The 56,452-nt window shown below is 54.7% G+C and carries 60 protein-coding genes and 6 pseudogenes (1 of these 66 cut by a window edge); 36 read left to right on the top strand and 30 right to left on the bottom strand.

Annotated features, from left to right (window positions below; genetic code table 11):
* Nucleotides 1-1,115 precede the first annotated feature (1,115 nt).
* The 4 genes from LIW51_RS34755 to LIW51_RS34745 form a co-directional block, all read right to left on the bottom strand.
* Complete coding sequence (locus LIW51_RS34755) at nt 1,116-2,633, bottom strand: DUF8593 domain-containing protein (RefSeq protein ID WP_227380109.1); 1,518 nt, start codon at nt 2,631-2,633, stop codon at nt 1,116-1,118.
* A 1,358-nt stretch (nt 2,634-3,991) separates the two neighbouring features.
* Nucleotides 3,992-4,141: a hypothetical protein gene (locus LIW51_RS40250; protein WP_438267487.1), complete on the bottom strand. Its 150-nt coding sequence runs from the start codon at nt 4,139-4,141 to the stop codon at nt 3,992-3,994.
* 40 nt (nt 4,142-4,181) lie between these two features.
* A complete protein-coding gene (locus tag LIW51_RS34750; RefSeq protein ID WP_227380108.1) occupies nt 4,182-4,583 on the bottom strand; it encodes a PAS domain-containing protein in 402 nt (133 codons plus the stop codon).
* Nucleotides 4,584-4,992: 409 nt separating this feature from the next.
* Nucleotides 4,993-5,910 carry a DUF7504 family protein gene (locus LIW51_RS34745; protein ID WP_227380107.1) on the bottom strand — a complete coding sequence of 306 codons (918 nt, stop codon included), beginning with the start codon at nt 5,908-5,910 and terminating at the stop codon, nt 4,993-4,995.
* A gap of 407 nt (nt 5,911-6,317) precedes the next feature.
* Between LIW51_RS34745 and LIW51_RS40245 the strand changes: the two genes are divergently transcribed.
* Nucleotides 6,318-6,449, top strand: coding sequence for a DUF7503 family protein (locus LIW51_RS40245; protein ID WP_438267486.1), 132 nt, complete (start codon nt 6,318-6,320; stop codon nt 6,447-6,449).
* Here the strand turns inward: LIW51_RS40245 and LIW51_RS34740 are convergent, their stop codons facing one another.
* Complete coding sequence (locus LIW51_RS34740; RefSeq protein ID WP_227380106.1) at nt 6,450-8,237, bottom strand: hypothetical protein; 1,788 nt, start codon at nt 8,235-8,237, stop codon at nt 6,450-6,452.
* A 772-nt stretch (nt 8,238-9,009) separates the two neighbouring features.
* On the opposite strand from LIW51_RS34740, the pseudogene LIW51_RS40240 reads away from it, so the two are divergent.
* Nucleotides 9,010-9,228 (top strand): annotated as a pseudogene (locus LIW51_RS40240) (DUF7344 domain-containing protein); the annotation flags it as partial.
* A gap of 164 nt (nt 9,229-9,392) precedes the next feature.
* On the opposite strand, the gene LIW51_RS34735 reads toward LIW51_RS40240, so the two are convergent.
* The 7 genes from LIW51_RS34735 to LIW51_RS34705 form a co-directional block, all read right to left on the bottom strand.
* Nucleotides 9,393-9,617 (bottom strand): hypothetical protein, encoded by a 225-nt coding sequence (locus LIW51_RS34735; RefSeq protein WP_227380105.1) that lies wholly within the window; start codon nt 9,615-9,617, stop codon nt 9,393-9,395.
* A 442-nt stretch (nt 9,618-10,059) separates the two neighbouring features.
* Entirely contained in the window at nt 10,060-10,419 is a 360-nt protein-coding gene (locus LIW51_RS34730) for a DoxX family protein (RefSeq protein ID WP_227378265.1), read from the bottom strand.
* 81 nt (nt 10,420-10,500) lie between these two features.
* Nucleotides 10,501-10,908: an SRPBCC family protein gene (locus tag LIW51_RS34725; protein ID WP_227380104.1), complete on the bottom strand. Its 408-nt coding sequence runs from the start codon at nt 10,906-10,908 to the stop codon at nt 10,501-10,503.
* On the bottom strand, nt 10,905-11,474 hold the full coding sequence (locus LIW51_RS34720; protein ID WP_227380103.1) for a dihydrofolate reductase family protein: 570 nt from the start codon (nt 11,472-11,474) through the stop codon (nt 10,905-10,907). The genes LIW51_RS34725 and LIW51_RS34720 overlap by 4 nt, the downstream gene beginning before the upstream one ends.
* Nucleotides 11,471-12,061, bottom strand: a complete 591-nt coding sequence (locus tag LIW51_RS34715; protein WP_227380102.1) for a dihydrofolate reductase family protein — start codon at nt 12,059-12,061, stop codon at nt 11,471-11,473. Before LIW51_RS34715 ends, LIW51_RS34720 begins: the two co-directional genes overlap by 4 nt.
* A gap of 2 nt (nt 12,062-12,063) precedes the next feature.
* Nucleotides 12,064-12,567: an SRPBCC family protein gene (locus LIW51_RS34710; RefSeq protein WP_227380101.1), complete on the bottom strand. Its 504-nt coding sequence runs from the start codon at nt 12,565-12,567 to the stop codon at nt 12,064-12,066.
* Nucleotides 12,564-12,902 carry an ArsR/SmtB family transcription factor gene (locus tag LIW51_RS34705; protein WP_227380100.1) on the bottom strand — a complete coding sequence of 113 codons (339 nt, stop codon included), beginning with the start codon at nt 12,900-12,902 and terminating at the stop codon, nt 12,564-12,566. The genes LIW51_RS34710 and LIW51_RS34705 overlap by 4 nt, the downstream gene beginning before the upstream one ends.
* Before the next feature lie 286 nt (nt 12,903-13,188).
* On the opposite strand from LIW51_RS34705, the gene LIW51_RS34700 reads away from it, so the two are divergent.
* From LIW51_RS34700 to LIW51_RS34690, 3 genes are all read left to right on the top strand, one after another.
* On the top strand, nt 13,189-13,479 hold the full coding sequence (locus LIW51_RS34700) for a hypothetical protein (protein ID WP_227380099.1): 291 nt from the start codon (nt 13,189-13,191) through the stop codon (nt 13,477-13,479).
* A 208-nt stretch (nt 13,480-13,687) separates the two neighbouring features.
* Entirely contained in the window at nt 13,688-14,236 is a 549-nt protein-coding gene (locus tag LIW51_RS34695) for a hypothetical protein (RefSeq protein ID WP_227380098.1), read from the top strand.
* A 269-nt stretch (nt 14,237-14,505) separates the two neighbouring features.
* Nucleotides 14,506-15,129 carry a class I SAM-dependent methyltransferase gene (locus LIW51_RS34690; protein WP_227380097.1) on the top strand — a complete coding sequence of 208 codons (624 nt, stop codon included), beginning with the start codon at nt 14,506-14,508 and terminating at the stop codon, nt 15,127-15,129.
* 22 nt (nt 15,130-15,151) lie between these two features.
* Here LIW51_RS34690 and LIW51_RS34685 read toward each other — a convergent pair whose 3' ends face one another.
* Genes LIW51_RS34685 through LIW51_RS34675 form a run of 3 tightly spaced genes read right to left on the bottom strand, consistent with a single transcriptional unit; the run spans nt 15,152 to nt 16,475 of the window.
* Nucleotides 15,152-15,298: a hypothetical protein gene (locus tag LIW51_RS34685; protein ID WP_227380096.1), complete on the bottom strand. Its 147-nt coding sequence runs from the start codon at nt 15,296-15,298 to the stop codon at nt 15,152-15,154.
* A 45-nt stretch (nt 15,299-15,343) separates the two neighbouring features.
* Entirely contained in the window at nt 15,344-15,733 is a 390-nt protein-coding gene (locus tag LIW51_RS34680; protein WP_227380095.1) for a hypothetical protein, read from the bottom strand.
* Nucleotides 15,734-15,761: 28 nt separating this feature from the next.
* Nucleotides 15,762-16,475, bottom strand: a complete 714-nt coding sequence (locus tag LIW51_RS34675; protein ID WP_227380094.1) for a class I SAM-dependent methyltransferase — start codon at nt 16,473-16,475, stop codon at nt 15,762-15,764.
* Nucleotides 16,476-16,756: 281 nt separating this feature from the next.
* Between LIW51_RS34675 and LIW51_RS34670 the strand changes: the two genes are divergently transcribed.
* The 5 genes from LIW51_RS34670 (at nt 16,757) to LIW51_RS34650 (ending at nt 20,152) form a co-directional block, all read left to right on the top strand.
* Nucleotides 16,757-17,062 carry a MazG nucleotide pyrophosphohydrolase domain-containing protein gene (locus LIW51_RS34670; RefSeq protein ID WP_227380093.1) on the top strand — a complete coding sequence of 102 codons (306 nt, stop codon included), beginning with the start codon at nt 16,757-16,759 and terminating at the stop codon, nt 17,060-17,062.
* Between the two features lie 211 nt (nt 17,063-17,273).
* Entirely contained in the window at nt 17,274-17,849 is a 576-nt protein-coding gene (locus LIW51_RS34665; RefSeq protein WP_227380092.1) for a GNAT family N-acetyltransferase, read from the top strand.
* Nucleotides 17,850-17,960: 111 nt separating this feature from the next.
* Nucleotides 17,961-18,524 carry a GNAT family N-acetyltransferase gene (locus tag LIW51_RS34660; protein ID WP_227380091.1) on the top strand — a complete coding sequence of 188 codons (564 nt, stop codon included), beginning with the start codon at nt 17,961-17,963 and terminating at the stop codon, nt 18,522-18,524.
* 133 nt (nt 18,525-18,657) lie between these two features.
* Complete coding sequence (locus LIW51_RS34655; RefSeq protein ID WP_227380090.1) at nt 18,658-19,101, top strand: GNAT family N-acetyltransferase; 444 nt, start codon at nt 18,658-18,660, stop codon at nt 19,099-19,101.
* A gap of 226 nt (nt 19,102-19,327) precedes the next feature.
* Nucleotides 19,328-20,152, top strand: coding sequence for a serine hydrolase domain-containing protein (locus tag LIW51_RS34650; protein WP_227380542.1), 825 nt, complete (start codon nt 19,328-19,330; stop codon nt 20,150-20,152).
* Here LIW51_RS34650 and LIW51_RS34645 read toward each other — a convergent pair.
* Nucleotides 20,118-20,279 (bottom strand): annotated as a pseudogene (locus LIW51_RS34645) (SOS response-associated peptidase family protein); the annotation flags it as partial. The gene LIW51_RS34650 and the pseudogene LIW51_RS34645 overlap by 35 nt on opposite strands.
* Before the next feature lie 103 nt (nt 20,280-20,382).
* Here LIW51_RS34645 and LIW51_RS34640 point away from each other — a divergent pair.
* Nucleotides 20,383-20,877, top strand: coding sequence for a GNAT family N-acetyltransferase (locus LIW51_RS34640; protein ID WP_227380089.1), 495 nt, complete (start codon nt 20,383-20,385; stop codon nt 20,875-20,877).
* A gap of 128 nt (nt 20,878-21,005) precedes the next feature.
* The gene (locus tag LIW51_RS34635; protein ID WP_227380088.1) at nt 21,006-21,512 is read left to right on the top strand and encodes an NUDIX hydrolase; all 507 of its coding nucleotides are present in this window, start codon (nt 21,006-21,008) and stop codon (nt 21,510-21,512) included.
* A gap of 39 nt (nt 21,513-21,551) precedes the next feature.
* Here the strand turns inward: LIW51_RS34635 and LIW51_RS34630 are convergent, their stop codons facing one another.
* Complete coding sequence (locus tag LIW51_RS34630) at nt 21,552-22,910, bottom strand: bifunctional metallophosphatase/5'-nucleotidase (protein ID WP_368411913.1); 1,359 nt, start codon at nt 22,908-22,910, stop codon at nt 21,552-21,554.
* 295 nt (nt 22,911-23,205) lie between these two features.
* Here LIW51_RS34630 and LIW51_RS34625 point away from each other — a divergent pair, with 295 nt between their 5' ends.
* Both LIW51_RS34625 and LIW51_RS34620 read left to right on the top strand, forming a co-directional pair.
* Nucleotides 23,206-24,477 carry an MFS transporter gene (locus LIW51_RS34625; protein ID WP_227380086.1) on the top strand — a complete coding sequence of 424 codons (1,272 nt, stop codon included), beginning with the start codon at nt 23,206-23,208 and terminating at the stop codon, nt 24,475-24,477.
* Nucleotides 24,478-24,639: 162 nt separating this feature from the next.
* On the top strand, nt 24,640-25,050 hold the full coding sequence (locus tag LIW51_RS34620; protein ID WP_227380085.1) for a winged helix-turn-helix domain-containing protein: 411 nt from the start codon (nt 24,640-24,642) through the stop codon (nt 25,048-25,050).
* Between the two features lie 498 nt (nt 25,051-25,548).
* Here LIW51_RS34620 and LIW51_RS34615 read toward each other — a convergent pair whose 3' ends face one another.
* Complete coding sequence (locus LIW51_RS34615; RefSeq protein WP_227380084.1) at nt 25,549-26,457, bottom strand: phytanoyl-CoA dioxygenase family protein; 909 nt, start codon at nt 26,455-26,457, stop codon at nt 25,549-25,551.
* Between the two features lie 569 nt (nt 26,458-27,026).
* On the opposite strand from LIW51_RS34615, the gene LIW51_RS34610 reads away from it, so the two are divergent.
* The 6 genes from LIW51_RS34610 (at nt 27,027) to LIW51_RS34585 (ending at nt 34,334) form a co-directional block, all read left to right on the top strand.
* The gene (locus tag LIW51_RS34610; protein WP_227380083.1) at nt 27,027-27,431 is read left to right on the top strand and encodes a hypothetical protein; all 405 of its coding nucleotides are present in this window, start codon (nt 27,027-27,029) and stop codon (nt 27,429-27,431) included.
* A gap of 542 nt (nt 27,432-27,973) precedes the next feature.
* Nucleotides 27,974-28,990 (top strand): agmatinase, encoded by a 1,017-nt coding sequence (gene speB, locus LIW51_RS34605; protein ID WP_227380082.1) that lies wholly within the window; start codon nt 27,974-27,976, stop codon nt 28,988-28,990.
* Between the two features lie 200 nt (nt 28,991-29,190).
* Complete coding sequence (locus LIW51_RS34600) at nt 29,191-30,624, top strand: sodium:solute symporter family protein (protein WP_227380081.1); 1,434 nt, start codon at nt 29,191-29,193, stop codon at nt 30,622-30,624.
* Nucleotides 30,625-30,890: 266 nt separating this feature from the next.
* On the top strand, nt 30,891-31,277 hold the full coding sequence (locus LIW51_RS34595; RefSeq protein ID WP_227380080.1) for a hypothetical protein: 387 nt from the start codon (nt 30,891-30,893) through the stop codon (nt 31,275-31,277).
* A gap of 736 nt (nt 31,278-32,013) precedes the next feature.
* A complete protein-coding gene (locus LIW51_RS34590; protein WP_227380527.1) occupies nt 32,014-33,951 on the top strand; it encodes an aconitate hydratase in 1,938 nt (645 codons plus the stop codon).
* A gap of 221 nt (nt 33,952-34,172) precedes the next feature.
* Nucleotides 34,173-34,334, top strand: a complete 162-nt coding sequence (locus LIW51_RS34585; RefSeq protein ID WP_227380526.1) for a hypothetical protein — start codon at nt 34,173-34,175, stop codon at nt 34,332-34,334.
* A 389-nt stretch (nt 34,335-34,723) separates the two neighbouring features.
* Here the strand turns inward: LIW51_RS34585 and LIW51_RS34580 are convergent, their stop codons facing one another.
* The 3 genes from LIW51_RS34580 to LIW51_RS34570 form a co-directional block, all read right to left on the bottom strand.
* Complete coding sequence (locus LIW51_RS34580) at nt 34,724-35,332, bottom strand: DUF2238 domain-containing protein (RefSeq protein WP_227380541.1); 609 nt, start codon at nt 35,330-35,332, stop codon at nt 34,724-34,726.
* 20 nt (nt 35,333-35,352) lie between these two features.
* Nucleotides 35,353-35,994 carry a hypothetical protein gene (locus tag LIW51_RS34575; protein ID WP_227380525.1) on the bottom strand — a complete coding sequence of 214 codons (642 nt, stop codon included), beginning with the start codon at nt 35,992-35,994 and terminating at the stop codon, nt 35,353-35,355.
* Between the two features lie 996 nt (nt 35,995-36,990).
* Complete coding sequence (locus tag LIW51_RS34570; protein ID WP_227380524.1) at nt 36,991-37,200, bottom strand: hypothetical protein; 210 nt, start codon at nt 37,198-37,200, stop codon at nt 36,991-36,993.
* 843 nt (nt 37,201-38,043) lie between these two features.
* Between LIW51_RS34570 and LIW51_RS34560 the strand changes: the two genes are divergently transcribed.
* The gene (locus LIW51_RS34560) at nt 38,044-38,493 is read left to right on the top strand and encodes a hypothetical protein (protein ID WP_227380548.1); all 450 of its coding nucleotides are present in this window, start codon (nt 38,044-38,046) and stop codon (nt 38,491-38,493) included.
* Between the two features lie 412 nt (nt 38,494-38,905).
* Nucleotides 38,906-39,778 (top strand): amidohydrolase family protein, encoded by an 873-nt coding sequence (locus LIW51_RS34555; protein ID WP_227380523.1) that lies wholly within the window; start codon nt 38,906-38,908, stop codon nt 39,776-39,778.
* Between the two features lie 6 nt (nt 39,779-39,784).
* Here LIW51_RS34555 and LIW51_RS39715 read toward each other — a convergent pair.
* A pseudogene (locus LIW51_RS39715) lies at nt 39,785-40,144 on the bottom strand (carbohydrate kinase family protein); the annotation flags it as partial.
* Here LIW51_RS39715 and LIW51_RS38900 point away from each other — a divergent pair.
* The 6 genes and pseudogenes from LIW51_RS38900 (at nt 40,088) to LIW51_RS34525 (ending at nt 44,746) form a co-directional block, all read left to right on the top strand.
* Entirely contained in the window at nt 40,088-40,219 is a 132-nt protein-coding gene (locus LIW51_RS38900) for a hypothetical protein (protein WP_255767725.1), read from the top strand. The pseudogene LIW51_RS39715 and the gene LIW51_RS38900 overlap by 57 nt on opposite strands.
* Before the next feature lie 311 nt (nt 40,220-40,530).
* Nucleotides 40,531-40,697: pseudogene (locus LIW51_RS34545) on the top strand (transposase); the annotation flags it as partial.
* A 78-nt stretch (nt 40,698-40,775) separates the two neighbouring features.
* The gene (locus LIW51_RS34540; protein ID WP_227380522.1) at nt 40,776-41,918 is read left to right on the top strand and encodes a sugar ABC transporter substrate-binding protein; all 1,143 of its coding nucleotides are present in this window, start codon (nt 40,776-40,778) and stop codon (nt 41,916-41,918) included.
* A gap of 86 nt (nt 41,919-42,004) precedes the next feature.
* Nucleotides 42,005-42,964: an ABC transporter permease gene (locus tag LIW51_RS34535; RefSeq protein WP_227380521.1), complete on the top strand. Its 960-nt coding sequence runs from the start codon at nt 42,005-42,007 to the stop codon at nt 42,962-42,964.
* Nucleotides 42,961-43,788, top strand: a complete 828-nt coding sequence (locus LIW51_RS34530) for an ATP-binding cassette domain-containing protein (RefSeq protein ID WP_227380520.1) — start codon at nt 42,961-42,963, stop codon at nt 43,786-43,788. The genes LIW51_RS34535 and LIW51_RS34530 overlap by 4 nt, the downstream gene beginning before the upstream one ends.
* Nucleotides 43,789-43,849: 61 nt before the next feature.
* Nucleotides 43,850-44,746: an SMP-30/gluconolactonase/LRE family protein gene (locus LIW51_RS34525; protein ID WP_227380519.1), complete on the top strand. Its 897-nt coding sequence runs from the start codon at nt 43,850-43,852 to the stop codon at nt 44,744-44,746.
* A gap of 45 nt (nt 44,747-44,791) precedes the next feature.
* Here LIW51_RS34525 and LIW51_RS34520 read toward each other — a convergent pair whose 3' ends face one another.
* A complete protein-coding gene (locus LIW51_RS34520) occupies nt 44,792-45,700 on the bottom strand; it encodes a mannonate dehydratase (protein ID WP_438267502.1) in 909 nt (302 codons plus the stop codon).
* Nucleotides 45,701-45,925: 225 nt separating this feature from the next.
* Between LIW51_RS34520 and LIW51_RS34515 the strand changes: the two genes are divergently transcribed.
* Together LIW51_RS34515 and LIW51_RS34510 are read left to right on the top strand one after the other, a co-directional pair.
* Nucleotides 45,926-46,273: an L-rhamnose mutarotase gene (locus LIW51_RS34515; RefSeq protein WP_227380518.1), complete on the top strand. Its 348-nt coding sequence runs from the start codon at nt 45,926-45,928 to the stop codon at nt 46,271-46,273.
* Nucleotides 46,274-46,345: 72 nt separating this feature from the next.
* The gene (locus LIW51_RS34510) at nt 46,346-46,807 is read left to right on the top strand and encodes a universal stress protein (protein ID WP_227380517.1); all 462 of its coding nucleotides are present in this window, start codon (nt 46,346-46,348) and stop codon (nt 46,805-46,807) included.
* A 98-nt stretch (nt 46,808-46,905) separates the two neighbouring features.
* Here the strand turns inward: LIW51_RS34510 and LIW51_RS34505 are convergent.
* Both LIW51_RS34505 and LIW51_RS34500 read right to left on the bottom strand, forming a co-directional pair.
* A pseudogene (locus LIW51_RS34505) lies at nt 46,906-47,968 on the bottom strand (aldo/keto reductase).
* The gene (locus tag LIW51_RS34500) at nt 47,946-48,950 is read right to left on the bottom strand and encodes an LLM class flavin-dependent oxidoreductase (protein WP_227380516.1); all 1,005 of its coding nucleotides are present in this window, start codon (nt 48,948-48,950) and stop codon (nt 47,946-47,948) included. The pseudogene LIW51_RS34505 and the gene LIW51_RS34500 overlap by 23 nt, the downstream one beginning before the upstream one ends.
* Before the next feature lie 115 nt (nt 48,951-49,065).
* On the opposite strand from LIW51_RS34500, the gene LIW51_RS34495 reads away from it, so the two are divergent.
* Complete coding sequence (locus LIW51_RS34495) at nt 49,066-49,728, top strand: RraA family protein (protein WP_227380515.1); 663 nt, start codon at nt 49,066-49,068, stop codon at nt 49,726-49,728.
* Between the two features lie 39 nt (nt 49,729-49,767).
* Here the strand turns inward: LIW51_RS34495 and LIW51_RS34490 are convergent, their stop codons facing one another.
* The 5 genes and pseudogenes from LIW51_RS34490 to LIW51_RS39710 form a co-directional block, all read right to left on the bottom strand.
* Nucleotides 49,768-50,556 (bottom strand): SDR family NAD(P)-dependent oxidoreductase, encoded by a 789-nt coding sequence (locus LIW51_RS34490; RefSeq protein ID WP_227380514.1) that lies wholly within the window; start codon nt 50,554-50,556, stop codon nt 49,768-49,770.
* Between the two features lie 110 nt (nt 50,557-50,666).
* Entirely contained in the window at nt 50,667-50,873 is a 207-nt protein-coding gene (locus LIW51_RS34485; RefSeq protein WP_227380513.1) for a hypothetical protein, read from the bottom strand.
* Nucleotides 50,874-50,925: 52 nt separating this feature from the next.
* Nucleotides 50,926-52,116, bottom strand: a complete 1,191-nt coding sequence (locus LIW51_RS34480) for an AGE family epimerase/isomerase (protein ID WP_227380512.1) — start codon at nt 52,114-52,116, stop codon at nt 50,926-50,928.
* A gap of 490 nt (nt 52,117-52,606) precedes the next feature.
* Nucleotides 52,607-52,792 (bottom strand): hypothetical protein, encoded by a 186-nt coding sequence (locus tag LIW51_RS34475; protein ID WP_438267500.1) that lies wholly within the window; start codon nt 52,790-52,792, stop codon nt 52,607-52,609.
* A 71-nt stretch (nt 52,793-52,863) separates the two neighbouring features.
* Nucleotides 52,864-53,247, bottom strand: a pseudogene (locus LIW51_RS39710) (VOC family protein).
* 419 nt (nt 53,248-53,666) lie between these two features.
* Here LIW51_RS39710 and LIW51_RS34465 point away from each other — a divergent pair.
* The 5 genes from LIW51_RS34465 to LIW51_RS34445 form a co-directional block, all read left to right on the top strand.
* Complete coding sequence (locus tag LIW51_RS34465) at nt 53,667-54,290, top strand: helix-turn-helix domain-containing protein (protein ID WP_227380510.1); 624 nt, start codon at nt 53,667-53,669, stop codon at nt 54,288-54,290.
* Between the two features lie 310 nt (nt 54,291-54,600).
* On the top strand, nt 54,601-54,861 hold the full coding sequence (locus LIW51_RS34460) for a hypothetical protein (protein WP_227380509.1): 261 nt from the start codon (nt 54,601-54,603) through the stop codon (nt 54,859-54,861).
* 92 nt (nt 54,862-54,953) lie between these two features.
* Nucleotides 54,954-55,610 carry a bacterio-opsin activator domain-containing protein gene (locus LIW51_RS34455; RefSeq protein ID WP_227380508.1) on the top strand — a complete coding sequence of 219 codons (657 nt, stop codon included), beginning with the start codon at nt 54,954-54,956 and terminating at the stop codon, nt 55,608-55,610.
* Nucleotides 55,611-55,764: 154 nt separating this feature from the next.
* Entirely contained in the window at nt 55,765-56,016 is a 252-nt protein-coding gene (locus LIW51_RS34450) for a fibronectin type III-like domain-contianing protein (protein WP_227380507.1), read from the top strand.
* Nucleotides 56,017-56,248: 232 nt separating this feature from the next.
* On the top strand, nt 56,249-56,452 hold the 5' end (the start) of the coding sequence (locus tag LIW51_RS34445; RefSeq protein WP_227380506.1) for a glycoside hydrolase family 47 protein. It continues 1,272 nt past the right edge of the window; only the first 204 of its 1,476 coding nucleotides appear in the window; it begins with the start codon at nt 56,249-56,251; the stop codon falls past the right edge of the window.

Below are 56,452 nucleotides of genomic sequence, written 5' to 3'. Positions count from 1 at the left end.
TCGTACTACGGTGCTCTACGTGATACTCATCGTATCGCAAACATCCGTGATGGACCGTCAGCACGGTTGCCACCGCTATGCTGACGGTCCTGCGTCTTGAACAGTTTTAGACTTGCAAAGTAGAGTAAGATCGGTCTCGCTCCACTCAAATTATTCGAGTCCGTGTTACTAGTACAGCACCGTTGACGATTCATCTTGTATTGGCAACTCCGTCTACTTTGGTGATCTCAGTAATTCAACTCGACTCTTGTTCGCTACGTCTGTATTTCATTGAGTGACTCGATGATCCTCAGTCGATCACCGGGAATGCTCTACCGATATAACTATTGTCTCGTGTAGCGCCGCATTCCTAACCGAACAATGGCTGATGGTATGTGGACAGCTTATCCCACTAACATATACTTCATGATTCATAGATTTTCTCTAGTAAGGAGTTGCACTTTAGAATGGAATGTCGATAAATATTTAGACACATGGTTCAAGAGTACAAGGTACTTTCTCACTCTTCATCAAACGAAGTTCCATTTGTTTGTTAACGAGACTACTATACTATGAGTATTAGATCTCAAGCCCAATCGTCACACCGAGGGGGCCGATGGTGAACGCATGCAACGGAATGACATAGCGCCAGACCTGATTTGGCACGACGCGCACGAGGTACGGTGCTCCGATTGCTGCCAGAAATCCCCGTGAAGATGGAGGAGAAGAAGACGAGATCAACGGCCACCCCCTGCGTCGACAGTGCAACCAAGAAATAGCGTCAGTAGATGGCTATCATCGCCGGAAACGGTCACGAATAAACTCCCGAAGTACAGACCCTGAATATTGTATAGGGGGTTGAAACAGATAACAGAGTGCGTTACACAGATAGCAGTGTAATGGATTGTTTTGAAGATAATAGCGCTGATTCTTATGAGACTTTGTACTCAGCGTTTTTGCGAGTGACAATAGAACAGAATAACGTCAGCTCGATGCTCTCGCCTAGAAGCGGGCTTACAAGATCAACGAAAAATTTGTCCAGAGACAGTGAACGACATCACGGAGAGCGAATGCCAATATGAACAGCAGGTGGTTAATGGCGGTTCCGACTTCGCTTTCAAAGACTTGCCATCTTATTAGAGTTCCTCCCTTTCCTTGAGTTCGATCTGCTCGTCGGTGATGCGGTCGATCTGATCGGCTTGGACCGAGAGATCGCCTTGGTCACCGTCGCCCCAGTTGAATCTGGTCCGAATCCGATCGGTGATGCTCGGGTGGGCGTCAACGTAGACCTTCGCTTCCGTTGCTTCGACCTCGGTAATTTCTCCGATAGGTTCTTCGCTCGCGTTGACGACCGTTTTGCCGATCTCGTCGTCAGTAAGACTGACTGGAGTTGTCGTTTCGTCTTGCTCATTACTCTCTGACCCCTGCGTCCCTTCTAGCTCTTCTACCTCTTTCCCCTCTGCCGCTTCCGTTGGGTCGTTTCGTTCACCAATCCCGGTCTCTTCTAGCTCTTGTGTGTCTTCCCCCTCTTCCCTTTCAGTTGGTTCGTCTCCTTCCGCATCAGTCATTTTGTCTGACTCTTCCGTCACCTCCTCCTCTGGCTCTTCTGCTTCAGTCGATTCGTCTCGTTCATCGACGAACTCCTCGTCACCGACGAGCTCAGTCTCGATGTCCCTGCGTCGAATGGTTTCCATCTCTAAGAGATCACCATCCGTGACATCGGTGTAGAGACGCTTTCGGTCGACGACTTCATCTTGGACAACCCGTTCACGTTCGAAGTGCGTACTGATTCGATCATCTTTGTCGATCTCACTTTCGATGTCGAACTCTGTCATGACCTCGTTCGGTGACCGGTCGACGTCGAGGAGTCCGCTTTCAGCGATTTTCCGGTGGAGACCACTGACGTCAAGATCATGATCCTCTGTTGTGTCGGACTCTTTGATCTCCATGTCCTCGATATGGCTCTCTACTGTGAACTGCTCGACAAGCTCACGAGTGACCAACCAAGTCTCCTCAACATCGATCCTGGGACGATACGGAATCTCGTCAGCGGCAAACTCCTCTGTAGTTGGCTGCCCAGATTCGTCTCCCATTCCATCGTGCATCTCAAGGAATCGATCTAAGTCGAACCACCCTTGCTCATCTATATCTGGGTCTGCGACCAAATTACAGCTGGCACACTTACGTCCGATGAGCTCGACGTCGCGTACACGCTGATCGATTATTTCACGCTCTACAAGTTCGCTCTCGATCGTCGTCTCCTCAACGAGAACGCTTTCGACGACAGTCGTCTCCGTGACCGTGCTCGTTACCGGATTTCCTGCCAGCAACTGATCCTCAAATTCATCCCTGTCCACATCCACGTGGGCTATCGCCTTGTTGCGCTTCACGACCTCAAATGGTTCGGCTCCCTCTTCGTCGTGATAGATCACGACGTATCCCCAGTCCTCTAGCATCTCGAAGAACGATTCCCACTCAACTTGTTTGTGTGCGTCACCCACATTTTCTTCCGGGATGATGTGGAAACGCTCGGTCTCTTCTCTGCTCGCAGTGTCCTCTACTGGGACTGCTTCGTGTTTCTCTGCCCACCTCTGAATCGTCTCTTTGTCGGTTGATATGCGACTATCGGTATCGCGGTCAGTGTCAAGACTCATGTCTGTACAGTCCTCCACCTTCTGTCTATGCTGAACGTCTCAATAAGTACCGTCGATGGTTCATGTTTTCACGAAACTTCTACTGAGGCGCTCATGTGGTATCCAGTGTTACCGTGGGATTATTAATTAGGTTACTTTTCTTCTAGAGAGAGCTCCGATGCAATTCAACGACTGGCTCTAACCCACCGCTATCGGCTGTTTCTCGCCAAATCACCCCCATAACGTTATAGATATTATCCTTAAGGTACACGATCTCGTTCTTCCAGGGCGGCATATCCATCTCGTAGGTGCGTTCTTTTAACCCCATTCGCGTCGATGGTGATCTGCATGTGACTATACTGTACAACTCTATGTCCAAGCTTAATATTTTCTGATAGTCAGATGGTCAGCCACATATTAGCGTGCTAACTTTCTTGGGACACTATTGCAGTACTTCTCTAACTAGTGAGATGCTTGGACTGAATCTAACAGATTTTTCTTCGTAGAGAGCGTAATTAGGCTTGTTGGTAACGAACTATCCGCTGAGATGTTATAGTGATGTGGTAATAAATGTCTAAAGGCATAGTTAGCATCGCAGAAGGGTGTGCGAAGTCCGTTTCAAAGGCATCAACTTCGGGGCCGCGAGTACGTTGGCTGCATTCAAAGACAGCGGCAATGTGATCGAGTTCAGCGTCACCGATGTTGGGGCCACGAGGGCCAGAGCTAGTTGAATGGTACTTACTGCCGCTTAGACCATAAGCGGAAGTAGAATCACCCCGGTACCCCCGTATCGATTTGTGCGCAGTCCGTGGTGTGAATGTATCGTTCAATCAGCCCGCGATTATTACATCTTCGACATAGATTTCGAGTTCGAAATACGACTTCTCACGCCTGAGACATGCGTTGCGGAGATACTCCGGGTTATTTTCCGGTTCACCGCCGTAATCCTCCCATTGCCGGTCAATGTGTTTCTTCGCAAGGTCAACAAAAGATTGGACCGCATCAGATTTTGGGGACAAGCTCTGTGCCTTCCACCACCGCTGGCCTTCTCGATGATTTGTTGGTGTTCAGTTTGAAGGTCCGTGTATACGAGTGGAGAGATATGTGAGACCAGCTCATCGGAGAGCGACACAGACGCAAGGTCAACGACCGTACTGTCCATATTGCTGCACCCGGGAAGTGCTCGTGATAACTGCGTGCAGCCTGAGAGTGTTGTGACGCTTAGACTTGCTCCAAGAGCCACTAGATCGTGCGTATGCAAAGATGTAGTGCCGTGATGAGACATCGTATCGCCGACTTTCTGGCGCTCGAACCTAACTCCTCAATTCAATAGAGATAATGGTTAGTGCTTTTAGCTCTCTAGTCAGGTGGATATCCAGCTATGTATCGTCACTCTCGTCAGACATGGCAAGATCATCAGGCATGGCAAGCTGGAGATAGGGCGTCAGCTGGTCAACCGTCTCTAAAAGAGTAATCGTTTCAGCATCAATATCGTAGCGAATGATACCAGCACCAACTAATTTTGGCAACTGTTGGTGGTGAAGACCAATAAGAATACGCTCATACTGGTCATACCTTGTGCAAAGCAGAGAGTTCCATGCCGTCCCAATCGAGGCTCCGTTCGTCTGTTTCAAGATAATGGTTGAGTGCTGTTATGTGACGCTGGCGTAGTCGTTCGGGGATGATCTGGGTTGCTGACTGCCCAACCAATTCGTCCGGCTGATACCCAAGAAGGCGCTCGACCGCGGCGTTCGCAAAGACGATGGTGCTCTCTTCGTCGAGCGTGAGAATCGCATCCGAGGTGTTCTCGACGAGCGTCTGAAAGTAGGATGCTTCATCCAAGCCATCCACTGACGCGGCGAATGCACTTTTAGGGGGAGAACTCTCGTCGGTCATTGCTGACACCGTGATGGAATTCACTGCCTTCTCATAGGGCTGGTATGCTTCATACTTGGGTGCATGGATAAACATGTTTGGTCATCTTCTATAGATCATATGTGGTTAATCCCATAGTAAATCTGGCAGTAAATATCACCACTGCCCCATTGAAGACTATGCTAGGTGGATTTCCTGGTATTTCTTGACGATGACGGGAATATCGGTGGTGTACTCCTTATCTGCAAACGCCATTGTCACAGTCACGTGAGTCGGTAATTTCTCCACCATCTCCTTGCGTGTGACCGCAGACCCAGTCAGAGCCGTCGAGACGAATAATCAACGGACGAACGCCTGTGGAGGGTATCTAGACAGTGCCGTACTGTAGTATTTTACAGTGAGATTGTGATTTCGTTCGTTATACCAGTTCTATGTCGAAACACTAATGCTGAAAAGTGTTAGTCGCATTTTCAATAAATACGGTAGATTCAAGCAGGCAACGAACTCACCGTTCACTGAGTTCCTCTGCGAGAGTGAGAAATGGCTCAATATGTTGCGCCGCCTTGGAAATCAAAATCCGGGATGTCGGGCTATCGTACTCGATGAAACCCACGTCATCCAGTCTCGGGAGATGTTTTTGAGACAGGCTCATGTAGTATCTCCGGTATTCGTTTCTGTTTATCGTTTGTTTACCTGATTCACGTTTGGCGATGGTAGTGGTCAATTCGTCCAACGAGACGGGTTCAGTAGCGCGAAGCAGGTATCGAAGTACCTCTCGGCGTTGTCTCGAACGGAGGACGTCAAACAGGAGGTCGGCCGATAAAGATTCGGAAATCCACTCAACAGATGGCCGAACGAGCCAATCATCCTCGTCGCGTTCGACTATCGCGTCGGCGAGTGATTGAATGGACGCGACCGTGGTAGCATCGGAAACACGAGTGGTGATGTGGAAGTATCCGACTGCTTCGGTATCAGTAAGATGGTTTGAGAGGAAGCTAAAAAACGAGATCATCTCAGTGGGTGAGACGTGTGTAAGCGGCGTGGTAAGTGAGTCGAAAATGAGTACCGTTTTGTCAGTTGCGTTATCTAGCGCCGAAGCGACTGCTGATTGCACCCCCGTTAGGTCATCGAGGCGTTTTACGGGACGGACGATGTTTTGTTGACTCAATTGAGTCGCCGACGAGCGCATCGACCGGCCGACAGTGATGACACGAGCGAACTTCGGAATCGTTCCAACTTGACTCCGCCACTGTCGAAGGAACGTATCGGCTGACTGGTTGTACGTAACTGCAACAATTGAGTCCGGTGTAAGATGTGAGAGGAGGTCGAACGCAGGTTTGGCTGCATCTGGGGAGGTCAGGGCATTATCAATAAGAATGCTGCTCCCGGGATCGAAGTGAGGAAGTGAGTTCCCTCCCGTCACGATCTGTACTCTCCTCGTTCTCTATAGCATTGACTGGTGTGGGTCATACGTGTCTTTATAATAATTCATCAATTTGGTCTGTATTGATACTAGCTGCTCGTTCACAAACGAAGAGGTTTCGTTTGCGAGATAGGGGAACGCTACTCTTCGGATCCCATCACGGTCGAAAGTTCGGCCCCTCATTTCGAACAACAGCTACTACACAAGTTATCAGTATTAAACCTATTCCCCGTCTTGATTCAAAATATTTAGAATGTACGACTACTTTTCAATACTCGTCAAACGATAGTGACTGGGAGTATGCAGTCCTTTCTCGTAGATTAACGTCGCCTACGCAAGCAGTAGGCGACGTTTAGTTTGGTCCAACCACTTCATACCAAAGTACAGGGAGGTCGATACCAGTTTCGATGATGAAGAATTCGTTCCAGTCGTACCTAGTAGAGAATCGCCGAATGATCGGCGTCCTGTTCATGGCTACGATGCTGCTTTCACAGGCCGGATCCGCTGCGTTAGGTGTATTAGCAGTGTACGGTCCTTAATCATAGAGGATCGTCGTCCCAGATCAGTTGCCCTTCTTTTCTTACTGGCAACTGGTACCACAGAAGATAATTACGAACTGCCTCTGCCGAAAGCCGAAATGTTCGAAGCGATCCCGGCACAAGAAAATAGTGGTCGTTCGTCTCGATGAGTGGATCGACCATCGTTCCAATTTTTCCCTCCCGAGAAGGGTATGTCAGTAGTGTCACGTCATAGCGTTCACCCGTAGGTTCAATATCACAAATCATTGGAACGCCTAGGTCGACTTGTACTACATCAGCACTCCCGTCGCCGATGACAATATAGTGACTCCCGACGATGCTTTCGCGTCGAGCGAGTGCGAGTGCTACTCGAAGCGGAAATCCTAGATTGAGTAATCGCGCCATCGAGTATCCTAGACGTGCAGCACCATCATCCACGACCTCGCTGAATGTGACAACTCCACCGACTGCTCCTCCTTCGATGAGTTCGACTCCTTGGTCGTACGATTGGCAAGCGTTGAGCAGAAAGGTAGGAAACCCCACGCTCGTTAGCGTCGTCGCATCAAGCCAGCCGTCGTGGCACCGGAATCCATTCCCGTCGATATGACCAACGTAGTGAAAAAAGTCCAAGTCGGATTCGAGAACGGTGCGTAGTTCAGTTGTTGAGAGGTCATAGTGAGTGGTCACATCCAGGGCGAGTTCGTCACGAGATCGATATGCCTGTTCTACCTGCTCGTCAGCGGCCATTTCTGCGTCGTTGCAGACGACGGAGATATCGATAGCACCGGTTTTTGGTTCGCGTTCAAGCTTGTTTCGAAATGCTTGTGGTAGTGCCTTCGTCGCATTAAGTGGAACGTGGTCGGTGAACCACGCTTGTTCGAGTGAGTCTGTTGGTTCAGGACGGACGAACGTCGGACTTTCATCCGATTCACCCCTTGTCCTTCCGAGAAACGATTCCAAGACGAACGAAGCAATGTCGTCGGCCGAGGCGGGCGACGATTGCGGCATTCGGATGAGACCAAGGTCGTGTACAATAAAGGGGATCGCAGTGACTTGCTCAGGGGTGGGCGACACGTGGGCAGTAAGCGGCCACTGTGGCAAGAGTGGTTCGATACGGTCGAATGGAACGGAGAGGTACGCCGGCAATTGCTCTGTAATCGGCATCTCGTACAGCTCCTCGAAATCCAATTCAAGGTCGGCCTGCTCGCGTTCGTAGAGGTCTACCTGGTAGTATCCCTCTGTGCGAGTAAGACAGTCGAGGAAGAACGTCTGTTTGAGGACGCGCTCTATCCCCTGTTCGACCGTTGTGTTCGAAAACCCGTATTCGAACCCGTCTGCCACGAGTCGTGGACTGTCGCCGGGAACCATCTCTGCCCCGAGATAGTACGCCAGCGGCGCAGCGACGTACGCCATTTGAAGTGATAGTGGTAGTTCAAATCGAATTCCGGTCTGCGCTCGAGTTATCTCATCGGGGATCTGGAGTTCGTCACCAAGTTCGATGGTTGGCGGATGGCCCCTGAGTGTTGGATAGGACCGTTCACACGTCGTGGTCTTCAATGCCGACGAGAGCACAGACAACGCCGTCAGTACATCTTTCGGGTCGGCCGTCGTCGTCACCGTCGCCGCCGGATGGTGATGATACGAGCGAGCGCCGACGAGTACGGTAGAAGTGTCGAATTCGAACACGACACGCTCCATGGTCGCCCGCACTGAGAGTGCCCCATCAACTCGAAGGTACACTTTGACGGGGGCATTTACTTCTATATAGTATGTTCCTGAGGCTAGCTCCGTGTCGATGTCAGGATCCACTTCCAAAAGTAGTTCACCCCTCGTGTTCCGGATAAAAGTGTCGGCTCGATGATCGAGGTTCAGTTGTTTGGTCGAAATTCGAACGGCGCGATCGACGGGAAAGTAAAACTGATCCTCGTCTGCAGGTTCAGGATCGACTAATGTCGACGTATCGAGAACGTATCGACGGCGTTCGATAGTGTCGACGATCGTGAGTCCAGAATTGGGGTGTGATTCAAACGTGAGCACGATGTTCACGACTCCCTTTGGGAGTCTTTTCGGTGAGATTATCTGGACTCATGATGTACAGTGGGTAAAAAGCTATCGCAGTCCTGAGTCGCGTCATCATCTGTTGGTAACGACGCGACTTTGCTCGGTGGCAGTACCCCTCATACATTGGATCTAGGATCGTCTTTTGGTTTCAGCCGGGCAATTGCGTTTGTATGATCCTCGTAAGCCTGAGGATGGCACGTGCTGTGTGTCTACTACCGTGAGTTGCATATCAGAGTATTTTCGCTGAGTGTCAGCCGTCGATTCCGGCGGGTTTGTCGGTAGCGATGCCACAAACCCGATAGAGCCTGCGATTGTATACCACACGATCGCGGAGCACAAAAGTCCACGCCGATGCAGCCCCTCGCTGTGGCGACTCCGGTGAGGGTGAGGGCGACTGACACACATCGATTGCCATCAGACCAATGACTGCACCACCGAATAACAACCACGTCTCGACCCCGTGCCTTGAGCTCGATACCGTCTACGAACTGCTCGCTGATACCAATGCCGTGCCGTCTTACTCTATTTTGTCGAGCACGAGACGGACGTCGATGAACTCACTGAATTGGTTGAGCACATTCACAAGGACATCAACGACGTTACAGCTCCTAACCACGCACGAACCGCGCTTGTCCACACGCATCTGCCGCAGCTCGCTAACCACGGTGTTATCGAATACGACCAGCGGAGTGAGACCGTGTACTATCGTGATGACGGCCAGATTAAAATGCTCCTTTAGTTTGCCATGGACTATAAGTAAACTGAGAGCACCGAGAGCTTTCCTCGCGTCGCTGCTCCATCAGCCGCATTGACTGGGCTCAGATCATCACGCGCAGTAAAAGTTCTCAACTGGCGGTTAATCTATACGGAACACATCAACCAACGTCAAAAAACGCCATTCAACTATTGAGTGAGCGACTCAATCGTATATCCTACATCGGTGAGGATCGTCTCAACTGACTCTTGATGCCGATCAACGAGTTCATCTTGTAAGCGAAGCACGTCATTATCGATTTTCCGGAAGTGATAGGAGTGTACTGCTGGTTCATCATGTGCATCGACACCCCGGAGTTCGACGATGACCTCACGAGAATGACCATAGACCTCGGTATCCGTGATTGTCACCATCTGTTTTTCACCGCCCTCTCAAGATAAGGGGGACAGACCAAGAAGTATGGTAGCTGAGACATACTGGAACCGATTGTTTTCTAGCTCTCACTTGTGAGCGACGCCTGTTGCCTCATCAAAATCTTCACCCTCAAAATTCCTCATACATCGAAATTACAATCCAACACGTTCTATCAACCACTGTCGATTAGACTATAAGCGGAAGTGGACCACCCCCGGGAGGTACGTGAGAAAATATGCGTGACAGCTCCTCGTTAGGATCGCGGTGATTGTCTACCGGTGCATGGGGGGTTGACCGCGAGGCGGTTCACCGATACATCCTCTTGTAAGCTGAAATATCCGCCAGCGTCAGCTCACCATCGCCGTTGAAGTCCAGCGCGGCGACCTGGGCATCAGTTAATGTGATTTCGCCCCGCCGATTGATGAACTGACCTACTGGACTTCAGACCCCGAGCGGTGCCAGCCGCCAGCGGCCGTAGGCGACGAACGCGGCGAGCAGCCCCAACACCACTGGAAACAGCGCTGGCCCAATACCCATGCCCACCACCGTGAGCACCGTCGCCCCACTCATGATGATCACCAGCCCGACGGCGGCCAGTGGTGTCAGTCCTTCCCGAATGTGTAGGATCCCGGGGAGGAGCAGGCCGATCGCGCCGAGTACCTCGGCTATACCGATGAACCGCACGAACAGGCCTGGCAGCGTGACTGGCATCGACGCCAGCATCACCTCGACCGGGGTGATCAATTTCATGCTCCCTACGAATACAAAGACGAGCGCGAGCAACCCCTGACTAAGCCACAATGCATGGGACAGGGTGGGTCTCCTCTGCGCTGATTCGTCGTCCGGTGTCTCAACGGGGGCAGTGATACGTGCGCTCATTTCTTAGAGCACCTCGGCTAAGGTGTCGAGCATGCCTGCCCAGCCCTCACTGGCACCGTCGGGTACCGAACCCGGGAAATTTTGGGTGATAATGACCTCGGTACCGTTGTCGACTTCCCGAAATTCATAGCCCAGACGAAGCTCTCCTCCCATGGTCTCCTCAACCGCGACAAGGCGCTCGTTCTCGACTACCTCAACGTAGGTCCCCTCGTTATCGATGCGGTTCTCCCCATCCGTCCAGCTCACCGCGAACGCGCCACCGGGCTCGGGCTCAAGGGCGTGAACCTCCGCCTCCATGCCCTCCGGAACGAACCACTGTGGCAGTTCGTCAGAATCCGTGAATGCCTGCCATACGCGCTCGCGGGGCGCGTCGAAGGTCCGCCGGACAATCAGCTGATTCTCGTCGCTCATTCGTCGTTCTCCTCCCCTGCCGGCTCGTAGGTGAGCACGACAACGCCCGAGCTGAACGTCTCCGTGTCGACGAGGCTCATCGTCGTTGGCTCGTTTGTGCCCTCGAAGAGGAGCTTACCGCTGCCCTGGACGACGGGGTGGACCATCAGCCGATACTCGTCGACCAGATCCTGCTGCATCAACGTCTCTAGCAGCTCTCCACTCCCGACCATCAGGATGTCCCGACCGTCCTCTCGTTTCAGCGCGGCGACTTCGTCGGTGACGTTCCCTGTAATCAGGCGTGCGTTCCACTCCATCTCGTCCGTATCTAACGTCGTCGATGCGACGTGCTTGGGGACGCTGTTTATCCAGTCAGCATACCCCACGTCGTCCGTCATGGACGGCCAGACGGCGGCTAGGCCCTGGTACGTCACGCGTCCCAGCAGCAGTGCGTCGAACTCGGTGATGTGGTCTTTCGAGTAGCGCACCAGTTCATCGGGGTCCTCCCAGAATTGCATCTGCCACTCCGCTTGCTTATCGAAAACCCCATCGAGTGTGACCTTGTTTTCGACGATGAGTTTCCTCATGGTTCGTCTCCATTCAAGCTGACACGGAACTGGATGTGGATTGCTGAGGCGGATTCGGTCACGTCGATGATTTCCAGTTGGATGTGCTCGTCACCCAGATTCTCAAACATCCGAGTACCGCTTCCGAAGAGAACTGGCACGAGGTGAATCCCGATCTCATCAACCAGCCCAGCCGCGATGTATTGCTGGCCGATATTCGCGCCACCCATCACGCTGACAGTCTGATCGCCTGCGGCTGCCTTCGCCTGTTCGAGAGCGCTCTCAATGCCATCGGTGACGAACGTGTACACGCTATCCTCAGGTACGTCTGAAGGCGATTCGTGTGTGACGACGAACACCGGGCGGCGGGCAGGACCGGTCGGCCCATCCGATCCCCACCATGGAACAGAATCGTCGTACGTCTTGCGGCCCGCGATGACCGCTCCCAGGTCGCCGCTAGCTTCTTCGAGGATTTGACGGCCACGATCATCCTCCATCCACGCGTGCAGCTGCTGTCCGCCCTCACCTAACGGCTCCTCCTGACTCTGATTCGCTGCGGTGATGAACCCGTCTAACGACATGCTGGTATCGAATACTACGTTGCTCATGGTTACGCCTCCTGGACGATATCCGCGAGGTTTTCGAGGGAGTCATTCCACCCTTCGTTGGCATCCTCCGGCGAAATGGCCTCGGGAATCCCTGCTTGACGAGCGGTGACTTCGGTCCCGTCGGGAACATCTTCGAAAGTGACCGTGGTCGTCATCTCGCCGGCCATTCCGGGATCGTCACTCTCGAATTCCTCAGTGTAGACGATTCGCTCGCCAGGGGACAGTTCCTCGTATGTCCCGTGGAACGTATGGGCGTACGATTCCAACTCTTCGATGTCGGCGTTGAACGACATGCGGAAGGTTCCACCCTCCGTGGCGTCAAATTCGTGGATCTCGGCGGAGAATCCCTCCGGCGGGAGCCATGTGGCGAGTTCGTCGGGGTTGACAAAGGCTTCGTAGACTCTGTTTGGTGGGGCCTCGATCACGCGGGTTACGGTAATGCTTCGGTCTTCGTTTGTGGTGGTTTCGTCCATCGATTTGCTCTGGTTGTCAGCGTTATCTATCATTGGTCTTCTTGCTCCAGATGGTCGGCCAACGCGTCGAAGCGGTCCTCCCAGAGCACGCGATACCGAGTCAGCCATCCAAAGGCTTCACTCAGCGGCGCGGCATCAAGGTGGCATCGTCGAACTCGGCCGTCCTTCTCGACATCGAGCAAGCCTGCATCCTCCAACACATGTAGGTGTTTGGAGACTGCCGTCAGCGAGACGTCGTGTGGCTCGGCCAGTTCACCAACACTTTCGGGGCCATCGGCGAGTTGTTCGAGGATCTCCCGGCGGATCGGATGGGCTAATGCCTTGAAGATTACATCGAGATCCAGGTCATTCGCCTGTTGTTCAACCATCCAATCGAATATACGGTTCAGAAGATATTAAACCTATAGGTTAAACGAATTCACTCGTCGATTTGGCGGGGAAAGCGGCTCTTGACAGAAGGAAATGCAGATACACTCTCCCAAGCAGTATAGAGCGTATCTTCTTCCACCTAAATCCGTAAGCGGAAGTGGGCTCCCCCCGGTACCCCCGAATTGATCTGTGCGCAGTGCTTTCTCCTCACTTTCACCCGAATTGTTTTACCATTCAATCCCGGAATAGCAAAGAGTTATAGTGTTGTCATTTGATTATTCAACTATGAAACGATTCCTTCAACAAATTGCCTCACGATTCGTTGCCGACTCTCGCAAGAAAGCAATGTGGTCGCTCACTACGATTCACAATCTCGTTCTCCTCTTCACCGCTGGTCTTGTGATGGCAGCAACTGGGTGGACCATTGCGACGAGTCTCGATATTAGTCCAACTGCCGCTCCAACATCCCTGATCGTCCTTATACCCGCAGTCATCATCGGTTTCGGCAGTGTCTATGGTTCAGTCGCACTGTGGTCCTACAAGAAAAGCCGCTCTGGCAACGGAAAACTTGCATAGTTCACGCCTTCTATCCGCCCGAAGCCGATTTCTACTCCATAACCTCATAAGCAGAATTGGCCACTCCACGGAACCACCATGGTGATCTATGCGAAGTTCGTGATGATATTAATCGCCGACTTCTGTCGCTATTGTTTGACACCGCGATCCGTCAAATCACAATTTAAGTGAACAACACAGTTAATAGTAAATGAGATAACTATTTGTTATGGGTCGGTATTCACGACGGAACCTCCTCGCAGTGGGCGGCGCGTCGATAAGTCTCGGTCTCGTCGGGGCTCAGTCGGACGGATACACCACGGCGCGAATCGCCTCCGTTTTCTCCCCGCTCTCGGGCATCCAAGCGACCGGCAAACCGCTTACCGTACGAAAAACGGTAGCAAGCGAGGACGTCAAGTATCTCCCCAAATCGAATGAAGTCCAAATCGTAATCGCTCGGGACTCCGAGGGGCCGGCCGAGTATTCCACACTGCCGTTCGAGCAGTGGGCCGAACTCGAATGTGGATCGATCGCGACAGAGAAAGTCCAGCAGTACATTAATGGAAACTTTGGTCCACATGAGGACATCTCGTCTGGAACGGGAGGAAACGGACAGCCATACGTCTCGACCGCCCCGAATGGACCAGCTGTGACACGGAAAGAGATCGTGGCGAAACTCCCCAACCACGTGACCGTGACGCTGATGTTCAAAGGGAAGGAGTATACGACAGACATTCCAGTTATCGTAGAAAAGCGCGAACCAGCGGCGCTAGTATAGATTTGATATTTGAGTGAGCATCTGTTAGCAGACATATTTATTCAGTATGAAGCCGATTTTCTTCCGTAGTAAATGGTAGGCGGAAGTAGGAATCACCCCAGTATCCTTGTCTTGGTCTTTGTGCAGGTCGTGGTGCGTATATCGCAGACTCTACTGCATCCAATCGTGAGCAAGGATTTGTTCGGTACGGGCGAACTGTCGATCAGTGAAAATGGGATCGAACACTCCCATGAAAAAATTGAATAGTTGTGGATCAGTAAATTTTAAAAATGGTTGATAAGGACACCGTTCGCCGCAGTTACGATGACCTGGCAGAGACATACGCCGCGGAACGGTCTGAAGCGGGTCGCGGAAAAGATATACTCGACCACTTTCTCAGACTGCTTCCGAAATCGGCGAGTGTTCTTGATGCTGGGTGCGGACAGGGAACACCAGTCCTCCGCCAGCTGAACGCATCGGCAATCGCAGCCGGGCTGGATTTTTCTCGTTCACAACTGGACTTAGCAACAGAGAATGCTCCCCATGCGTCGCTCATACAAGGCGATATGACGAATCTTCCAGTCCAAGACGGTATGTTTGATGCGATCACAGCGTACCACTCGTTGATTCACATTCCACTGGAGGAGCATCAAGCGGTCATCAACGAGTTTGTGCGCGTCTTGCGTCCGAATGGACGATTACTCCTCGCCGAACGTCCGGACGAATGGAGTGGGTCGAATTCTGATTGGCTCGGAACTGGTGTTGAGATGCAGTGGAATATCGCTGGAGCAGAAGCCACACGAGAACAGTTACGGAACGCTGGTTTGATTATCGTAGACGAGTGGGAAATCACCGAGACGTTCGCTGGGGACGATGAGCAGGTCGTGTTCTTCTCGACCCAACTTGATACCTAGGCACGTCTCCTGATCGGCTGATTCAGATCGCATCAAGTAGCTCCTTGACGTAGCGCTTTCCAAGTGCGATCGTGTCGTAATCCTCGGTGCCAATTTCCAACGTCGCTGTGCCAGACCACCCAACGTTTGCGAGTGCCGCGAACACCGTCGCAAAATCTATTCCTGCCATGCTCGGTGGGTGATCGTCGCAAACCGGATCGCGTTCATCTATGGTCTACTCAAGCCGCTCTACTACCCGCTGACACCGATTAATCCACAGCTTTTGATACGCTTCTGGATTGAGGATACGCCCGCTTAGATCACTGATTGTTCGAAGTCCGGCATCTGCACACCAACTAAAGCATTCGAGGTATACCTGCTTGTCTTCCTGCTCGAGAATGCTCTGTTCTTGTGTGACTCGTACTTGTTCGATTCCACCGAGATAAGCGACAAAAGCCCGCATATGCCCATCAAGGAGATATAGCTTTCCGTCATATTCTGCGATCAGAAGTGGATCGTATGAGGGATTGGCTAAATCAAACCACTCAAGGACAGCAGCGAGCTTCTGACTACTGAGATAAAGCTGACTCGGACGCACTGTCTTAATCGGGAGTGTTCGAACCATTGTGTCAGTGTGTGTTCGTTTGCAGTATTCAGAGTTTTTCGAGTGCTGCAGTGTATGTGCGTTCAGATCCGTATCTTACCTCTACCACTTCCCATCCAGTCCCGACCGCTGCTTCTTGGAGTCGGTCAGGACTGAATAGACGGAACAGGAGCGTTTCTCTATCGTTTTTGTACTCTGTATGGTAGACGCGGTACGCAAGACCCGGTGTCGGGTCATCCCGGTATCCAATAATTTCTGTGGTGGCGTCTTGCTCTGGATCGTAGCCGTGTATCAACGCGGTTCCGTCGGATGTCGTCACGAATGCGAGATCGCCCAAGAACTTTCGAAGCCCGGGCATCGATTTGGTGAGGCCGACTTGTGTCCCAAACGCGTATGCTGACTGAAATCGGTCACGAGCAAAGTTCTCACGCAGCTCGAACATGTCGACGTGGCGCACATCCCGAACCCCACGGTCGCGCATTGTCTCGACAAGATATTCGCTGATCTCGATCGCAACTGTCTCGAATTGCTCTTGGAAGTAGAGTGTATCTCGGCCCGCTCCTGCCCCGATGTCAAGCAGTGGGCCGTCGAGCCAGGATTCTTCCCACGCACCAGCGTCGCTTTCGGGATCGAACTCGCCGAAATAGAATTGCTCGATTGGCTGCTCACGGGTTTCGGTGCCGTCGTGGTCGATGAGCGGTTCATCTTGCTCTCCGTGGTAGTGGTCGCGGATCGCGTGACCAAGGGGATCGTCTCGTGACACAATCTGTGACACACTACCAAATATAATAAAACTGGTTTGTTAGTCGGTACCGAATAACGAAGGGTGTGATTGCTAGAGCTACACTTCAATTCGAGTCAGAGGCAATCTGGTAAACGCCGTTGCACGTTTGAACAGACGCGCAACCTTTCCTAATCCAACGTGACCACTAGCTAATATCGTAAACGGAAGTGACCAACCCCCGGGGGACCCTGCTATCGATCTATGCGCAGCACGTGATGCGAATTCACCACTATTTTGCCTATTCTCTGAGAGTGGTTGTTATGGAAGAGCAGCAAAAAGTAGCCGAGTTTATTACAGAGCACGATCTGCAAACACCTCCGGAATTTCGACTCCTTGATTTGGTTTCTGAACTCGGAGAAGTGGCGAAAAACGCGACCGAATCAACCAATTATGGTGACCATCCGAAGCAGCTTGATGTTGAAGCAGACGAAATAGGTGATGTTCTCTTTTCCTTGCTCGCTGTCGCAGAATCGCTTGATATCAATGCGGGTGAAGCACTTGATCAATCTCTGGTAAAATACGGTGAGCGAATCGAAGAGAAAGACAGTCCCTCTTCAGGAGAATAACTCTAGTCAACAATCAGTACATGCGCTGAATTTCTCATGAATAGACTGTGAACGTTAGCTTTGTGGTGCGTCTTTTTCATCGAGCCACGCTATCGTATGTCAATAACAATCATAGGGTGGTGCCTGGTACCTACCCACAATGACGGACACCTTGCATGATGAGATTGACTTTGAGACCAACCTCTCTGTGGATTCTCTATTTCCACGGAAAATGGAAACCACTCGACTCCGTTTCGAACGGCTGTGTAAGGACACCGATTCGATACGAACCCTCTATACTCACCTTGCACAAGGAGAGAACATCGAAGAAGCGACCGAGTACGTCCTCTGGTCACCGCATACCTCGCTCCACGAGACACAATCGCTCCTCAAAGAGGCTGGCGAGCAATGGCGCAATGGCGACGCAGCGAACTATATCGTTCGGCCTCAACCTGGCGAAGATAGAGCAGGTGAATTCGCTGGGAAAACAGAGTTAGCAATCGATTGGTCTCGCCGCGCTGGTGAACTTGCAGTGTACCTCCGCAAGCCGTTTTGGGGACGTGAATATGCGGACGACTGTTTCCATGCTCTGTCAGAGCTTGCGTTTCAGCATCTCGACCTGGAGGTCGTCGAAGCTGAGTGTGCAGTTGAAAACGAACGATCACGCCGATCTATCGAGAAGTTCATTGAGGCACACGGCGGGGACTACGCGGGAGTCCTTCGAAATTGGCGGATTCCTGATGGTGGTGAGCCACTTGATTCTCATCATTTCTCCATCACGCAAGAACAGTATTTCGCTGAGAAGTAGTTTCGCTGTATGTAGTATTGAGCAGGTCAGACCGCTCAGTTGGAAAATAGATTCTATATTGATTACTGAAAACCGGAGATATATAATAACGGTCATCATTTACTGACACTAATGCCCGGTCCAGTGTATCTCCGTAGCGATTCACTTAGCCTGCACACGGTCGAAGAGGAAGATCTTGCGTTCATACAAGAAGGGTTCAACGACCCTCGAATCCGCAATAACGTTGGCCGATACACTCCCTCAAATCACGCACAACAGCAGACGTGGCTCGAAGAACGAGTTACGGAGAGTGAGGACTGCATCTACTTTCTCATCTGCGTCGATCAGACGCTAGTCGGTCTCATCTGGTTGTTCTCACTTGACTATCAACGAGGGAAGAGTGAAATCGGCCTCTGGATTACACCGGACGAATGGGGTAACGGCTACGGAACAGACGCTGTGGCACTCATTGTCGACTATGGATTCAAGCAACTACGTCTCCACAAACTCATTGCATGCGTCCAAGAATCGAACGCTGCCTCAAAGCAAATCTGGGACTCGCTTGGCTTTACACAGGAAGGGTTTCAGCGCGACGAATTCTATTCCGATGGTGAGTATGTGAGCTACTATGACTTCGGAATCCTTGCAGATGAGTGGGATCCAGATGCTATAAACGCTGACGCAGATTTCACGTGATTCCAGGGATGCTGGCCGTTTTCCATGGTACCATCCAGAAGCGAACATTCACCCATCTCTAAGAGGGAAATCGATACCGACTACCGCTCACTTTTTTCTGTTCCTATCTATACGAATGTGTATGGATATTCGTATGTTAGAAGAGGAGCGTGAACGCCAAGAGGCAGCCCCACTCCTCCAACAACTATGGACTGACCGTGACCGTGACGAAATTGTTGCGTGGACCGGCGAAGAAGAGTACCACTTGTTTGGCGGATTTGCTGACGACGAACTTATTGGAGTTGCGGGTGTTGTAATACGAGAACTGCTCCATCATCGACGCCACGCCTGGCTCTACGATCTCGTTGTCGATGAACCCCGGAGAGAAGAAGGCTATGGAACGGAGCTCATTCAGTTCATTGAACAGTGGGCGACCGAGAACGACTGTGAGTATGTTGCATTGGCGTCGCCACTCGCGAAAGAGGAGATCCACCAGTACTATGAGAACCGAGAGTACGACAGGTGGGGGGTACGTTATCGAGAAAGAAATCTAACGAGGGGGTGTATTTATATTCACACTGGGTTTTCTTACGTATGATTCCACACTATGGCGACAAATACGACGCCGAGGCTCTCTTCTAGAGGAGACGACTGAGGTCAATTGACCGACACTATTTAGTCGTTTTGCACCTCGGTTGATGTAACCAATGCCACCGAGGGATCTTTCACAGGAAAAAATCGATGCCGCTATGAGCCGGTTCAAAACGTAGTCCGAGGACGCGAACTGTCCAGGGACGAGCGTTGCCGTAACTGATCAGGACGAAATTATCGTCCGTCGAGGCTTCGGACAGCGGAGCGTAGACACCGAGAAGCCCGCGACGGCAGACACCCTCTATGCTGTCGGCTCCGTTGCTAAATCGGTGACCGCTTTGGCAACGTTGGTTCTTGATGAACGAAATCAACTCGATATCGAAGACGCAGTGTCGGAATACGTTCCCTATTTCGAGGATGCACCTGGGGATCCGATTTCCATCCACCAGTTACTCTCACATACATCGGGCATGCCGAGGGATGATCTCCCGTTCATTGCCACTGAAATCGACGGATGGGATGATTTCCGCACGTTTCTTGATGGGACGATTGACCGACGAAGGACCGATTACCACCAGTGCATCTACTACAATTCCGGGTATGCCGTGTTGGCCCGTCTTGTGGAGGTTGTAACTGGAATGGATTTTCCCTCGTTCGTGGAACGCACGATCTTCGACTCACTTGGGATGTCTCGATCGACCTATGACAGCTCCGTCATCGAAGAGGAGTCAGCCGATGTGATGACACCTTACTTCTCGGAGAACGACGGATTCACAGAGGCTACGCTGGCAGAAAACCCTCTCCTTCACGGCCCCGGTGGGTTACTATCGAGCGTCACGGAGCTAGCAACGTTCTTGCAGGCACATATGGGAGACAATCCAAGCCTGAACAGTGTACCGCTGAAACGATTGCGGACACCGATCGGCACGCTCAAGCGCTTCATTGATGGAACTGAACGTGCCTACGGCTATGGGTGGGAGATCGAACCATTTGACTCGGACACCCTGATCAGCCATGGAGGGGGTACTGGTCGATCTCATCGACCGCTTCATTCGTAATGACTTCTAATGGCTCACCGGGCGCGATGTTGTATCGCGGTGTATACCCGCCGTCAGTGACGACTCGTGCGTCGAAGCGGTTTTCGAGGTCTTGTTGCTGGATGAAGAGTGCAGTTCGCCCACACATAGCTCAAATACGCGCTACAGACCCATCAACGTATGGAAGGAGGGATCAGTAAATCGTTCATGCCAGCATAAGCTTCATAAATTTGATCCTGGTATCCATTCGAATGGAGTTCCGTGAGGCCACAGCTGAGGACGTCGAGTCAGTCCAACGGGTTGCTCGCACATCCTGGCATCAAGCACATGACCATCTCATCGGAGAAGATGCAGTCGACGAAATCCTCGGCATGTGGTACGATCGAGACGCACTTACAGAATCCATTGACCGCGACGACGCCCCGATGTTCCTCGCTGTCGATGATGGCGAAGTTGTCGGCTTCGCTCAGGGAGAACCGAGTAACGATGGGCCTGCTGATGCGGTCGTCGGGAGAATCTACGTCCTTCCGGAGTACTGGGGCAAGGGAGCCGGGACGAACCTCCTGAATCGATTGTTCGACAGTTTTCGGGCGGCGGGCCACGAATCAGTCTGGCTCTCGGTTATGGCGGACAACGACGTTGGGAGATCATTCTATGACAAACACGGGTTCAACGTCCACGAAGAACGGACAGTCGAACTCACCGAGCAGGAAATTGATGACGTCATCCTCGTCCGGGGTCTGTAGGCGTGCCGATTGGCACCCCTCGCTACCAACCTCGAAAGAGAAACGTCAATAAGATTCAATTCCGATCTATATTTAGGCAGCTAATCATACTAAATATCTAGTCCCATCTAATGAGAAGGAACATGAATGTGAGCGATCCCCGAGAGCAATATTCAAATCTAATCGAGGACACGGTTACTGAGCAGGTTGATACTGCGACCTTTGATGCCCTAGCCGACAATGAAGCATTCAACGCGGGGTGGGTCGTCGCGACGGTCGTCCTTGATGACGATGATCGAATCCTCCTAGCATATCATGAAGACGACGGTTCATGGCTGCTTCCTGGTGGTTCCGTGATTCCTGGTGAAGATCTTGCAGAGACCGCTATTCGAGAGGCCAAAGAAGAAACGGGCGTTGAGATTGTCCCTCAACGCCCGTATGCAGTGGTACAAAATCGGGTTGAGTGCAATGGTCGAACTCGGTCATTCAACGTTGTTCTGTTCTCGGCCTCTCCTACGTCACCCGAGATTGGGGAGGATCTTGGCGAACCAGGTGAGCCGATTACTGATGCAGAGTGGTTTACGACACTCCCATCAAACGTATTCGAACGTGACCTAGCACAACGGGTCGTCGAACGAGTTCAGTCAACCAAATAACATTCTCTCTGTACTCTCAGACCACTATTGGATTCACACTTACTCTGAGTGACCTTCACCAGCGATAATTCGACCATCAATGCAAGGAGTAAGTCCATGTTCATGAGCGTAGTCGAGCAGCGCTTCGTATTGAATACCCCACTCATCAATCACATGCTCGTCTGAGAGTGGCGAAAATTCACCATCCCACTGCACGACAAACCCCGGCGCAGCAACGGTATACTCTCGATTTGGATCGAGAACTCTACTATTCACAGTTACTTGATGAACCGATTCATTCTGTAGGTCCCAGGTGACGTGCATTCCACTGAAGTGCCCCCACCATGGCAATTCTGGTGGCGCGTGTTCGGGACAGGTCATGTTCTCGAGGAGGGTGTGGATCTCGGCACCGCTGACTTCAAGCGTATAGAGCTGGCCCTCAAATGGGGAGATGCCAATAACATCTGCGACCGTTACCTCACCAGCAAGTGGAGGGCCATCACGAATTCCACCCGTATCGGCCACACTGACATCTGCACCAGTCGCCCATCGATACGCATCTGTCACAAAATTCGCGATACGACACTCGCCTCCATAGCGAGTGTATTGGTCACGGTGAATCGGCTCCTTGACGGTTGCAATCATCTCGGTCAACCCTGCCTCATCCATTCGCTCACGAAGACGGTTTGCAACGTGCTCATCAAGAGGGCCATCAGCGACAGAATGCGAAGTAGTCGTAATATGATCGCTCAAATTCACCTCCCAGATGGAGCGACCCGTTGCACCGGGACGAAGCAGGACTGTACCAGCAATATGCTCACACCGCTCTGAATGCACGTGCCCACCAAGAACCACGTCAACAGGTGTTGATTCGGCGATTTCACGTTCATACTCTTCACGAAGATGCGCGAGAACCACAATGTGATCCATATCTTCTGCCTGAAGCGCCGTGATCGCATCCTGAACAGCGGTGACAGGATCAGTGATTGTCAGCCCAGCGTTGGAATGAATGTCTGCAGTCTCAGGATCAGTCACCCCCGTGAGCCCTATTCGTGTCCCAGCACGTTCGATAACAAGCGTCGATGGAACCTCCGCGAATGCGGCGTCACCATCAGTGATGTTTGCGCTGAGCCAGACCTGAGGCGAGTCGTGAATGAGTTCTTGTGTGATATTGGGCCCGAAGTCAAAGTCGTGATTCCCGAACGTCTCTGCGTCAGGTGTGACTGCAGTAAAGAAGTCGAGTGATTGTCGTCCTTCGCTGACGAGTGCTAGCACTCCTGGCGCAGTATTATCACCAGTCCCGAGAACCAGCGTGGTGTCATCACGAAGCGCCTGGATCGTGCCGGCAAGTCGTCCGATTCGGTCGGGTGAATCGTAGGCGTTCTCAACATCCGAATAGTGGAGAAGACGAACTCCCATTTCATCCATCTTCTCTCCGCAGCAGATTAAAGATGGTACTCATGCCTATAACTGTACTCGGTACTGGATCCGGATGATCTCGTTCAATTTCTGTCCTTCCTTAGATGTTGGCGCATGCGGACAGCGTGGTTTGCAATACTCTCGTCGAACGAATTCGAGCAAGTTCGGATTCTCAATAGATCTCAATAATTTTACAGAAATAGTGTTCGCCGAACGTTCAAGCACCCAACTATCGTGGCTGAAAATTAATGGCGACGCCACAGAAATACCGTAGGCCTCGTGATCGGTGGTTGCGATGGTGACAGTTGCATCTGATCGCCACCATTCGCTTCGACAGCGCCTTGCTGTCTTGCAAAACCAGCAATTTCGGTATTTACTCACGGGCCGGACGATCAGCATCCTCGGTGATGGATTGTATAACGTCGCGGCAATGTGGCTCGTGTTCGAGCTCACAGGCTCGACATTCTATACAGGACTCGCTGGCTTTCTCGCCCAAGCACCAGGCATTCTCCAATTTCTCGTTGGACCGCTCGTTGATCGAGCACAACTCGATCGTGTCCTTTTCCTGTCCGAGGTCGTCCAAGGTATTCTCGTCCTTCTGATCCCGCTGGCTGCCTTTCTCAATCACCTGAATGTCTACGCAGTGTTGGTGGTGATGCCATTGCTGGCGATAAGCAATCTCTTTGCTGGACCGGCCCAACAGGCAACACTCCCTCGACTCGTCGACGATGAACGCCTTGTCCGCGCAAATTCCGTGTTTTCTGTCGCGACAAAGGCCGTTGACGCAGCGGCCAAAGGCGTGGCAGGCATCCTTATCGCATTCATCGGTGCTGTTTCCCTCTATCTTGTGAACGCGGGGACCTTCGCTGTGACTGCGATTTGCTTTGGGATACTTTCAGTGCCACATCGAACGGCTGAGACAACTGATTTCGATCTCACAACGTATCGAGCAGAACTTCTCGACGGCATTACAGTGTTAATAGAATCAGTCGCTGGCCATATGCTGATTGCAAGCTTGATGGCCAACTTTCTCATGGGCGTGACGCTGGCGATTTTACCTGCCTTTGCCGCTCATATTGGTGGAGCGGAGACATATGGCTTGTTGCTTGCAGGGCTCACGATTGGTGTTGTCCTCGGTTCGGTGAGTGCGTCGATGGTTGATCATCTTCCACTCGGCTGGCTCACGATCGGTGGGTTCGTCTGTTCAAGCGTCCTCTGGCTCGGTGCAATCGTAATTCCAGGGCGCGTACCCACCATACTCCTGTTGACTGTCTCACGCATCCCGATCGGCATCTACAGTGTTTGTGTGCTTGCGGTCTTGCAAACGGCCATTCCGAACGAACTTCTTGGTCGCGTGACAGCTGTTATCAGCAGTGCAACAAATATCGTTGTTCCTGCTGGCTTGCTCTGCGGCGGTGTGCTCGGAGAGTACATCAGCAGTGAATCAGTCATGGTTGCAGGTGGGATTGGTATTTTTCTGATGGCGATGTACTGGCTTCTCGTCCCATCCCTTCGTCGATTTGAACCACCAACCACCGTGGCATCAGGCGCGTTTGGCGGTGAATAGGATAGACCCGTCAGAATAAGTGACTCAACGTAGAATTCGACGTCTGTTTCTCCTAGTGAAGACTACCAAGCAGAATCAAAGCGATCGATTCACCACGCAGATTATGACGTGATTTTGATCAGTTCCAAAAAGTATGTCACACCATCTCTTGGACAGGTAGTTATGTATCCCACAAAGCACGCCTCTGAGGCGCCTAGTGATGGTGTTCGTGAGACTGCCGTCGATGCACTCAGCACGCTCGCAAGCGAACATCGCATTGCAATCCTGCGTGCACTAGCGACTGCCGAGAAGCCACTCACGTTCTCGGAACTCCGTGAACGGGTCGGCATCCGTGATACTGGCCGTTTCAATTACCACCTCTCAAAGCTTCGTGAGCGGTTTGTCCATGAGACTGACGACGGGTATGATCTTGGGCATGCTGGTGAACGTGTCATTCTTGCCGCTGCTGATGCCGATTCTGAGAGTGCTAGTGCACGTGCCGAAGCATCTGAGAACACAGCGAATGAGGTCTGCCCCGTTTGCAACGAGAAAGAATGTAACCGACTCATCCACGTTCATCTTGCCAATCGATAGTTACGGTCGCCGTCAGAATCCGACGGATCGGTTCCGAACCGGAGAAGACTCTGTCTCAACCCAGCTGCATGAAGCTAATCTCCTGCCGCCTAATGCTCTAAGTGGAAGTGGATATCCACCGGGGGTGCCAATCTAATCTATGTGCGATCGCTGCTTCAAAATCAGTGACGGCTCAAAACGTGTGGTTCGTTCCTCACACGGCGACCATTAGGTGTTGATTAGGTGAGCGCAGCTAAAGAACACTATTCGAATATGAACAAAACGGCAGCAGCGGCCACTCCGAGGGCGAGTATAAACTGCATATTGGTAAATAACCCATGCTACCCGCCCGCTTTCGCTCCAATCGATTTCGAATGGTTCCTTGCCACGGAAAACACTAACATCAGCAAAAATGGACAGCCACCCGCTAGCTCCGCCAACAAAGAGAGCCAATTTGTTTATTGACATGACTGCCACCGTCAACTGACTCAATCAAATAGTGAAGCAAACACTACCGTCTTATTTGTTGGCGAGCCAGCCATTCCACGGATCAACACCGAGAAGCTTCCGCCCGAGTGGTGTCAGGGTCGGTTGCTCGAACGCCTCTGCCTCGTACTCTCGCGGATCTCCAGGGAACTGAGATTCACCGTTGATCATTGGGACTGTTTGGTTTTGGAACGACTCAACCCTACGCTCGCGCTCCGCGACATTCCCCCACTTTGCCGGCTCCATCAAGATATACTGGGCAAGACGAGGTTTGTCCGCTAGATTTCGCCCGTTCCCGTGTGCAAGTAGTCGATCCCAGATAAGAAGGTCACCTTTCTCTCCCTCGGGCTTGACGATTTCATGGTCATCGAGGTCGGGGACAACTTCCTGAGGGCTATACGGATCCGCGTCATCCGGTATATTCTTCCGATACTCATCGATTTTTTCGTAAATGGATGGGACGCACTGAAACCCTCCTTGATTGGCGTTTGTATCCTCCAAGTATAGCACACCCTGCACGCCGTTGGGAACTGGTCGCGGATCAGGAACATCGGAAAGGTCGAAGTCCCAGTGGATAAATTCGTTATCTAATTCCGAGAACTCCTCACGTCCCGGAGGAGTCATGTTCACTCGATCGATGCTGACCCAGAGTTCTTCTTCATCAAGTAGTTCGGCGAATGCTTGGTAGACAAGCGGATGCTGGCGTGTATCCCACATTGACTGATGATGGTACATCTCAACCATTCCGCCAACACTTCCTGAGAAGTATTCATCCATTCCGTCGGGCGGTTCGTACCATGTGTCTGGGTCATCTGGATCATGACCAAGAAATTCCCACGTCGCATTTACTACTCGATCACAGTACTTTTCGGGGACAACCTTCTTGATAATGGTATATCCTTGTCGTTCGAACTGTTTGCGCATCTCGTCGGTTATCAGCATCTTGATTTCGGAGACTTACCATATCAACTTAAAAATTATGCGACTAATATGACTGTTGAGTTTCTAAGGTTTTATTCGATTCAGCGATGTCGTAGCGTTAGACTGGTAGAAAACTGACATTGGAACACCTCGGAAGAATGTTTTCACCATGATTCCGTGCCACTGTTCCCCTCTATTTATTTTTACTACTCGTGTATTTATCATTCTTCTAATTATATATATATATATATATAAATATTTATATTATAATATAAGATTTTTATAATCATGATTATTGGGAATTCTTCTCATTATGTCGCTAGATGAGAAGCTGAGGGATACAACTATATTACAAGGAAAGCGACGAGTGCTCTCAATCTTCTCAAGTTATTATACTCACATCCGGAATCGATTTCTCTATGAAATCATAAGCGGAAGTGGACTTCCCACGGGACCCCCGACTCGATCTATGCGCAGTTCGTAGTGCGGATTTATCACTGAATAGTGTTTCATCGTAAAATATGGGTTACCTGCCAAGGGGATCGAGGCATCAGTTTCCCTCCTAGCATGTCATTGTGGTATGGGCTGGGGTGACTGCTTCGATCCTCGGAATCGCCTTCGTTGAGGTTATTCCAACCCCCGGAATCTACCTCGCTGGGATAGTTGTGCTTGCCATCGTCTTTGCCGGCGGGTATGCAGTGCTGGCAATCGATGTTGCACATCCGTTTGCTATCGTCGCAGCCAGCTCCTTATTTGTGATCGCGGCATTCGATTTATTGAGTACTGGAAGGTGCCTTACGATGGGCTGTTCGACGCCGCCAGGATACGACCCGTGGAGCAACCTCAAAGTCTTTCTCCGCTGGTCAGTTACCGGGCCTACTCTTGAATTATCCAGTGAACCATACCAATGTGCTGTTGCTTGCCCCTATCGCATTGAATTGGTGCCGCTGATTCTCAGCTATGCCGCGGTTTGGTACGGCTTTGAACGCGAATGATAACTTCACGCTCTCTCATCAGCATGAACCCGATTTTCTGCCGCCTAACCTCATAAGTGGAAGTGAACCACCCCCAGTACCCCCTCTTATCGGTCTATGGGCAAACGCTACTCATCTGTCTCCGGTTTTTCATGAGGCCTTTCTCAGCATCGGTACCGTTTGTAACTATGATACAATAGGTGAAATCACACCAGTGAATTCACGGCGATTTCTTATTGGACAGGAAATAGCATTTTTCTTCATCGTCTTGTCGGTAATGCTTATTATTTCGTGAGATCGCAGACGACACTGCTACAATCCTGTTCCTGGAACGCAAACGACGGATGGAGTATGGGTAAAAGTTTACCTATTTGCTATCGCATCCCACAGATGGAACCTACGTGCCGGTACGAGGGAATGTCAATGTCACGTCAACAGTTAGAGCTACTATCGAATCACGAATCGACCGAATACGCACTTTCACCCAGTAATCAACTGAGCAGCTTAAACAGACGAACGGTGCCGGAGAACGGACGCAATAGCACCCGGACGGTGATCGAGAAATGAGCCGTAATCGAATGAATGCCGCCGCATTCAAAGAGAGCCATCCAGAGGCGGATGTCGAACTACCGTACGCGGGATTCGACACGTTCCTTAAAGCTGAGCCGGGGAACGTCGAGAATATCTCTGACGAAGACGATGTTGATGTTGCTGTTCTAGGTGTGCCGTACGACAGTGCAGTTAGCAACCGGCCTGGCGCTCGCTACGGCCCACAGGCCGTCCGCGAAGCTAGTGGTTGGTGGGCATACCTCTCAGGGTACAAAGGCGGACTAACAAATATGGATACGGGAGCGCAGGTCGATTATTCTCAGTTATCCATCGTTGACTGTGGTGATATCCCGGTCTTTCCGATGGACTACGAACTCACAGCCGAGAGTATCACCGCCCATATCGCGACCGCAGCAGAGAACGTGTTCCCACTTATGATTGGTGGTGACCACTACTGTACTTTTCCAGCATTTCGTGGCTTCGCGGCCAGTCGCGATGCCGATTCGGTGGGACTCGTGCAGATAGATGCCCACACCGATACTACCGAAGAGAGCGCCATCTACGGCAAGCACTTTCACGGCTCAAGTACGAGGTTGATCGCAGAGTCCGAGTACAGCGACTACGAGAATATAAGCCAGGTCGGCATCCGCGGTTACGAGAGCCCAGACTTCTTCGAGTTCGCCGATGATACTGGGCTTAATTTGTACACGATGAGGGACGTTCGCGAACGCGGCATCAAGGCAGTTGCGACGGATGCGATCGAAGCCGCGGCAGCGGAGACAGACGCAGTCTACGTTACCTTCGATATCGATTCGGTCGATCCGAGTGTCGCACCGGGAACGGGAACGCCTGAACCAGGCGGACTCGACGCACGTGAGGCTCACGCCATCATGGATATTCTCGGGGGTCACGAGGCGGTCGAAGCCGTCGATCTGATGGAAGTGGCTCCGACGTACGATCCGACCGAGGGTACGCAACGGCTTGCGGCATACCTCCTACTCACGCTTATCGAACGACAGTTCGTCGAGTGAGCGAATACGATGACTGCAATAAATCACTCCCATGTGCAGACTCCTTAATTTCGACGAGAAGTACGGGATCGTCCACTCGCGGATCGACATTGTGATACCTCGATGTTGAAAACTCGCGGGACGAATATATTGTGTTAGTAGAAAGTATTTGTCGAGTATAGGTGCGAATTCTTAAGACAAGAGGGTGGCAATCACGTGCCATGGTCGCATCTAGCATCGATATTGGTATTCTCATCGTGTATATGGCTGGGATGGTCGGTATCGGCTATTGGGGATATAAAAAGTCCGACACCTTGGACGACTACCTGGTCGCGGGACGAAACATCCCGATCTGGATGTATATCCCAGTCATGTCCGCCGTGATCCTCGGCGGTGCTTCGACGATTGGTGGCGGAGGACTCGGTTATCAGCACGGAATCTCAGGAGCCTGGTTAGTCGTCTCGCTCGGCATCGGAACGATCGTCCTCGGCATCTTGATATCGACGAAGCTAGCCAACCTCCGTGCGTTCTCGCTCGGCGGGGTGCTCGAACGGCGCTTTGACAAGTACTCGGGCACGATCGGTGCCGTGATCGCTGGCGTGTACGCGCTTACGATCGCGATTACTCAGACGATCGCGATCGGGAAAATTCTGAGCGTACTCTTCGGAACCAATCAAAGTCAGATGATCATCATTGCCGGTATCATCGTGATTGCGTACACGGCGCTCGGTGGAATGCTTACCGTGACGATCACCGACTTCGTCCAGTGGTGCATCATGACCGTCGGCATTTTCTTCCTCGCGGTGCCGTTCGGGCTCAATTCCATTGGCGGCTTTTCGACGCTGGCCGCCGATCTCGATCCCTCTTTTTTCAGCGTCACGGCCATTGGATGGCGAACCATCGCTGGCTACTTCCTGCTGTACGTGCTCGGTATTATGATCGGCCAAGACATTTGGCAACGCGTGTTCACGGCGAAGGACGCCGACGTGGCGCGAACCGGGACGATTATCGCAGGCGTTTACTCCATCGTTTACGGCGTCACGACGGCATTCCTCGGCATGATGGCCCTCGTGTTGCTCCCCAACCTCCAGGATCCGGAGTTAGCGCTCCCTCGGATGATCCTTCGGGTGATCCCCGTCGGACTCTCCGGCCTGATATTGGCCGGTTTCGTCTCGGCGATGATGTCGACGGCCGATTCCGCGCTCCTCGCTTCGAGTACTCTGCTAACCAACGACGTGTACAAGCGCTTTATCGCCCCCGATGCCTCTGACGCGACATACACGACCGTTTCCCGCGGGCTGATCGTCGCACTCGGCCTGGTCATGATCTATGCGGCCGTCCGTATCGGAAACGTTGTCGATGCGCTCGTGCTTGCATACGACCTGCTCACGGGCTGTATATTCGTGCCCGTGTTCGGCGCGTTCTTCTGGAAGCGGGCGACTTGGCAGGGCGCACTTTCTTCAATCCTGGTTAGTGGTACTGTCGTCATCGCCAGTCTGAGTCTATATGGGTTTGGCTCCGACCTCCCGATTCTCTACGGGCTCGCAGCTAGCTTTCTCACTTTCGTCGTGGTGAGCTACGTTACCGGTCCGCCGGCCAGGGAGAAACTCCAACAGTGGCTGAATGATACCGAGATATCTCCCACAGTCGAATAAATTTTTTGTCTAGTAGTGTTCATTCACGAATAAGTGGAAGTAGACCTACCACGGTACCTCCCAATCGATCTATGCACAGGTCGTAGGGAAACCTGTGCAGGGATTTAATACTCCATGGACATGTGTCTCACTGCCTTCACGAAACAATTATTAATATCACTGTCTAATATAATCATAATGAAACACCACGAAAATGGTCGGTTCTGGCAGCACGTTGTCGGTGATGCCCACACTCGACGTGCCATCATCGTTCCGGTGATCTTTTATTGGTACTCGCGTCTGGCGGGTTTCTGCTTGGAATGGATGTTGACCTCTCGGCCGGCTGGATTGCGGTTGCACTTAGAGTTGCTGTCGTTGCGGGATGGTTGGGTACCGGAATCGGCCCGACCATCGGTTCGCTGTGGCTAATCGGATTCTGGTGGTTTGTTTTCCCACCATTTATTGGCTACCTCAGTGGCGAATGGGTGATTGCCTCCCGATATAGTCATCCAAGGATGATGGATTTCGGCTATACCTCTGCTCGTGCCGAGTTACTTGGGGGACTTGAATATGGTGTCAAGTGGGGGTTTCTATTTGCGGTCATCGGCGGGACACTCGCCTACCTCTCCGGTACCGTTATCAATCAATTGGCAACGCGACTAGGAGCACGTTGACTATTCTGTATCTTTTAGCAAAGACGAAAAGTTGGCTGAAGAGCGTCGGATTTGCTGGCCTCATCCTCCTTCTGGCATCCCTTCGATTCTATTTGGTACGAGATGGCTCCGATCTCGATACGGTACTCATATTCATCGGGATGATCTTTTTCCTTGCAGTTCTCGTGAGAGGGTATTATCGAAGTCGAATCAGAAAGTCATTCTGGTGAATAGGCGCTCTAATCCGCGTGAAGTCGATTCTCTACCACCTAAATCCACATACGACAGTGAACTGACCCCGGAACCCTTGTATCGATCTATGTGGAGTTCGTGGTACAGATAGAGCTGGTAGATCAGATATTTCTCTGATCGTTCACCCTGGTTTTGAGTGAAATCACTCCCTTTCGAAATCAATCTCGTTCGCGTCTCCGATTTCCGTGTCTCTCTTATACAGGACGTAGACGGGGGTTTCAGACGGATAACCCATGAGTCTCGTTGTGCCGTCTGAATCTGTTTGCCGGGGGGTAGATCTGCTCGAGAGACCAGGCTATAATTCAGCGAGAAGTTCTCGGCTTGGGGATGATAGTAGACGACATGAGACATCTGATAGGTGAGTTTGTGAAGCGAGCTTAAATCATCTCAGCGTCCTCATTCGATACTGCTATCGTTTTCTCCCTCGCGGGTGGCTGTTGGCATTCACATTGTGGTGTGGAAGTGTGTCACAAGAACAAAGGGGACACTGGCCGTCTCTCTACCCATGCCTGGAACAGTAACCGAGAAGCTCATCGAGGACCATCTCGTCGACGGCCAGATGGAGCCGGGCGAGGAGATCGCAATAGAGATCGATCAGACGCTCACGCAAGACGCCACCGGGACGATGGTGATGCTCGAACTCGAGGCGATGAACGTCGAGCACCTCGAAAGCGAGCTCTCCGCACAGTATGTCGACCACAACCTGATTCAGGAGGACAACAAGAACCCCGACGACCATCTGTTCTTGAACAGTGCCTGCGAGAAGTGGGGTGTCTGGTACTCGCCTGCCGGAAACGGGGTTTCACACCCCGTCCACCAGGAGCGGTTCGGCGTGCCAGGCAAGACGCTGCTGGGGTCAGACTCGCACACGCCAGCTGCGGGTGCGATGGGGATGCTCGCAATCGGCTCCGGCGGCCTTGACATCGCCATGGCGATGGCCGGCGAACCCTACCATGTGAACGCACCGGAGGTCTGGGGCGTGGAGTTGCGCGGCGAACTGCCCGACTGGTGTAGCGCCAAGGACGTGATTTTGGAGATGTTGCGCCGCCACGACGTCGACGGTGGCGTCGGCCGCGTTATCGAGTATCACGGCCCCGGGCTGGACACACTGACCGCGATGGACCGCCACGTGATCGCTAACATGGGGACCGAGCTCGGTGCGACCAGCACGGTGTTCCCGGCCGACGACGCCGTGAGACGGTTCCTCGCCCAACAGAAGCGCGAGGACGCGTTCCGGGAGTTGCGCGCCGACGACGATGCCAAGTACCACGTGACAGAGACGATTCACCTCGACGAGATCGACCCGTTGATCGCCAAGCCGTCCAGCCCCGGCAACGTCGTTCCGGTGGCAGACGTGGCGGGTGAGGACCTCTATCAGTCGTACATCGGGTCCAGCGCGAACCCAGGGCTTCGGGATTTCGCAGTGCCGGCGATGATCATGGACGGGGAGCGCGTTCCGTCGGCGGTCAGTTTCGACGTGAACCCTACCTCTCGGCAGATGCTGGAGAATTTGACGGAGATGGGACATCTCGGTGAGTTATACGCGAGCGGCGCTCGCGTCCACCAAGCAGGGTGTAATGGCTGTATCGGGATGGGCCAGGCACCCGCGTCCGGCCGCAACAGCCTCCGAACGGTTCCACGAAACTTCCCAGGGCGTACCGGCACCCGCGAGGATAGCGTGTTCCTGTGCAGTCCCGAGACTGCGGCTGCGAGTGCGCTCACTGGTGAGATCACCGACCCGCGCACCCTCGAAGAAACGCACGGCATCGAGTATCCGGAGTGGACTGAGCCCGAGGAGATTATCGTGGACGAATCGGCGCTGAGTCCGCCGCCGGTGAACCCGGGTGGCGAACTGGAGAAGGGACCTAACGTGAAATCACTGCCGGAGTTCGAACGTGTTCCGGACGCCATCACCGGGCCCGTGTTGATGAAAGTCGGTGACGACATCTCGACAGATGAGATCATGCCCGCCGGCTCGGACGTCCTCCCCTATCGGTCGAACATCCCGAGGATCAGCGAGTGGGTGTTCGACCAGGTTGAGCAGGGCTTCTACAAGCGAGCACAGGACGAAGGGGCGCCGTGGCTGGTCGTCGGTGGGTCGAACTACGGGCAGGGGAGTTCGCGCGAGCATGCGGCTTTGGCCCCCTACTATCTGGGGATGCGGGCCGCACTGGCCGTCAGCTACGCGCGCATCCACTGGCAAAATCTTGTGAACTTCGGCATCGTGCCGCTCGAGTTCACTGATCGAAGCGACTACGACAGCATTGACCAGGGCGATACCCTCGAACTGCCCGATATTCGCGAGGAAATGCAAGAAGACTCCAAGGTCACGGTGCGCAACGCCACGCAGGATTCGACGTTTACGGCCGAGCACAGCCTGAGTCCGCGCCAGGTCGAAATTGTGCTTCAAGGTGGGTTGATCGAGGATTACAAGCCGAGTTAACCGAGAACAGTCGGGGGAACGATGTCCCTATCTCATTCACTCGGCCTCAGGATCCTGTAGGCGACTAGGTTAAATATAATCGCTTGGATTGGCAGCCAGTTCCAGATGATACGTCACGATAGAGTCTTACCTCTTTTCCGCTTATCGAGTAGTGTATGAGTCTTACTGCCGAATTCCGGCTTCACTCGTCACAACTGCCGCTGAGTGACGTGGCAGGTGCTATGCCCGATCTTACGGTCCAAATCGAAGATGATGAACAGCTCCAATCCGGCCCGTTGCTGTTCCTCATCCGTGTCACAGGCCCATCGTTCGACGGACTGGACGCTGCACTCGAAGCATCTCCGCTCGTCGGAAACCACTCTCTCATTACAAAACGCACGTGAACGCGAAGTTGAAAAACCGGTAGTTGCGCTCGGTCGAGGTCATTCGAATCATGTAGCCGACATCAGTCTTAAACAAGTGTGATGCGATTAGAGGCCACGGCCAAGCGAGACGAATACAACGTCTGGCTGACCAATGAGGAACTCGAGCACCTGTGTCACGCAGCACCCAGTCGTCCCGCGATACGTCGCCACTAACCGGCGGGCGGCGGGAGATGCATTCGCACTCTTTTACGAATTCGTTCATGAGATCGACCTAATTCACCCCAATTTTCTCGCTTGAGTCTACTACCCGACACGATTCTAGTCGGCCTACATCTATTGATTGTGGCCGCTGTGTCCGCTTAGCCCCACGAGTGAACTCGTGGGCTTCCGCTCGATTGCGTGTAACGCTATGTTCTGTCACGAGCGAACCGCTCTCTGATGGTTTCGGCGGTATCGGTGAGATGAGCTTGACCGAAGATCGTCACTACGAGTGCCCCTACCGAGTTGAACATCAGATCGCGGATCGTGTCATTGAGACCGTGTTGTGCCAAGGGCATCGTGAGCCCCGTCGTCTCGGCCGTGAAGTCCAGACCGAACTCGAGCAGTTCCCAGATGATCCCGAACGCCAGTACCACGATGAAGATGTAGGCGAACGCGAACCGGCGGGGGATGTGGATCTCGTCGCTGTGGAGGTCGATCGCCCGGGCGGCGGTGTAGCCGCCCCCGGCGATCAGGGACGCAGACATCGCGTGAGTGAGGTGGTCCCACCACACGATATGGACGTACAGGCCCCTCGCCCCGAGTATGTGCAGGAACACGGCGGTCGTGATCCACAGCCCGAGCCACGGATCCAGCGGAAGTGCGTAGTTGCGTTTCAGTATCGCGGGCAAGGCCGTAATTAGGAGCGCGATGCTGCCGTTGATGATCGCCTTCGGCTGGCCAGCGACCAGCCCGTAGCTGACGAGCCCGAGCAAGATGAGCTGCATCCCCCGAGTCAGGCGGCGTTGGTTTCGGATCGAAGGGCGGGGTAGCAAGGTCATCGTCCCACCGTCCGTCTGATCGTCCGCCAGAGCCGGCGGTCGCGCCGCCTGAAGTACACGTCGAACAAGATGCCGGCCGCGAGGCCAGCTAGCGTAACCCGGACGAATTCGCTCATCAGCGCCTCGTTCGTCGAGAGGAATCCAGTACCGAGCTGCCGGTCGAGATTCCACCGGACGATCGCCCATGCCGCGGCCGACGCCATCGTCGTCAACACGACGAACACGACGGCAAACCAGGAACTGACCTTCATCGAGGTGAACATATGAAGCTCCACGCTGATGATCAGCGCCAACCCCGCGACCGCGAGGTAGGAGGCGAACGTGCCCAGGGCGTCCCCGAACAGCCCGCGGACAAGAATTGGCAATAGTGCGAGCACGAGTAACTCCCAGGGGAGCATCACATGCCAGTCGCGGTATACTACCGGTGGGAGTAATACGACCGTGCCCGACATGGCGACGAACGTTATCCACGGATAGTCGAGATCAAGCACACTCTCGACGAATACTACCACCAGCACACCGATCAGCAGCCACGAGAGCACCGCGTTCGTCCGGCCGCTTCGGAACAACCGTTCGAGGATGTCCTCTAGTTCGTCCGAGCTAGTCGTATTACCTGATTTCTGCCCATCGCCGTTCATGTTGTGTACCGTATGACAGCGACGTTTAAATTCGCCGGCCCCCCTCATCTCGAATAGCTGCTTTATATTGATGATCTGATGCTTCTGCTGCACGCTGGAGTGGACTTGGGCGTCGCAGCGCACTAATTGGCCCTGGCGCTGGAGTTCACATCTGTCGTCCCTGGAGAGACCAGCTAGGTTCGGTACGTCCCAACTGAGTTCTTGGAAAGCTCGGTGAGTTAGCGATAGATCGTGTTTGTAACGGCTATAGACTGCAAGGACACGATATCGCAACAAGGATTTCAGCTCATCAATGGAGACGATTCTACTTCAGAAGTAGAAATGCACCTACCTCGGTACCCCTCTCTCGATCCGTGCGCAGTTCGTGGTGTGAACTTCACGCTCAAAACCGAATTCCACTTCCAAATATCCCGCGAAGAGTGTAAGCAAGGTAGAGGCCCAGACCGTGGATAACAACCTGCTCAATAAGACCTTGCAAAGTCGTGACTCCGGACATATGGATAACTAGCACATCAGAGAGAACGACGAAAAATGCGAGGCCAAACGTGAAAATCGCCCGTCGAAGGCTGAACAACAATCCCGAGCGGTTCTCAGTAGTCATATTCCGATAAATGGCTAACGTTGTTAAGTTCCTTTTCGATATCGAACAAACTCCGTCTCCTTCTGTGACCGATACGCGCTCTCTATCCAGCATGAATCCAGTTTCTGCTACATAAATCCGTAAGCGGAAGTGGAACCACCCCGGTACCCCCGAATCGATCTGTGTGATGTTCATAGTGAGAATTATGCAGTCATCACATGCTTCCATCCTCAATGACGACTCCTCACCTGCTGTGAGTCCATCGTCACAACCCTTGATAACAGTAGATGCAATTATGGTTTCTTTATTCAGCGTTCGCCATGAATTGGTGGTGGTGAGATTCGCATCTGTCTGTCGACAGACGCTTACTTGTTGACAAGGGGTGCTCTGGCGTGAAATGGTAATCTCTTGGAGTTTTAGCCGAGAAGAATTGCGAGCGCAACTACAGCGATGGTTCCAAATCCAAAGAAGTACATCACGTACTCTAATTTCGTTGCTGGCACGACCGCTGCCAAATCGGCGGGGCTTATCGAAGCACCACCGGCCTCCGACGGACTCGCCATCTGTATGCCGTCTTCGCCACCGGTGTTAGACTCTAGTCCACCGCCCGCAGGGCTCGGTCCCATGCCGGGAGCTCCGAGTAACAAAGCGAGAGCCAGAATCGCAATAGCAACTAGCACAAGCAGTACAACACCGAGTACGACGTCAAATAGACTGGCTACGAGTATAAGAGCCCCTGTCGTTACTGCTCCGCCACCGAATGCATATAGTGAGCCTCGTTGCACCAGCTTTTCTAAACCCATATGCTCGCCTATTTTCGATTCGATATAAGTTTTCTGTGGAGTGGTTCCGGCGTTTCTTGGAAATGTTTCCGGGTCTAACGCTTCTAGGAACGTTTTTATCCACTACCGACTTGACGGAAATACGGAAACGGGAAAATTCCCATTGCCGCCTAAAATCACATTTTCGTGGCAGATATTTAGCGTGCCAACTGTCGTCGATTTCGACGATTGAATTCGGCTGCTCCGAACAATCGGAGACAAATAGTCTATATTCTTATATTTATCCCTGTTTCAAGATGCGTGATTGATTGTATAACCGAAGTAGAACGTGCGACGGCGGTAAGGTTGATTTCTCAAAATCGGTGATTTTGGGTGGTTGACTTCCTGTGGGCAGTATATGCGGCAGTGAAAATGGGTGGGTCGTCGCCTCTATGAAGCATATTTTGTCCATCGCTCGATTAGTCCGCGATTGACGTTGAGACGAAACTTCAGCTTGGCGTGCGTCTCTAGGAACGATATGGAACAGACCCAGCAGTCGCGATTCTCGGCTAACTGGCCGAGAAACACGACTCCAGAAAATAAGCGGCAGTGTCTTCAACTACTGTGTCGCCTTCGATGAAGCACGGAGGCTGTTTCTGCCAGCGAGCGCCTGACTAACTCTACCCCGTCTGGATTGCAGGAATCCTCATGTCTGCAGCCATATTCTACATCGGTGTGTTTGTAAACAATACAACTGGATTCTTACTACAGGGAGCCGGTCTAGGCGGTACGATTCTCTTCGCTCGACTTGCTGGCCAGAAGATTGGATCCTACTGGTGGACAATCATTGCTCTAACACCACTGTTGGTCCTGTTAAAGTTCTCCGTTCCTTTCTGGCACCGGTACACCTTCTCCCCCTACTGGCTTTCCTCTGCCCTCGAACATATGATCGAAGTTGTCGGGTTTATCGGCATTCCGTCGCTGTTCTTTTTCCTCTACCTTGGGCCACTATTCCCGTTCGCTCTCTTTTTCGACGCACAACGAATGCAGGACGCGGACATCCCTTGGAATCCGTCCCCGGTTTTGTATGGTATCCTCGGCGTGCCGGTGGTTGGTCCGGCACCAGGTGATATTTTGAGGCATCTCTCAGAACCGTGACCGACCCGGGCTCGTAGACGAGGTTGAACCCGTGCTGGTCCGTTCCGACGTCCTCGATCGGATACGCAAACCCGACTGACTCGATGCGAGTAATCTCCGGAACCATACGATATCAAAAATCACTACCTAAATAAACATGAGTGGTTTGTGTTCGCATTCCTATGGGAATTTCAGAGAGTGTGGTGTCGTTCCTACCACCACGGCGCGATCCAGATCGAGAGCTACCTTTTCCGACGGCGTTGAAAGGACCGTCCACCGGAGGGTTCATCACGCCCTGGAGTAACTGTTTGTATCATGACACGGCACATCGATACGAATGCCAGCGAAGATCCTTCGCTTTTCGGCACTGTATCGCTCGTCGAGCCGACGACGATCTCACCGGACTTTGGTATCGGGAGCGAGGTGTGAGTCGATGCGGTTCGTCGATACGCACACTCACGCGTGGGGTCCGGACACGTCCGAACTCCCGTGGCCAGTCGAACTCCTTCCACCGGGGTGGGAGGGCGCGTACACGGGTCACGACCTCATGGTGGACATGGACGAGGCCGGCGTGGACGAGAGCGTCATCGTCACGACTCCGCTTTACGGCCGCGGCGTTCGCGCAAACGAGTACACGATGCGTGCCATCGAAGCATATCCCGACCGCCTGTGGGGGGTCGGACTCATGGACCTCTTCCGGGACGATCCTGAGACCGTCCGTGCCGATCTCCGCCGGGTCATCGGCCACGAACGGATGCTCGGCGTCAGGATGCACGCCTGTCTCGAGTACGAAGAGCATTCGAGCGACCTTGACCGAACCGCCGATTGGATCCTCGACGACGCCCTCGAACCGGTGTGGACGGAAGCGGCCGCGCTGGACACGTCGGTGTTTGTCTTCCCGAAGGCGGAGCAGCTCTCGATGATCGAGACGCTCGCCGGTCGATACCCCGACGTGTCGATCGTCGTCGATCACATGGCGTTCCCCGACGAGAAGACCGAGCCGGATGCGTCGTCGTGGACCGACTTCCAGGGGCTCGCGGACCACGAGAACGTCGCCGTCAAGGTGAGTTCGCTTCCGCGATCCAGCGAAACGTCGTGGCCGTACAAGGACCTCTGGGACTACGTTAGGCACCTCCTCGACTGGTTCGGGCCGGAGCGACTCATGCTGGGATCCGACTACCCGTGGATGGACAACTGGGCGACCTACGAGGAGTGCCTCTCATGGACCGAAGAGGTCCCGTTCCTCTCCGCGCGGGACGTCTCGTATCTCGCCCACCGAACCTTCGAGGAGGTCCACGAGTCGTAAGGACGGTCAATCAATCCAGGGGACGTCTTCGTAGAACTCCCTGATCCGATCGAAGCCAGTCAGTGCCGACACCGCCCCCGGCTGCGTCGTGGCGACGGCTCCTGCGGCGTTCACGAGCGCCAGAGCGGTTTCGGCGTATCGAACGCCGTTCGTGAGCGAAGCGATGAATCCCGCGAGGAACGCGTCGCCCGAACCGGTGGTATCGACAGCGTCGACGTCGTAGCCGTCGTGGCGTCCCCAACCCGGAATCGGACTGTCGTCGATTCCGTAAGAGAGTGCGCTCTCGTCACCAAACGTTAAAACAACGGTGTGTGGACCGCGTGTGGCGACCGCTCGAACGAGGGCTTCGGGATCGTCGGTATCGAAGCCGGCGACGGCGAGGTCCCCCGGCGTCGCTTTGACGACGTCGACATTGTCCGCTACTGTTCGTTTCCACCGTGACGGCTCCCGTTAGCGGCAGGTTCTCGTTCGACGCAGTCTCGCTATCCACCTGCCTCAGACGCAGCAATGGAGCAGAAGGATGCGAAAATTAACTCGGGTGTATTTGGTTCCGATTGTTCAGGAGGGCACTGGTGAATCGCTTGACGGCGTCGTAACGAACTGTTAGGACTAGGCAGTTGGAGCAGGAAAGTGCAGGTGCTTGATTTCAAAACCTCCAGCTTCACGAAGAAGGCGGTGACGTTAACTAAAAAATGCTGTTGGTGGCCGAGGCGAATCCGCCGCCCTGGACGGTGGCACGCGTTATGCGCGTGATCGATGAGCCTCGGTACCGCCAACGGTCGATGTGTGAGACCGTCCTCTCGTCGATCAAGCGCACGATCGGCGACGCCGTGCGTGCGCGAACCTGGTACAAGGTGAGTTTCGTGAACTCGTTATGATGTGTATCGTTCACAACATCAAACAGATCGTGAACCAATGAAATCAAACGCTATATGGCAATTAACCAGGTCCTCCATGAGCAACCTTTATGTTTGCTCCCTCTGAATTCATCTTTCGTATGGTAGTCAATAACAGGCGCAGGCTACTTAAGATGGGCGGTGCAGCACTCACCACACTGCCGATCGCAGGGTGTAGTAGTTTCGGTGGCGGTAGCGGTGGGGGCGGGAAGAAACTCAAAAAGGTTGGTATGACGGCGTACGTTCGGGGCGGTGCCTGGATTACCGCGTACATCGAGGCGGCCAAATTCTACGCAAAGGATCTCGGTATCGAACTCGAGGTTCGACCGAACCAACAGAGTGCATCGAAGCAGGTACAGGACATACGCGACTTCGCAAACGGCGGTTACGACGCCATCCTCATCGGCGTCTGGTCCACCGGCGCCGCAAAAAGCGCGATCAATCAGGCGATGGACAGAGGTACCCCGGTGTTCGCCACGAACGCCGACACTGCCAGCGAGAAGATCCCGCTGTACGTCGGCTTCAGTAACTACGACGGAGGCAAGAGTTCGGCCGAGCAGATGCTCAAAGCCCTCAAGGAACAGTATCCGAACAAGGACAAGTGGCGCGTACTCAATGTCCGTGGTGTCCAGGGGAACCAGTCCGCGAACCAGCGCTCGCAAGGATTCCTCGACGTGATGAAAAAAGAGAGTAAAGTCGAGGTCGTCACGACGCTCAACGGCGAGTACGCTCGTGACGTCGCACAGTCGAAAGTCCAACAATGGATCAACTCCAACGGTCGCGTTGACGGAATCTACTCCGGCAACCTCTCGATGGGGCTGGGCGTCGTTCAGGCGCTTCGTAACCAGGATATGCTGGTGCCGAAGGGCAAAGAGGGGCACGTCGTTCTGACGCAGATGGACGGCAGCCCCGAAGTCAACCCGCTCGTCGGGAAAGGCATGATCGACGCCGCAGTCGACCAGCCCAACTACTTCTACAACCCTATCGCGATGTACTACATGAAAAAGTACGTCGAGGCCGGGAACGATCAGAGCGTGATCCCGAAAGTCGATTCTGAAGTCACCTCCGACGACCTGAACATCAAGGCCAGTAAGCACAAGAGCGTCCAGATGTGGTCCGAACCGATCTGGGAACCCGGCATCATACGCGAACAGAACGGTCACCCGTGGTTCCGGACGAACAGCATCGTCATTACGCAGAAGAACTACGATCAGCCGTACCTCTGGGGCAACGTCTGGGGCTGAAGCCGATACAAAGGAACTCCATTATTACAATGTCCACAGAACAAGGATACGTCGGGCGAGTGTTGGGGGACAGAGATGAAATAATATTGACATTACTCGACAACATGATATGGCCGATTTTGGCCCTCGTCATCCTCGGTGTCCTGATATTCGTACCGCAGGCGCTCAGGAACCTGGAGGCCATTCGGTTGATCCTCTGGGCCTCCGTTCCGATCGGACTGTTGGTTCTCGCGGAGAGTCTCTGCCTGCTCTCGGGGCACTTCGACCTCTCGATCGGGTCGATCGCCGGGTTCTCGTCCATGTTCACGGGCATGGTTCTCGGGACCTGCCCCAGCTGCTGGAGCATCTCCACGAACCCGTGGCTCGGCTTCGGGCTCATCCTCGCCACCGGGGCGACGATCGGTCTCGTCAACGGGATCATGATCGCCAAGGTCGGGCTCAATCCGTTCCTCCAGACGCTCGCGTTCCTCATCATCTTCGAGGGTGCAAAAACGGCGATACAGACGCAGCCAGTGACCGGACTGCCGCAACTGTACGTTTCGGTCGGCGCAACGCCGAACTTCGCGATCGGCGTGCTACTGTTCGCGTTCCTCCTGTTCGGGCTGGTACTGCGGTTCACCTCGTTCGGTCAGTCCGTGTACGCGCTGGGGAGCTCCGAGAAGTCCGCCCGCGAGGTCGGGATCGACACCGAACGGCTCATAATCGCCGTCTACACGATCAGTGGAATTCTCGCAGCGATCGCCGGACTGATGCTCACCGGATTCGTCGGCGTTGTTCCGCCGCTCATCGGTGAGGGACTGGTGTTCCAGGCGTTCGCAGGGGCGGTCATAGGCGGTATCAGCCTGTTCGGCGGTCGAGGGAAAGTCACCGGTGCCCTCGGTGGTGTCGTCCTCATTCAGATCATCCAGTCCGCACTGAACAACAGCTCCGCGGTCAGCGCAACACAGATTCAAATGGTCAACGGATTCGTTCTACTGGTCGCAATCTTGCTGTACAGCACGCAAGCCAAACTCAGGGCTCGCATCCTCGCGAGTGGTGCCGTATGAGCGTCGAAGATAATCCCTCGGCCGGCCAGGAGACCGCAACGGGTGACGAGCCCGGTGGAACGGCCACTCCGAAAATCCGCGCCGAGAACGTCACCAAGCAGTTCGGCCGTATCATCGCCGTCGATGACGTCACGCTCGATATTCAGCCCGAAGAGATCTTCGCGCTGGTCGGTGACAACGGTGCGGGTAAGTCGACGCTAATGAACATCCTCAGCGGCGTCCATGACCCGACCCAGGGTACCATCTACATCGACGGTCAAGAGGTCCACTTCTCGAATCCATCCGACGCACGTGCGAACGGCATCGAGACCGTGTACCAAGATCTCGCGTTGATGAACGACCTGGACATCGCGACGAACATCTTCATGGGGCAGTTCCCCAAGCGCAGAGCCGGCCCGCTCAAGTTTATCGACTGGGACACTACGTACGAGCGCGCCGAGCAGATCATGATGGACCAGCTCGGACGCGACGTCGACATCAAGACCGAAGTGGAGTTCCTCTCGGGCGGTCAACGCCAACTGGTCGCGATTGGTCGGGCGCTCGCGTTCGACCCGGACGTCATCATTCTCGACGAACCGACGAGCGCACTGTCGGTCGACGCAACGCGACTCGTCCAGAACACCCTCGATCGGCTCTCCGAAGAGGGAATCACAATCGTCATCGTCAGCCACAACATCGAATCCGTCCTCGAACACGCCGATCGTATCGGCGTCCTGTATCAGGGTCGGCTCGTCGACATCCTCGAACCGAGTGAGACGGGACTCGAAGAGTTGAACGACCTGATGACCACGGGGACGCTCGACGCCGGTCTGCTCGACGACTAATCGAAGAGTTTCGTTTTCGACGACACGTACGTTTACGGTCGATTACGACGATGGATAGAGTATGCCGAAACCAGAACTCGTCGTCGACATCGCCTGTGAGACTGGAGAAGGACCGCTCTGGCACCCGGATGAGGAATTGCTCTACTGGTGTGATATCCCGAAGGGACGTGTCTATAGGTATGACCCCGCGACCGACGATCACGAACTCGTCCACGAGGACGAAACTGAACGTATCGGCGGGTTCACGTTCCAAACCGACGGGTCTCTCCTCCTGTTTCAGGAGGCTGGCGCGGTCCGACGACTCGATCAGGACTCCGGGACGGTCGATCCCGTCACAGAATCCGACCCGGATCGATTCCACGAACGGTTCAACGACGTGATCGCGGACCCCGAAGGTCGGGTCTTCGCCGGCGTAATGCCCGACATGGAGCGTAACCTTCCCGGCCAACTGTATCGCCTCGATACCGACGGCACGTTAGAACTCGTTCGCGAGGAGTGCGTGCTTCCCAACGGCATGGGATTCACGCCGGATCTCACGAACCTGTACTTTACCGACACCGGCGAGATCGAACCGACCTGTCCGGGCTACATCTACCGCTACGACTACGACAGGGCCTCGGGGGGACTCTCGAACCCCGAAACCTTCCTCGACGCGTGCGACATCGTGGGACTGCCCGATGGGATGACCGTCGACGCCGAAGGCCACGTCTGGTCGGCGTTCTGGGACGGGCACAAACTGATCCGGTTCGGCCCCGGCGGAGGGCACGAGACGACCATGAAGTTCGATCCGCGGAAAGTCTCGTCGATCACGTTCGGCGGTAACGACTACGAGACCGCCTACGTGACGACTGCATGCGTCGAGACTCGCGAAACTGAGGGCGAGAGGGCGGGAAGCCTCTATCGCGTCGACCTCGGAGTGACGGGACGCGAGGAATTCAGATCGGACGTCAAGGTCTGATTGAAGGAGATCGTCAGATCGTCCCGACTCCCTGTCTGCCCGTACCTACGACCTATCTGCACGCACCTGTTCGCGAAGCCCGCGCATGTAGCCGATGACAAAGAGTCGGCCGTTCGTGTGATAGCCAGGGTTCGAGTTGTCCTCGCCGGCCATCGTCGGGACGTGGTCCGGCCGCATCGGAACGTTGTCGTCGACGTGCTCCTCGTAGGCACGCATCGCCGCCAGCATGTCCGTTGGGCCATCGTCGTGCCACGTCTCGACGAATCGATCGGCGTCGCCTTCGACGTCGCGGAAGTGAACGAAGTTGATGCGATCACCGAAGTGCTCGATGGCTTCAGGGATGTCTACGCCCATCGCCGCGAAGCTCCCCTGACAGAACGTGACGCCATTGTACTCGCTGTCGTACGCGTCGAGGACGCGGTCGTAGGCTTCGACGCTGTCGACGATTCGGGGGGTGCCTCTGAGCGAGCGGCGGGGCGGATCGTCCGGGTGCAGACCGAGTTTCACGCCGACTTCCTCGGCAACCGGCGTCACTTCCCGAAGGAAGTGTTCCAGCGCTTCCCAAACGTCTTCGTGCGTCGCGTTGGCGGTATCGGAGGTGGGACCGCCCTGTACTTTCGCGAGGTCGAACTCCGTGACGTAGGACCCACCCCGCGATTCGACGTGGGCGGCGGTTCGAGCCCACCGAACGCCGGCCATCCAGTCGTAACAGACGACCGGAATGCCGACCTCCCCACAGTTCCGGAGGAACCGCTTGAACACCTCGATGTCCTCGTCGCGGCCCTCGCGACCCAGTCGAACACGGTCGGAGATGGGAACTGATCCCTCGAGGATGGCGAACTCCAGTCCGGCGTTCGTGAGCCAGTTGTAGAGTCCCTGGAGGTCGTCGTAGGTCCAGTAGGTGCGCCCGTCACCGATCTCGAGCGGGTGGATGACCGCTTTTTCCACGCCCATCTGGGTCGCGAGCTGCCAGCGTTCGTCGGGCTCCGGCGGGAGGATGAGTGCAGGCGAAACTATACACAACGTGTATCCGCTACGGTACTAATATCCTCGGACCGACGCGGGCGTGACGCCCGATGAACGGCGCTAGCGCACCTCGCGTGAACCGGGTCGAATTCCGTATGACCGGTCGAAGCACCCGGCGTAACACTCATGCGTTCGGTTGGAGTCGTTGTGGGCATGGCAGCCGAAACAGAGCGAGCCGTCTACGTTCAGCGACTCGATCCCGACCAGCGTGAGGCGTACGTCGAGGCCCACGACGACGTCCCGGACGCCGTGACCGACACGATGGAACGGGGTGGCCTCACGGAGTTCGAACTCTACGTTCGCGACGACATCGCGGTCTGCATTCTGGAGTGTGTCGATCTCGACGCGTACCACGACGCGGTCGACGGCGACGAGGAGGTCGCAGAGTGGGAACGGTACACGGGCCAGTTTAAGAAGGAAGGCGTCGACGTCGACGCCGATCCCGAATCCGGTATTCCGTTCATGGAGTGCATCTGGCGATTCGACCCCGAGAAAGCGTGACCCGCGAAGGCGCCGGGGGAACCGTTCGACTGACCGGTGGTATTTTCTCGACGGCATACGAAGGCCACCCTGGTGGATACTTCACTTGACACCATCGTTCTCGCGATCGGTCCGCGAGACGACGACCGACTGGATCGACTTGCACGGGTGGTACTGCAGGTCGCGAAACCGACCGACGTGACGGTTATTCTCACTCATGTATTCAGCAAAAAACAGTTCGACGAGGTCGCAGAAGAACTCAACTACCCGAAAGCGACCGAAGAGGACGTCGACGTCGTACTGGAACGTCACCAGTCGATCCGGCACCTCGAGGAACTGTTCGATGAACACGACGTCGCACACGATGTCCGCGGCGTCGTTGGAACCGTCGCCGAGAGTACCAACAAGATCGCCGAAACGAACGACGCGGACCGCATCGTCATCTCGGGTGGCGATCGATCGCCCGCTGGCAAGGCCATCTTCGGCAGCACGGCACAGAACGTCTTCCTCGGGTCTCCCTGTCCGGTGACGTACGTCAGGTCGCAATCCAAGTGACTCCGACAGGGCGGATCACAGCCCCTAACCGGTTGGCAACTACTCCGGTGCACCGATTGAGGTGAAGAGCGAGCGGCGACGATCGACGAGGGTGAGGTTTAGTGCCCCCAGAGGTCTCCTTCGGGATTGTATCGTGCGTTCATGATGCGGTCCCACTGCTCGTCGGAGAGCGAGACCTCCGTCGCGGCGACGTTCTCTTCCAACTGTTCGGGGGTACGCGCCCCGACGATCGGAATACAGGTGATCTCGTCCCACTCCATCAGCCACCGTAGCGACACCTGGGCGGGCGTCGCGTCTACCTCGTCTGCGACCTCGCGAACGACGTCCAGTACCCTCCAGCCGCGTTCGGACACGTACCAGTCGCCGAAGAAGTCGTCGAACGCTCCCCGAGTTCCGTCCGGAGCCTCCACCGCCTCAGGGTCGTCCCGATCAACGCGCTCGTACTTGTCGGTGAGGAACCCCCTCCGCGAGCGGCGAGTACGGACAGACCGCGATGTCCTGATCGGCATAGACGTCGAGGTACTCCGCCACGTCCCCGTAGTAGCCGGCGTGGTGGAGCGGTTGCGTGACGTCGAAACGCTCCCAGCCGTTAACGTCGGATTTCCAGAGCGCCTTCGTGAGCTTCCAGGCGGCCATCGTGCCCGCGCCAAGGTGGTTGATCTTGCCCTCGCGAACGAGGTCGGAAAGCGTCGACAGCGTCGTCTCTATCGGAACGTCGTCGTCCCAGCGGTGGATGTAGTAGAGGTCGAGGTAGTCCGTTCCCAGTCGGTCGAGCGTACCATCGATCTGCGTCCGGATGTGCTTACGTCCGAACCCCGAGTCGCTTGGGCCGGGATCGCCCCATCCATCGAAGAGAAAGTACACCTCCAAGGCGATGACGAAGTCCTCGCGGTCGTGATCGTCGAGCCAGTCACCGATGTACTCCTCGCTGGTTCCGTGATGCGTCCCGTAGACGTTCGCCGTGTCAATGAAGTTGATTCCGTGTTCCCACGCGGCGTCGAGCAGATCGTGTGCGTCCTCTCTGTCCGTTTCGACGACGCCACCGGTCTCTTTCCCGAAGCGCCACGTTCCGAAACAGATGGACTTAATTCCGATGTCGGTGGTCTTCCGGCAATTACCCGGATTAGACGGACGTGGGCTACTGGAATTCGGGAACGACATCGTCGCCGAACAGTTCCATGGTGTGCGTGTCGGGGAAGTCGAGGAACATCAACTGGAGCTTGTCGAAACCGAGGTCGCGGATGCCTTCGATCTGCGTCGCCACCTGCGACGGCGTGCCGATGAGCATGCTGCCTCGGTCCCGGGCGTCCTCGGCGTCGGTCAACTGCTGGTCCTCCATGTCGGACTCCTCGCCCCACGGGAGTGGGAAGATATCGTCGACGGCTTCCTCGACGGCGGTCTCGCCCTCGCGAACGAGCACGTGCGCCAACCAGGATCGTTCAACGTCGTCGGGATCTCGTCCTTCGTTTTCGAGGTAGTCGTCGAACTTCTTTACCTTGAACTCGATGGGCTTGCCCCGCGCTCTGGCGCTGATCTCGACGTTCCACTCGTCCGCGTGGCGTGCGATGAGTCTGAGCATCCGGGGTCCAGCACCGCCGATGACTATCGGTGGGTATGGTTCGCTCACGGGCTTTGGATTGTTCAGCGCCTCGTCGATGCTGAAGTGATCGCCCCGGAACGTCGGGACGTCTTCGGTGAACATCGCTTTCGCGATCCGGACGCTCTCTTCCAGCATCTCGATCCGCGTCTCGATGTCCGGGAAGTCGAACCCGTACGCATGATGTTCTTCCTCATGCCAGCCGGCGCCGAGGCCGAGGCGGAGCCGTCCCTCGGAGAGGATGTCGACCGTCGTCGCCATCTTCGCCAGCAGGGCCGGGTTCCGATATGTAATAGATCCTACAAGTGATCCGATGTCGACGTCGTCTGTTCGTTCTGCGAGGGCACTCAACAGCGTCCACACCTCGTACTCTTCGGCTTTGGGCCCGAGCATGAAGTGATCGGGCGCCCAGAGACCCTCCAACCCTGCATCTACCGCAGTATCTACCCCGTTCATCACGGTGTCACGGTCGACAGTTTTGAGCATCGGAGTGTCCCGGTGAACGCCTGCTCCAGCGTAACACTGGACCATCCAGTCAAACTGCATACGATGCCTCTGCTTGCAACGCGAATAATTGTTTGGGGGTGAACCCACCGGAACGATCGAGACGAGTCGGAGACGGCGTGGATAGATTATTGCAGTTGCCCGTCCCTTTGTCCGTATGAGCAAACCAGCACAGACGGAATTATGTGACCGTTACGAGCGGCTGTATCCCGGTGCCGTCGTCGACGTGCTTGACGATCGCGGTATGGAAGATCAGACCGTGTTGGCCGACGTTTCGCCGCTCCGTGACGAAATGACGACCGCCGGCATCGCCTTCCCGGTCGTCGGTCGCCCGAACCGGTCCATTGACTCCGACGAGAACATGCGCAACATCCTCCGAATGCTCGGCGACGCGCCCGAAGACAGCGTGCTCGCGTACCAGACGAACGACAACGTTGCCGCCCACCTCGGCGAACTCTCGGTCGTCGCGTTGACCGCGCAGGGTGCTCGGGGAGCGGTCATCGACGGTGGCGTACGGGACGTCTCGCACATCCTCGAAGAGGAGTTCCCGGTATTCTCACGCTACCGGACGCCAGCGGACGCCGTTCCCCGGTGGGAGATCCTCGACTGGGGGGAATCGGCCGTCATCGGTGGCGTCGAAGTCCACGCCGGCGATGTCGTCGTCGGTGACGTCGACGGCGTCGTGGTCGTCCCCGAATCCGTTCGCGTCTCGGTCCTCGAAGAGGCCGAAGAACTCGCGGGTACCGAGAACGAGGTTCGCGACGCCGTCCGATCGGGAATGGCGCCGATCGATGCGTATGACGAGTTCGGCGTGTTCTGAAATTTCGGGCGTGACGAGATTCTCGGGTGATGCCGAGACTCACAGCCCGCTGTGTGTGAGCCACCCGCCGTCGACTGGGAGGTTCGCGCCGGTGATGAACCCCGCTTCCTCGCTGGCGAGGAAGACGGCCGCATCGCCGATGTCCTCGGGGAGACCAAAGTGCGGAAGCAGCGTCTGCTCTTTCGACTTCTCCATGCCCTCTTCGGTAACGATGTCTTGCAGCGGCGTCTCGATGTAGCCCGGATTGATGCAGTTCACCCTGACGTTGTCGTCGCCGAGTTCCATCGCGAGGTCGCGCGTCATGTTGACCACGCCACCTTTCGCAGCCGCGTACGGCGGCCCGCCGCCGCCTTCGAAGCCGCGAACGGAGCCGATATTGATGATTTGTCCCTCGCTCTCTTTGAGGTGCGGGATCGCATACTTCGCACAGTAGAAGGCACCGCTGAGGTCGATGTCGATCGAACGCTGCCAGTCCTCGACACTCGTCGTCTGAGAATCCCCCACGATCTGAATGCCGGCGTTGTTGACGAGCACGTCGACGCCCTCGTACGTGTCGACCGTGGTTTCGACCATGGCAACGACGCTCTCCGGATCGCCGACGTCCGTCTCGACGTACGTCGCGGTTCCCGACGTCTCCTTGCGGACGAGTTCATCGGTCGGTGTGGTCACATCCGTGTCGTACTTCTCGCCCTGTTTCGGCTCTCTTCGGGGGTCGGCGACGACCACTTTCGCGCCCTCTTCCCCGAAGCGTTTCGCGATGCCACGGCCGATGCCGCTCGCCGCACCGGTAACGATGACCGTTCGGTCGGTGTGCCTCGCTGCTTCCATACCCCTTTACTCAGAGGCCACCGACTTAATTCTAGTTCGAGGGATCGGGTCGTCGTCGAGAGCGCACCGTCACGTGTCTCGTTCGTGGTGGATTGCCGTGAGCATCCCGTTCAGATAGCCGACGGCGTTGGCGCGGTCTCGGTGTTCCAATCGGAATCGCTTTCCACGTGTGGGACGTGATCGGGAATGATCATTCCTTCGAATCCGACCTCGTCCAGCAGTGATAGGATCTCGTAGGCGTCGTAGTTCCCTTGATCGATGAACGTCTCGTTGAAGCGCGGGACGATCCCGTCGACGTCCCGGAAGTGAACGGACAAAGCGGATCGATCCGGCGGTGTCTCGTAGAATGCGTGCAAGGAAGCGAGAGAATCAGTCCGCCCCTTCGAACGCCTGCATCGCAACCCATGCGTTGTTGAGTGGGTGGTACCCCGGCTCGACCGCGACGTTCCGGTTCGGGTCGTCGCGGTCGTGCTCGCGGGTCAGGCGCTCATACCAGTTCCCGTGTCTCGGGTTGACGAAGTTGGTCTCCGCGTGCTCCCAGAGCCGGTCGTACCACTCCAGATACGATTCGTCGTAGGTTCCAAGCAGTGCGGCCGCACCGATGGCTTCGGTGTGTGCCCAGCTGTACTTGTCGCTCACCACCGGATCCCCGTCCTCGTCGACAGTGTAGTAGAATCCGCCGTACTCGTCGTCCCATCCGATGTCGATCGCCGCTTCGAACAACTCCTCCGCTCGATCCACGAGCGACTTCTCCGGCTGGTGCTCGTGCAGTACGAGCAGGAGTTTGGCCCACTCGGCGTGGTGGCCGGCCATGTACCCCCACGGGCGGAACTGATGGGTGGGTTGGTCCCGATTGTACTCGAAATCGGGCTCCCACGACGACGTGTAGTGCTCCCACAGCAGGTCGTTCATGCCGTCGGTATCGTCCGATCGGATGTTGTCGGCGATCGCGGTCGCCCTGTCGAGGAACACCTGCTCCTCGGTGGCCTCGTACGCCGCCAGCAGTGCTTCGAGGGTGTGCATGTTCGCGTTTAGTCCGCGATAGGACTCGACGTGTGCCCAGTCTTCGGACGCCTGATCAGCACACAGTCCGTACCTCTCCTCCCAGAATCGGTCTTCGATGACGCCGAACGCGCGATCGAGTTCAGTTCGAGCGCCGTCAATTCCGGCTTGCAGAGCTCTCGCGGCGGCGAGAAGGACGAACGCGTGTCCGTAGCAGTATCGCGTCGCGTCGACGGTGTCTCTCCCCTCCAGCAGCCAATCGTAGCCCTCGTGGAAGTCGTCCCAGTGGTGCGTCGAGAGCGACTGCAACCCCCACTCCGCTGCCGTCCGACACCACACTGGCCCATCGAGCATCGTGCCCACGCTGAAATTGTGAACCGCTCGCGCGTTCGCCACGAGGTGTTTCGTCCGCGAATCGTACACGTGGCCGTCTCGCTCGTCCAACTGAGCGATAATTCCACCATAGTGTATGTCGAGGATGTCTGGATAATAGAAATTGAGGACTTGGATGATCTGATTGCGGAGCACCGCTGGATTCCTGAACCGGGAGTCAGCCATAGGTGGATTGAATTTCGAGACTAACAAATAGTTTCTGTAGCGTCGGTTGCGGTCGCTGCGACGTTCTACCGGTCCAACAGGAACCGTATCACCAGCAGTGTCACGTCTCCAGTGACCATGCGGCCCTCCCCGCTGGACGAGAGCAACCGTGATCGAAGAAGTGTAATAAGATACCAGACTGACATCATCCCACGCCTAAAGGCGCAGGCCTCTCACCCGGTGTTGGCCGGGCAGATCAATCCTGACGGTTGAGAGTTTATGGTTTGCTGGACTGTCAGTGGCTCTGCTACGAAGCCGTTACTCAACCATGACATAGAGTTTAGATCACTGGGGGACGCAGTCGACCGACTGCACGCCAATGGGATACTCAACTCTCGGCAGGGCACAGTCGCGGCCAGCAACCAGACCGGTCCAGAGAGGCACATGCTGGATCACCTGCTCGTTAGCGATTGTACTCCCCTGTCGACGGTTGCGTTGAGAATTCCGAGAGTCATGAGTTCACATCCCGAAAGCTATTGAGCGCGTACGCCCACGTCTCGTCGCCGAGCACGAGGAACACCAGCGCTGCACCCAATAACATGATGCCCTTCTGGAAGTGCTGCATCTCGTTTTCTCGTTGTTCCTCCGGAACGGCCCAGAAGTCGTGCATCATCGGTGTCACGAGGAGGAAGAACACCGCCTCGAAGGCGTCGCGGGACTCCGATCGCCCAACAACCTCTGACCGGGCAGTCTAGGCAGGGTGGCGCACTACTTGTTACGGTCCTGTCGCAGTGCGATGTGGTTGCCATCCGGGTCGGATGTCTCGGCGCGCAGGCCAAACTCATACTCGACTGGGGCTTCGCCGTCGAACTTGACCCCCTCGGACCGCATGCGCTCGACGTCCTTGCGAAGGTCGTCGTATTCGAGAAAGACGAGTCCGGGAAGGAACTCCTCGGTCGTGGACTCAGGCCTCTATGGCGTGCCGGGCCAGAGCAGGATCTCATGCCGGTCGCCTGGGGGGGCAACGGTCAGCCAGCGCCCAAAGGGTCCGTTCACATCGTCGTGCTTCTCCAGGCCTAGCTTTTCGTAAAAATTGAGGGCGCGATCCTGGTCCGACACGAACAGGGTCGTGTGCCTTGTGTACTTAACCATCCTTGTTTACCTCGGCCCTGTGCAAGTTGCACGGAATTCATTGAACTTGCGGTCAAGTTCCATAGACCCCGACATGCGCGCGGACACGACCTTCACCGGGGTCAGTACCTTGCCGAACTCCTGTCGCATCATCCGGTAGTGGGACTGCATTTCGGGTCCATCGGGCTTCTCGATCAGCTCTAGTCTCGGGTTCATGCGGTGCTCTCCTCCGCAGCAGTACTCGGTACACGCGTCAGCACGCCGTATTTTACGAGACGATTCACATCGACGCGCGTCGGCGATTCCGTTTCGATCACAGATGCCATGGGAGGCATGGGTCTACTACGCTGGGCGAGACCACGGATTTGCGCGTGAATGGATTCACCTTTTTAAGTCACCCGCGAGTCTGTTAAACCACTCGTCAGCCAACTCTAACGTATATGGCTCGTGTACACCTGAAGCTGAATGCTACAGCGACCGACATCTGGCTGACTGTCATCTCGACCGACTTCCCGGACGCCGAGTTCAGGATACTGTCGAGTCATCCCGTGGACGATGGCATGGTCGCCATTGACGAAATAACGATGTTAGACGGGAACGCTATCGCTCGTCGGTACGACGACGCACCGGAGGTGCGCTCGTCCGAGGTGATCCATTCCGACGTGGGGATGGTGCAAATTCAGTACGTGGCAGAGGTACCGGAGTTGTATGAGGTGCTTAGCGCGACAGGGACCCTCCCACGATTTCCCGTCAGTATCCGGGATGAGTGGTTGTCCATCGAGCTAACTGCCTCACTGGAGCAGTTGGGGGAGTTCACCACCGAGTTAGCGGCGGCTGACATCCCGTATCAGATCGTGTCGTTAACCCAATCATACGATTCAAACGGACTTCTGACCGAACGCCAGCGGGAGGTCATCACTGAAGCGGTTGAACGCGGCTACTACGACAGCCCTCGCGGCTGTACGCTCATCGAGCTTGCAGAAACGTTTGAGGTCAATCAATCGGCGGCTAGTGGCGTTCTGCATCGGGCTGAAGGCCGGATTATCAAGGAGTTCATCTCATAGGCGCGGCATAGAGAGACGAATCGAGGGAGCCGGGAGTGAAGTCAATCCTAATCATACTAACTTCTGAAGTTGGCTAGGTAGGATTCGTCACGCATAGACACCTGCGAAATTTAGCTTGATGGCCCAAATTTCGCGATAGACGGTGCGTTAGAATCCTCATTTGTCACTCTTCGGATTAATTGGCATCAAAAGGATTCCCGCCAATCCAAGCGATTATATCTGACCTAGTTGCCTACAGGAAGACACGCTAGAGGATATAGATCAGGAGGCATCAGAACACGGCGACACACGGTCAGAATACATCCGGGACGTGCTCGAAACACGAGTAGAACACGAAAACGAACACGGAGATGGCGAGTGCATCCCGATTGACAAACACGAGCGACTACAGCAAGAACACGACGAACTGCAAACCGAAGTCGAACGACTACGACGAGAAAAGCGCCAAGTGCTCGCGCAGCGCGAAGAGAACCAAGAACTCAAACGCTACGTCGAAGACGAACTTTCGTGGCGTGAGCAAACGTTGGCGACACGACTCCGCTGGTGGATCTTCGGCAAAGAGGCCGAGTAACCTATCCATCCGTGGTTTGAGAGACCAACTTTGATTTTCACGGTTCCATTGTCCCCGATAGCCCTTTCCAATGCGAGTGCCATGACTCATCTATGACAACGATTGCGGAGTTCTCTATCCCAGCCGAGCAGTTCGCACTTCGAGAAACGCTCAGCCGTCGCCCGCACCTCAAATTCGAGATCGACCGCGTCGTCGCCCACGACACGGCGCGCGTCATGCCATTTGTTTGGGTATTGGGTGAGGGACTGGAAGATCTAACCGCAATACTTGACGCCGACCCGAGTGTCAAGCAGGTCGAGTTGCTCACTGAGACCGACGAAGAACGGTTTTATCGGCTCGAGTGGGCCGATGAAGCGCGAATTATTGGGCACATGGTCATCGAGTGCGGTGCCACTGTCCAGCGGGCGATCGCCGCCGCCGACGAGTGGACACTGCGCGTGCTGTTTCCCGAGCGCAGCGGCGTCTCGGCAATCCATGACTTTGCTAGGAAGCATGGCCTCGATCTCGACGTCGACCGGCTGTACAATGTCGATACCGCCCGACGTGTCCGATTTGGACTGACTGAAAGCCAGCACGATACGATCGTCGAAGCCTACAAACGTGGGTATTACACCATTCCACGCGAGACCGATGCGGTCGAACTTGCTGCCGAGCTCGACATCTCCCATCAAGCGGTCGGTGAGCGTCTCCGCCGCGCGACAGCGAACATTATCGAAAACACACTGTTGGTTGACAAAGACGGAGTGTAGTAGCCACTGCCCTGCTTTTTCCCGCCCGCAACGATATTAACCAACACTGGTGGGGTACCTACCGTGTTCTGTTGGTTACGACTTCGAATACTCCAACCTTACTCTCCGACCAAACGGTGCGCCCGCTAATCCCAGCGCCATCGTTGACGTGTCCGTGACGGTAAGGAATGTCGGAAACCGCCGTGGTACCGACGTGGCTCACGCTTACCTCTCACAGGCGTACGACTCGGTCATCTACCCGGATGAGCAACTCATCGACTTCGAGCGTGTCCAACTCGACTCAGGAGAGAGCCGACGGGTCACCATTGAGGCACCGCTGTCGACGCTGATGGTTGTTCCAGGCGATATAGCCGGAGACATGACCCAAAAGTACTCGAACCTGGAAAGTACGCCGTCCGGTTCGTGACCTGACCGAGACGTTTACCATTGGCTCTGGCGGGTACGACGATTGGGAATGAATGGAACAGCACGAAGACGATGACCGGTAACGAATTGCTCACTGCATATTGCACAACTGCACCTCGTCCAGTTTTTTGAACCTCGGTGTCTCCGTCGTGCAGAAGGAAATAATGACTCGTAAGGATGAAATATAAAGAATCAGTGATTAGATTTATAACGTTTAAATATTATATGCTAATATGGAAGAACTTGAAGAAAAAGGCGACGATGGCCTCATTGACCAGCTCCGTCTCCCCCTTGATCGTCGTTCGATGATGCGCAGAACGACGGCACTCGGAACCGGTGCGGGATTGTTTAGCGGAATATCGACTGGTGCCTCGAAGCGGTCTCGTTCGGCTGGCAAGCGTCCGGCCGATCCTGCAATCGCCAATGATGTTCGTAGG

Source organism: Haladaptatus halobius (assembly GCF_020618475.1).
GTDB lineage: Archaea > Halobacteriota > Halobacteria > Halobacteriales > Haladaptataceae > Haladaptatus > Haladaptatus halobius.
This window is presented reverse-complemented; position numbering and strand designations above follow the sequence as displayed.

Excerpts from the sequence above, each read along its gene's own strand:
- LIW51_RS34755 (WP_227380109.1), bottom strand. The coding sequence starts at position 2,633 with ATGAGTCTTGACACTGACCGCGATACCGATAGTCGCATATCAACCGAC.
- LIW51_RS34750 (WP_227380108.1), bottom strand. The coding sequence starts at position 4,583 with ATGTTTATCCATGCACCCAAGTATGAAGCATACCAGCCCTATGAGAAG.
- LIW51_RS40245 (WP_438267486.1), top strand. The coding sequence starts at position 6,318 with ATGATGAAGAATTCGTTCCAGTCGTACCTAGTAGAGAATCGCCGAATG.
- LIW51_RS34735 (WP_227380105.1), bottom strand. The coding sequence starts at position 9,617 with ATGGTGACAATCACGGATACCGAGGTCTATGGTCATTCTCGTGAGGTC.
- LIW51_RS34725 (WP_227380104.1), bottom strand. The coding sequence starts at position 10,908 with ATGAGCGACGAGAATCAGCTGATTGTCCGGCGGACCTTCGACGCGCCC.
- LIW51_RS34720 (WP_227380103.1), bottom strand. The coding sequence starts at position 11,474 with ATGAGGAAACTCATCGTCGAAAACAAGGTCACACTCGATGGGGTTTTC.
- LIW51_RS34715 (WP_227380102.1), bottom strand. The coding sequence starts at position 12,061 with ATGAGCAACGTAGTATTCGATACCAGCATGTCGTTAGACGGGTTCATC.
- LIW51_RS34710 (WP_227380101.1), bottom strand. The coding sequence starts at position 12,567 with ATGATAGATAACGCTGACAACCAGAGCAAATCGATGGACGAAACCACC.
- LIW51_RS34705 (WP_227380100.1), bottom strand. The coding sequence starts at position 12,902 with ATGGTTGAACAACAGGCGAATGACCTGGATCTCGATGTAATCTTCAAG.
- LIW51_RS34700 (WP_227380099.1), top strand. The coding sequence starts at position 13,189 with ATGAAACGATTCCTTCAACAAATTGCCTCACGATTCGTTGCCGACTCT.
- LIW51_RS34695 (WP_227380098.1), top strand. The coding sequence starts at position 13,688 with ATGGGTCGGTATTCACGACGGAACCTCCTCGCAGTGGGCGGCGCGTCG.
- LIW51_RS34690 (WP_227380097.1), top strand. The coding sequence starts at position 14,506 with ATGGTTGATAAGGACACCGTTCGCCGCAGTTACGATGACCTGGCAGAG.
- LIW51_RS34685 (WP_227380096.1), bottom strand. The coding sequence starts at position 15,298 with ATGGCAGGAATAGATTTTGCGACGGTGTTCGCGGCACTCGCAAACGTT.
- LIW51_RS34680 (WP_227380095.1), bottom strand. The coding sequence starts at position 15,733 with ATGGTTCGAACACTCCCGATTAAGACAGTGCGTCCGAGTCAGCTTTAT.
- LIW51_RS34670 (WP_227380093.1), top strand. The coding sequence starts at position 16,757 with ATGGAAGAGCAGCAAAAAGTAGCCGAGTTTATTACAGAGCACGATCTG.
- LIW51_RS34665 (WP_227380092.1), top strand. The coding sequence starts at position 17,274 with ATGGAAACCACTCGACTCCGTTTCGAACGGCTGTGTAAGGACACCGAT.
- LIW51_RS34660 (WP_227380091.1), top strand. The coding sequence starts at position 17,961 with ATGCCCGGTCCAGTGTATCTCCGTAGCGATTCACTTAGCCTGCACACG.
- LIW51_RS34655 (WP_227380090.1), top strand. The coding sequence starts at position 18,658 with ATGTTAGAAGAGGAGCGTGAACGCCAAGAGGCAGCCCCACTCCTCCAA.
- LIW51_RS34640 (WP_227380089.1), top strand. The coding sequence starts at position 20,383 with ATGGAGTTCCGTGAGGCCACAGCTGAGGACGTCGAGTCAGTCCAACGG.
- LIW51_RS34630 (WP_368411913.1), bottom strand. The coding sequence starts at position 22,910 with ATGGGAGTTCGTCTTCTCCACTATTCGGATGTTGAGAACGCCTACGAT.
- LIW51_RS34625 (WP_227380086.1), top strand. The coding sequence starts at position 23,206 with ATGGTGACAGTTGCATCTGATCGCCACCATTCGCTTCGACAGCGCCTT.
- LIW51_RS34620 (WP_227380085.1), top strand. The coding sequence starts at position 24,640 with ATGTATCCCACAAAGCACGCCTCTGAGGCGCCTAGTGATGGTGTTCGT.
- LIW51_RS34615 (WP_227380084.1), bottom strand. The coding sequence starts at position 26,457 with ATGCTGATAACCGACGAGATGCGCAAACAGTTCGAACGACAAGGATAT.
- speB (WP_227380082.1), top strand. The coding sequence starts at position 27,974 with ATGAGCCGTAATCGAATGAATGCCGCCGCATTCAAAGAGAGCCATCCA.
- LIW51_RS34600 (WP_227380081.1), top strand. The coding sequence starts at position 29,191 with ATGGTCGCATCTAGCATCGATATTGGTATTCTCATCGTGTATATGGCT.
- LIW51_RS34590 (WP_227380527.1), top strand. The coding sequence starts at position 32,014 with ATGCCTGGAACAGTAACCGAGAAGCTCATCGAGGACCATCTCGTCGAC.
- LIW51_RS34585 (WP_227380526.1), top strand. The coding sequence starts at position 34,173 with ATGCCCGATCTTACGGTCCAAATCGAAGATGATGAACAGCTCCAATCC.
- LIW51_RS34575 (WP_227380525.1), bottom strand. The coding sequence starts at position 35,994 with ATGAACGGCGATGGGCAGAAATCAGGTAATACGACTAGCTCGGACGAA.
- LIW51_RS34570 (WP_227380524.1), bottom strand. The coding sequence starts at position 37,200 with ATGGGACCGAGCCCTGCGGGCGGTGGACTAGAGTCTAACACCGGTGGC.
- LIW51_RS34560 (WP_227380548.1), top strand. The coding sequence starts at position 38,044 with ATGTCTGCAGCCATATTCTACATCGGTGTGTTTGTAAACAATACAACT.
- LIW51_RS34555 (WP_227380523.1), top strand. The coding sequence starts at position 38,906 with ATGCGGTTCGTCGATACGCACACTCACGCGTGGGGTCCGGACACGTCC.
- LIW51_RS34540 (WP_227380522.1), top strand. The coding sequence starts at position 40,776 with ATGGTAGTCAATAACAGGCGCAGGCTACTTAAGATGGGCGGTGCAGCA.
- LIW51_RS34530 (WP_227380520.1), top strand. The coding sequence starts at position 42,961 with ATGAGCGTCGAAGATAATCCCTCGGCCGGCCAGGAGACCGCAACGGGT.
- LIW51_RS34525 (WP_227380519.1), top strand. The coding sequence starts at position 43,850 with ATGCCGAAACCAGAACTCGTCGTCGACATCGCCTGTGAGACTGGAGAA.
- LIW51_RS34520 (WP_438267502.1), bottom strand. The coding sequence starts at position 45,700 with ATGGGCGTGGAAAAAGCGGTCATCCACCCGCTCGAGATCGGTGACGGG.
- LIW51_RS34515 (WP_227380518.1), top strand. The coding sequence starts at position 45,926 with ATGGCAGCCGAAACAGAGCGAGCCGTCTACGTTCAGCGACTCGATCCC.
- LIW51_RS34500 (WP_227380516.1), bottom strand. The coding sequence starts at position 48,950 with ATGCAGTTTGACTGGATGGTCCAGTGTTACGCTGGAGCAGGCGTTCAC.
- LIW51_RS34495 (WP_227380515.1), top strand. The coding sequence starts at position 49,066 with ATGAGCAAACCAGCACAGACGGAATTATGTGACCGTTACGAGCGGCTG.
- LIW51_RS34490 (WP_227380514.1), bottom strand. The coding sequence starts at position 50,556 with ATGGAAGCAGCGAGGCACACCGACCGAACGGTCATCGTTACCGGTGCG.
- LIW51_RS34480 (WP_227380512.1), bottom strand. The coding sequence starts at position 52,116 with ATGGCTGACTCCCGGTTCAGGAATCCAGCGGTGCTCCGCAATCAGATC.
- LIW51_RS34465 (WP_227380510.1), top strand. The coding sequence starts at position 53,667 with ATGGCTCGTGTACACCTGAAGCTGAATGCTACAGCGACCGACATCTGG.
- LIW51_RS34455 (WP_227380508.1), top strand. The coding sequence starts at position 54,954 with ATGACAACGATTGCGGAGTTCTCTATCCCAGCCGAGCAGTTCGCACTT.